This is a genomic window from Azotobacter armeniacus, from assembly GCF_054779355.1.
Window position 1 is genome coordinate 112,456 of sequence record NZ_BAAGYK010000120.1, and the last position, 49,961, is coordinate 162,416.

General features: G+C 66.8%; 54 protein-coding genes and 5 pseudogenes (1 of these 59 running past the window's edge). 28 read left to right on the forward strand and 31 right to left on the reverse strand.

Annotated features, from left to right (window positions below; all coding sequences use genetic code 11):
* Positions 1-267, forward strand: partial view of a glycosyltransferase family 4 protein gene (locus tag ACYVD0_RS16715; protein ID WP_460427859.1) — the 3' end only. 936 nt of this gene lie to the left of the window's left edge; the window shows 267 of its 1,203 coding nt (coding positions 937-1,203); its start codon lies off the left edge, out of view; the stop codon is at positions 265-267.
* A 19-nt stretch (positions 268-286) separates the two neighbouring features.
* On the opposite strand, the gene mnmH is transcribed toward ACYVD0_RS16715, so the two are convergent.
* Positions 287-1,399 (reverse strand): tRNA 2-selenouridine(34) synthase MnmH, encoded by a 1,113-nt coding sequence (mnmH, locus tag ACYVD0_RS16720; RefSeq protein WP_460427860.1) that lies wholly within the window; start codon positions 1,397-1,399, stop codon positions 287-289.
* Complete coding sequence (gene selD / locus ACYVD0_RS16725; protein ID WP_460427861.1) at positions 1,399-2,436, reverse strand: selenide, water dikinase; 1,038 nt, start codon at positions 2,434-2,436, stop codon at positions 1,399-1,401. Before selD ends, mnmH begins: the two co-directional genes overlap by 1 nt.
* Before the next feature lie 111 nt (positions 2,437-2,547).
* On the opposite strand from selD, the gene ACYVD0_RS16730 reads away from it, so the two are divergent.
* Positions 2,548-3,540 (forward strand): patatin-like phospholipase family protein, encoded by a 993-nt coding sequence (locus ACYVD0_RS16730; RefSeq protein ID WP_460427862.1) that lies wholly within the window; start codon positions 2,548-2,550, stop codon positions 3,538-3,540.
* On the opposite strand, the gene ACYVD0_RS16735 is transcribed toward ACYVD0_RS16730, so the two are convergent.
* The 3 genes from ACYVD0_RS16735 to ACYVD0_RS16745 all read right to left on the reverse strand — a co-directional run bounded on the left by ACYVD0_RS16735 (position 3,537) and on the right by ACYVD0_RS16745 (position 6,551).
* Positions 3,537-4,649 carry an AI-2E family transporter gene (locus tag ACYVD0_RS16735; protein WP_460427863.1) on the reverse strand — a complete coding sequence of 371 codons (1,113 nt, stop codon included), beginning with the start codon at positions 4,647-4,649 and terminating at the stop codon, positions 3,537-3,539. The genes ACYVD0_RS16730 and ACYVD0_RS16735 overlap by 4 nt on opposite strands.
* A 114-nt stretch (positions 4,650-4,763) precedes the next feature.
* Entirely contained in the window at positions 4,764-5,567 is an 804-nt protein-coding gene (locus ACYVD0_RS16740; protein ID WP_460427864.1) for a DUF4892 domain-containing protein, read from the reverse strand.
* A 120-nt stretch (positions 5,568-5,687) separates the two neighbouring features.
* The gene (locus tag ACYVD0_RS16745) at positions 5,688-6,551 is read right to left on the reverse strand and encodes an alpha/beta hydrolase (protein WP_460427865.1); all 864 of its coding nucleotides are present in this window, start codon (positions 6,549-6,551) and stop codon (positions 5,688-5,690) included.
* 100 nt (positions 6,552-6,651) lie between these two features.
* Between ACYVD0_RS16745 and ACYVD0_RS16750 the strand changes: the two genes are divergently transcribed.
* Positions 6,652-7,422, forward strand: a complete 771-nt coding sequence (locus ACYVD0_RS16750) for a phytanoyl-CoA dioxygenase family protein (protein ID WP_460427866.1) — start codon at positions 6,652-6,654, stop codon at positions 7,420-7,422.
* 303 nt (positions 7,423-7,725) lie between these two features.
* On the opposite strand, the gene ACYVD0_RS16755 is transcribed toward ACYVD0_RS16750, so the two are convergent.
* From ACYVD0_RS16755 to ACYVD0_RS16765, 3 genes are all read right to left on the reverse strand, one after another.
* Positions 7,726-8,253: a cytochrome b/b6 domain-containing protein gene (locus ACYVD0_RS16755; protein WP_460427867.1), complete on the reverse strand. Its 528-nt coding sequence runs from the start codon at positions 8,251-8,253 to the stop codon at positions 7,726-7,728.
* A gap of 3 nt (positions 8,254-8,256) precedes the next feature.
* Positions 8,257-8,523 (reverse strand): PepSY domain-containing protein, encoded by a 267-nt coding sequence (locus tag ACYVD0_RS16760; RefSeq protein ID WP_460427868.1) that lies wholly within the window; start codon positions 8,521-8,523, stop codon positions 8,257-8,259.
* 145 nt (positions 8,524-8,668) lie between these two features.
* A complete protein-coding gene (locus ACYVD0_RS16765) occupies positions 8,669-9,847 on the reverse strand; it encodes a multidrug effflux MFS transporter (RefSeq protein ID WP_460427869.1) in 1,179 nt (392 codons plus the stop codon).
* Positions 9,848-10,123: 276 nt separating this feature from the next.
* Here ACYVD0_RS16765 and ACYVD0_RS16770 point away from each other — a divergent pair, with 276 nt between their 5' ends.
* Complete coding sequence (locus ACYVD0_RS16770; protein ID WP_460427870.1) at positions 10,124-10,762, forward strand: TetR family transcriptional regulator; 639 nt, start codon at positions 10,124-10,126, stop codon at positions 10,760-10,762.
* A 47-nt stretch (positions 10,763-10,809) separates the two neighbouring features.
* Here ACYVD0_RS16770 and ACYVD0_RS16775 read toward each other — a convergent pair whose 3' ends face one another.
* A complete protein-coding gene (locus ACYVD0_RS16775) occupies positions 10,810-11,007 on the reverse strand; it encodes a heavy-metal-associated domain-containing protein (RefSeq protein ID WP_460427871.1) in 198 nt (65 codons plus the stop codon).
* Between the two features lie 119 nt (positions 11,008-11,126).
* On the opposite strand from ACYVD0_RS16775, the gene cueR reads away from it, so the two are divergent.
* On the forward strand, positions 11,127-11,561 hold the full coding sequence (gene cueR, locus ACYVD0_RS16780; RefSeq protein ID WP_460427872.1) for a Cu(I)-responsive transcriptional regulator: 435 nt from the start codon (positions 11,127-11,129) through the stop codon (positions 11,559-11,561).
* Here the strand turns inward: cueR and bfr are convergent.
* Complete coding sequence (gene bfr, locus ACYVD0_RS16785) at positions 11,550-12,014, reverse strand: bacterioferritin (protein ID WP_460427873.1); 465 nt, start codon at positions 12,012-12,014, stop codon at positions 11,550-11,552. The two genes, cueR and bfr, sit on opposite strands and share 12 nt — an antisense overlap.
* Positions 12,015-12,453: 439 nt before the next feature.
* Here bfr and ACYVD0_RS16790 point away from each other — a divergent pair, with 439 nt between their 5' ends.
* Together ACYVD0_RS16790 and ACYVD0_RS16795 are read left to right on the forward strand one after the other, a co-directional pair.
* Positions 12,454-13,374, forward strand: coding sequence for a histone deacetylase family protein (locus ACYVD0_RS16790; RefSeq protein WP_460427874.1), 921 nt, complete (start codon positions 12,454-12,456; stop codon positions 13,372-13,374).
* Positions 13,375-13,437: 63 nt separating this feature from the next.
* Positions 13,438-14,670, forward strand: a complete 1,233-nt coding sequence (locus tag ACYVD0_RS16795; RefSeq protein ID WP_460427875.1) for a Rossmann-fold NAD(P)-binding domain-containing protein — start codon at positions 13,438-13,440, stop codon at positions 14,668-14,670.
* Positions 14,671-14,688: 18 nt separating this feature from the next.
* On the opposite strand, the gene ACYVD0_RS16800 is transcribed toward ACYVD0_RS16795, so the two are convergent.
* The 3 genes from ACYVD0_RS16800 to hrpB all read right to left on the reverse strand — a co-directional run bounded on the left by ACYVD0_RS16800 (position 14,689) and on the right by hrpB (position 19,800).
* The gene (locus ACYVD0_RS16800) at positions 14,689-16,017 is read right to left on the reverse strand and encodes a DEAD/DEAH box helicase (protein WP_460427876.1); all 1,329 of its coding nucleotides are present in this window, start codon (positions 16,015-16,017) and stop codon (positions 14,689-14,691) included.
* Between the two features lie 441 nt (positions 16,018-16,458).
* Positions 16,459-17,217, reverse strand: coding sequence for an SDR family oxidoreductase (locus tag ACYVD0_RS16805; protein ID WP_460427877.1), 759 nt, complete (start codon positions 17,215-17,217; stop codon positions 16,459-16,461).
* 66 nt (positions 17,218-17,283) lie between these two features.
* Positions 17,284-19,800 carry an ATP-dependent RNA helicase gene (gene hrpB / locus ACYVD0_RS16810; RefSeq protein ID WP_460427878.1) on the reverse strand — a complete coding sequence of 839 codons (2,517 nt, stop codon included), beginning with the start codon at positions 19,798-19,800 and terminating at the stop codon, positions 17,284-17,286.
* A 107-nt stretch (positions 19,801-19,907) separates the two neighbouring features.
* Between hrpB and ACYVD0_RS16815 the strand changes: the two genes are divergently transcribed.
* The 5 genes from ACYVD0_RS16815 (at position 19,908) to ACYVD0_RS16835 (ending at position 21,735) form a co-directional block, all read left to right on the forward strand.
* Positions 19,908-20,327 (forward strand): polyribonucleotide nucleotidyltransferase, encoded by a 420-nt coding sequence (locus ACYVD0_RS16815; protein WP_460427879.1) that lies wholly within the window; start codon positions 19,908-19,910, stop codon positions 20,325-20,327.
* Positions 20,328-20,407: 80 nt separating this feature from the next.
* Positions 20,408-20,665, forward strand: coding sequence for a hypothetical protein (locus ACYVD0_RS16820; protein WP_460427880.1), 258 nt, complete (start codon positions 20,408-20,410; stop codon positions 20,663-20,665).
* A gap of 139 nt (positions 20,666-20,804) precedes the next feature.
* On the forward strand, positions 20,805-21,008 hold the full coding sequence (locus ACYVD0_RS16825) for a hypothetical protein (RefSeq protein WP_460427881.1): 204 nt from the start codon (positions 20,805-20,807) through the stop codon (positions 21,006-21,008).
* 302 nt (positions 21,009-21,310) lie between these two features.
* Entirely contained in the window at positions 21,311-21,505 is a 195-nt protein-coding gene (locus ACYVD0_RS16830; RefSeq protein WP_460427882.1) for a hypothetical protein, read from the forward strand.
* An 11-nt stretch (positions 21,506-21,516) separates the two neighbouring features.
* Complete coding sequence (locus tag ACYVD0_RS16835; protein WP_460427883.1) at positions 21,517-21,735, forward strand: hypothetical protein; 219 nt, start codon at positions 21,517-21,519, stop codon at positions 21,733-21,735.
* Between the two features lie 463 nt (positions 21,736-22,198).
* Here the strand turns inward: ACYVD0_RS16835 and ACYVD0_RS16840 are convergent, their stop codons facing one another.
* Positions 22,199-22,426 carry a hypothetical protein gene (locus tag ACYVD0_RS16840; protein ID WP_460427884.1) on the reverse strand — a complete coding sequence of 76 codons (228 nt, stop codon included), beginning with the start codon at positions 22,424-22,426 and terminating at the stop codon, positions 22,199-22,201.
* Positions 22,427-22,661: 235 nt separating this feature from the next.
* On the opposite strand from ACYVD0_RS16840, the gene ACYVD0_RS16845 reads away from it, so the two are divergent.
* From ACYVD0_RS16845 to ACYVD0_RS16860, 4 genes are all read left to right on the forward strand, one after another.
* Entirely contained in the window at positions 22,662-23,084 is a 423-nt protein-coding gene (locus ACYVD0_RS16845) for a polyribonucleotide nucleotidyltransferase (RefSeq protein WP_460427885.1), read from the forward strand.
* A gap of 67 nt (positions 23,085-23,151) precedes the next feature.
* The gene (locus ACYVD0_RS16850; protein ID WP_460427886.1) at positions 23,152-24,042 is read left to right on the forward strand and encodes a cation diffusion facilitator family transporter; all 891 of its coding nucleotides are present in this window, start codon (positions 23,152-23,154) and stop codon (positions 24,040-24,042) included.
* 331 nt (positions 24,043-24,373) lie between these two features.
* Positions 24,374-24,853 (forward strand): Lrp/AsnC family transcriptional regulator, encoded by a 480-nt coding sequence (locus tag ACYVD0_RS16855; protein ID WP_460427887.1) that lies wholly within the window; start codon positions 24,374-24,376, stop codon positions 24,851-24,853.
* Between the two features lie 59 nt (positions 24,854-24,912).
* A complete protein-coding gene (locus ACYVD0_RS16860; protein ID WP_460427888.1) occupies positions 24,913-25,116 on the forward strand; it encodes a DUF2788 domain-containing protein in 204 nt (67 codons plus the stop codon).
* A 46-nt stretch (positions 25,117-25,162) separates the two neighbouring features.
* Here ACYVD0_RS16860 and ACYVD0_RS16865 read toward each other — a convergent pair whose 3' ends face one another.
* The 4 genes and pseudogenes from ACYVD0_RS16865 to eat form a co-directional block, all read right to left on the reverse strand.
* A complete protein-coding gene (locus ACYVD0_RS16865) occupies positions 25,163-25,795 on the reverse strand; it encodes a pseudouridine synthase family protein (protein WP_460427889.1) in 633 nt (210 codons plus the stop codon).
* Positions 25,796-25,862: 67 nt separating this feature from the next.
* Entirely contained in the window at positions 25,863-26,678 is an 816-nt protein-coding gene (eutC, locus tag ACYVD0_RS16870; protein WP_460427890.1) for an ethanolamine ammonia-lyase subunit EutC, read from the reverse strand.
* A 151-nt stretch (positions 26,679-26,829) separates the two neighbouring features.
* Positions 26,830-28,224, reverse strand: coding sequence for an ethanolamine ammonia-lyase subunit EutB (locus ACYVD0_RS16875; protein WP_460427891.1), 1,395 nt, complete (start codon positions 28,222-28,224; stop codon positions 26,830-26,832).
* A gap of 48 nt (positions 28,225-28,272) precedes the next feature.
* A pseudogene (gene eat, locus ACYVD0_RS16880) lies at positions 28,273-29,638 on the reverse strand (ethanolamine permease).
* A 158-nt stretch (positions 29,639-29,796) separates the two neighbouring features.
* Between eat and ACYVD0_RS16885 the strand changes: the two are divergent.
* The 5 genes from ACYVD0_RS16885 to ACYVD0_RS16905 all read left to right on the forward strand — a co-directional run bounded on the left by ACYVD0_RS16885 (position 29,797) and on the right by ACYVD0_RS16905 (position 33,625).
* A complete protein-coding gene (locus ACYVD0_RS16885) occupies positions 29,797-30,636 on the forward strand; it encodes an urease accessory protein UreD (protein ID WP_460427892.1) in 840 nt (279 codons plus the stop codon).
* Between the two features lies 1 nt (position 30,637).
* Positions 30,638-30,940 (forward strand): urease subunit gamma, encoded by a 303-nt coding sequence (ureA, locus tag ACYVD0_RS16890; RefSeq protein ID WP_460427893.1) that lies wholly within the window; start codon positions 30,638-30,640, stop codon positions 30,938-30,940.
* A 10-nt stretch (positions 30,941-30,950) separates the two neighbouring features.
* Positions 30,951-31,256: an urease subunit beta gene (locus ACYVD0_RS16895; RefSeq protein WP_460427894.1), complete on the forward strand. Its 306-nt coding sequence runs from the start codon at positions 30,951-30,953 to the stop codon at positions 31,254-31,256.
* A 101-nt stretch (positions 31,257-31,357) separates the two neighbouring features.
* Positions 31,358-33,058, forward strand: coding sequence for an urease subunit alpha (ureC, locus tag ACYVD0_RS16900; RefSeq protein WP_460427895.1), 1,701 nt, complete (start codon positions 31,358-31,360; stop codon positions 33,056-33,058).
* 117 nt (positions 33,059-33,175) lie between these two features.
* Positions 33,176-33,625 carry a tellurite resistance TerB family protein gene (locus ACYVD0_RS16905; protein WP_460427896.1) on the forward strand — a complete coding sequence of 150 codons (450 nt, stop codon included), beginning with the start codon at positions 33,176-33,178 and terminating at the stop codon, positions 33,623-33,625.
* Positions 33,626-33,658: 33 nt separating this feature from the next.
* On the opposite strand, the gene ACYVD0_RS16910 is transcribed toward ACYVD0_RS16905, so the two are convergent.
* Positions 33,659-34,522 carry a DMT family transporter gene (locus tag ACYVD0_RS16910; protein WP_460427897.1) on the reverse strand — a complete coding sequence of 288 codons (864 nt, stop codon included), beginning with the start codon at positions 34,520-34,522 and terminating at the stop codon, positions 33,659-33,661.
* A gap of 232 nt (positions 34,523-34,754) precedes the next feature.
* On the opposite strand from ACYVD0_RS16910, the gene ACYVD0_RS16915 reads away from it, so the two are divergent.
* The 4 genes from ACYVD0_RS16915 (at position 34,755) to ureG (ending at position 37,375) form a co-directional block, all read left to right on the forward strand.
* Positions 34,755-35,477 carry a TorF family putative porin gene (locus ACYVD0_RS16915; protein WP_460427898.1) on the forward strand — a complete coding sequence of 241 codons (723 nt, stop codon included), beginning with the start codon at positions 34,755-34,757 and terminating at the stop codon, positions 35,475-35,477.
* 97 nt (positions 35,478-35,574) lie between these two features.
* Positions 35,575-36,075, forward strand: a complete 501-nt coding sequence (gene ureE / locus ACYVD0_RS16920) for an urease accessory protein UreE (protein WP_460427899.1) — start codon at positions 35,575-35,577, stop codon at positions 36,073-36,075.
* Entirely contained in the window at positions 36,072-36,746 is a 675-nt protein-coding gene (locus ACYVD0_RS16925; protein WP_460427900.1) for an urease accessory protein UreF, read from the forward strand. Before ureE ends, ACYVD0_RS16925 begins: the two co-directional genes overlap by 4 nt.
* Before the next feature lie 14 nt (positions 36,747-36,760).
* The gene (ureG, locus tag ACYVD0_RS16930) at positions 36,761-37,375 is read left to right on the forward strand and encodes an urease accessory protein UreG (protein WP_460427901.1); all 615 of its coding nucleotides are present in this window, start codon (positions 36,761-36,763) and stop codon (positions 37,373-37,375) included.
* A 139-nt stretch (positions 37,376-37,514) separates the two neighbouring features.
* Here ureG and ACYVD0_RS16935 read toward each other — a convergent pair whose 3' ends face one another.
* The 5 genes and pseudogenes from ACYVD0_RS16935 to ACYVD0_RS16955 all read right to left on the reverse strand — a co-directional run bounded on the left by ACYVD0_RS16935 (position 37,515) and on the right by ACYVD0_RS16955 (position 39,865).
* Positions 37,515-37,892, reverse strand: a complete 378-nt coding sequence (locus ACYVD0_RS16935; RefSeq protein ID WP_460427902.1) for an FAD-dependent oxidoreductase — start codon at positions 37,890-37,892, stop codon at positions 37,515-37,517.
* Positions 37,893-37,959: 67 nt separating this feature from the next.
* Positions 37,960-38,583 (reverse strand): molybdopterin cofactor-binding domain-containing protein, encoded by a 624-nt coding sequence (locus ACYVD0_RS16940; protein ID WP_460427913.1) that lies wholly within the window; start codon positions 38,581-38,583, stop codon positions 37,960-37,962.
* Positions 38,529-39,137, reverse strand: coding sequence for a hypothetical protein (locus tag ACYVD0_RS16945; RefSeq protein WP_460427903.1), 609 nt, complete (start codon positions 39,135-39,137; stop codon positions 38,529-38,531). Before ACYVD0_RS16945 ends, ACYVD0_RS16940 begins: the two co-directional genes overlap by 55 nt.
* The gene (locus ACYVD0_RS16950) at positions 39,124-39,402 is read right to left on the reverse strand and encodes a molybdopterin cofactor-binding domain-containing protein (RefSeq protein WP_460427904.1); all 279 of its coding nucleotides are present in this window, start codon (positions 39,400-39,402) and stop codon (positions 39,124-39,126) included. The genes ACYVD0_RS16945 and ACYVD0_RS16950 overlap by 14 nt, the downstream gene beginning before the upstream one ends.
* Positions 39,403-39,865, reverse strand: a pseudogene (locus ACYVD0_RS16955) ((2Fe-2S)-binding protein).
* Positions 39,866-40,278: 413 nt separating this feature from the next.
* On the opposite strand from ACYVD0_RS16955, the gene ACYVD0_RS16960 reads away from it, so the two are divergent.
* Together ACYVD0_RS16960 and ACYVD0_RS16965 are read left to right on the forward strand one after the other, a co-directional pair.
* Complete coding sequence (locus ACYVD0_RS16960; protein ID WP_460427905.1) at positions 40,279-40,983, forward strand: response regulator transcription factor family protein; 705 nt, start codon at positions 40,279-40,281, stop codon at positions 40,981-40,983.
* Between the two features lie 11 nt (positions 40,984-40,994).
* Entirely contained in the window at positions 40,995-42,428 is a 1,434-nt protein-coding gene (locus ACYVD0_RS16965; protein ID WP_460427906.1) for a two-component system sensor histidine kinase family protein, read from the forward strand.
* Between the two features lie 55 nt (positions 42,429-42,483).
* On the opposite strand, the gene amn is transcribed toward ACYVD0_RS16965, so the two are convergent.
* Entirely contained in the window at positions 42,484-43,956 is a 1,473-nt protein-coding gene (gene amn, locus ACYVD0_RS16970) for an AMP nucleosidase (RefSeq protein WP_460427907.1), read from the reverse strand.
* 354 nt (positions 43,957-44,310) lie between these two features.
* Entirely contained in the window at positions 44,311-44,625 is a 315-nt protein-coding gene (locus tag ACYVD0_RS16975) for a transposase family protein (RefSeq protein WP_460427908.1), read from the reverse strand.
* Between the two features lie 489 nt (positions 44,626-45,114).
* On the opposite strand from ACYVD0_RS16975, the pseudogene ACYVD0_RS16980 reads away from it, so the two are divergent.
* Positions 45,115-45,260, forward strand: a pseudogene (locus tag ACYVD0_RS16980) (integrase core domain-containing protein); the annotation flags it as partial.
* Positions 45,261-45,975: 715 nt separating this feature from the next.
* Here the strand turns inward: ACYVD0_RS16980 and ACYVD0_RS16985 are convergent.
* The 5 genes and pseudogenes from ACYVD0_RS16985 to ACYVD0_RS17005 all read right to left on the reverse strand — a co-directional run.
* Positions 45,976-47,994: a glycoside hydrolase family 15 protein gene (locus ACYVD0_RS16985; RefSeq protein ID WP_460427909.1), complete on the reverse strand. Its 2,019-nt coding sequence runs from the start codon at positions 47,992-47,994 to the stop codon at positions 45,976-45,978.
* A 13-nt stretch (positions 47,995-48,007) separates the two neighbouring features.
* Positions 48,008-48,139: an SDR family oxidoreductase gene (locus tag ACYVD0_RS16990; protein WP_460427914.1), complete on the reverse strand. Its 132-nt coding sequence runs from the start codon at positions 48,137-48,139 to the stop codon at positions 48,008-48,010.
* A gap of 122 nt (positions 48,140-48,261) precedes the next feature.
* A pseudogene (locus tag ACYVD0_RS16995) lies at positions 48,262-49,234 on the reverse strand (IS256 family transposase).
* A gap of 129 nt (positions 49,235-49,363) precedes the next feature.
* Positions 49,364-49,612 (reverse strand): annotated as a pseudogene (locus ACYVD0_RS17000) (transposase domain-containing protein); the annotation flags it as partial.
* A 16-nt stretch (positions 49,613-49,628) separates the two neighbouring features.
* Positions 49,629-49,961, reverse strand: a 333-nt coding sequence (locus tag ACYVD0_RS17005; protein ID WP_460427910.1) for a transposase, incomplete at its 5' end; no start/stop codon positions are given.

Here is a 49,961-nt window from a genome sequence, read left to right on the forward strand (position 1 = left end):
GTCGCCTACGACCAGGCGGCGGCCGCCCAGCACATCCGCCACGGACACAACGGCGCGTTGGCCGAGCCAAACGACGAGCGCGGCTTCGCCGAGGCGGCGAGCTGGCTGCTGGAGGATGAGGAGAACCTGCGCCGGGTGCGCCTGAACGCCCGCCAGCACGCCAGCCACCAGGGCTGGGAAGCCATCGTAGAGCAGTTCGAGGGCTACCTGCACGGTGCCCTGCAGGCACGCCCGGAGGTGGCTGCCGGCCGCCCCAGCATCGGCTGAGAGCCTGCGGCGACAGGGATCAACCGCCGTCGGCCCCGGCCGCGCGTTCGCGCAGATAGGCCAGCACCGCCGCTTGGTCGCCGGAGAAGACGATGCGCCCGGCCTTGCTCTCACGCTGGTAGGCGTACATCGGATCGTAGTATTCGCGCAGCAGGCCGACGATCCAGCCGCGGTGCAGCTCGACGCCGCGACCGGCGCCCTGCTCGGCGAGCGCCGCATCCATGATCGCGGACAGCCGCTGGTAGCGTTCGCCGCCGAGGCGCTTGACGATGTTCGCCAGGCTCTGCGTGAGGCGCGCGGCGAAGGCGGCGAAGCCGGCCTCCGGCCCCTCGACGGCAACGAACTCGGCGCACAGGTCGATCACGTAATCACGCAGGATGCGCTCGACGCGCCCCTCGAAGCTGTCCTCCAGCCAGGCCAGCGGGTAGCCCTGCATGCCCTGGTGGAGTTCCAGCGGCAGCGAGCAGCTGCCGACCAGACGACTCTCGTCCTCCAGCACGAACTGGCTGATGCCGGCCGCGCGCTTCTTCAGGATGTCGATGGCCAGGCGGTTCTCGAAATCGATCTGCGCCGGCTGCGATGTGGCACGCTTGCCGAAGCTGGAGCCACGATGATTGGCGTGGCCCTCCAGGTCCAGGCTGTTGCCGAGCGCAGCGATCACCTCGGTCTTGCCGGTGCCGGTGAGGCCGCCGACCAGGAGGAACTCACACTGCTCCGTGGCCTGGCGGGTGGTGTCGAGGAGGAAGCCGCGCATTGCCTTGTAGCCGCCGATCACCCGCGGGTAGTCGATGCCGGCCTCGTCCTTCAGCCATTGCTGGACGATCTGCGAGCGCAGGCCACCGCGGAAGCAGTACAGGTAGCCGTCGGGATGGGCGCGGGCGAAGTCCGCCCAGGCCTGGATGCGCAGTTCCTTGGTCCTGCCGGAAACCAGCCGGTGGCCGAGTTCGATGGCCGCCTGCTGGCCGTGCTGCTTGTAGCAGGTGCCGACCTTCTGCCGTTCACTGTCGGTCATCAGCGGCAGGTTGAGCACGCCGGGAAAGGCGCCACAGGCAAATTCCACCGGGGCGCGGGTGTCCATCATGGGTACGGTATCGAGGAAAAGCTGATGATAGTCGGCGGTATCGGAGCGCATCAAAAGAGCACCTCAACCGCCAGACTCTGTCGCTCGACCAGTTCGCCGATCGGCGCCAAGGCCAGGCCCAGCTCGGCGGCCGTGGCGAGGAACTCCGCCTCGCCCTCGGGGCTCACCGCGACCAGCAGGCCGCCACTGGTCTGCGGGTCGCAGAGGACTAGCTTGCACAGCTCCGGCAGCGGCGCGATGCGCTCGCCGAAGCTGTCGAAGTTGCGCAGGGTGCCGCCGGGCACGCAGCCCTGCTCCAGATAGTACTCCAGGTCGGCGAGGCGCGGCACCGCGGCGAAGTCGATGCGCGCCGACAGCCCGCTGCCGTCGGCCATCTCGACCAGGTGGCCGAGCAGGCCGAAGCCGGTGACGTCGGTCATCGCCTTGACCCCCGCCAGCTTGCCAAAGCGGCTGCCCGGCTTGTTCAGGACGCACATCCAGTCGCGCGCCAGGCTCGCGTCCTGGGCACGCAGCTTGGACTTTTTCTCCGCGGTGGTGAGGATACCGATGCCCAGCGGCTTGGTCAGATACAGGCGGCAGCCCAGGGTGGCGGTATCGTTGCGCTTGAGAAGTCGCTTTTCCACCATACCAGTCACCGCGAGGCCGAAGATCGGCTCCGGCGTGTCGATGGAGTGCCCGCCGGCCAGCGGGATGCCCGCAGCATCGCAGACCGCCCGACCACCGGCGATCACCTCGCGGGCCACCTCCGGCTTGAGTACGTTGATCGGCCAGCCGAGGATGGCGATGGCCAGCAGCGGGTCGCCGCCCATTGCATAGATGTCGCTGATGGCGTTAGTCGCGGCGATGCGGCCGAAATCGAAGGGATCGTCGACGATCGGCATGAAAAAATCGGTGGTGGAAACCAGCCCGCGCTCCTCGTCGATGGCATACACGGCGGCGTCGTCGCGCGAGGCGTTGCCGACCCAGAGCTTCGGGTCGAGGTTCTGTGCGCCGCTGCCGGCGAGGATCACTTCCAGCACCTTGGGGGCAATCTTGCAGCCACAGCCGGCGCCATGGCTGTACTGGGTCAGACGGATGGGCTCGCTCACGGGGCATCCTCGGAGGGGAACTGAACAGGCGGCGAATTGTAGCAAAAGCGCACCTTGGCGCCGCGCCATGCCCGGCGTATGGTTCGAAGGACAAGCGGCACGGGGGGTTCCATGGGCAAGCGGGTAGCATTGGTACTGGGTTCGGGCGGGGCGCGGGGCTATGCCCATATCGGGGTGATCGAGGAACTCGAGGCTCGTGGCTACGAGATCGGCTGCCTCGCCGGCTGCTCCATGGGCGCAGTGATCGGCGGCATCCATGCCGCCGGCAAGCTGGCCGAGTATCGACAGTGGATCGAGAGCCTGGACTACCTGGGCCTGCTGCGCCTGCTCGACGTCAGCTTCAGCCTGGGGGTGATCCGCGGCGACAAGATCTTCGCGCGCATCCGCGAGATCGTCGGCGAGGTGAACATCGAGAACCTACCGATCCCCTTCACCGCGGTGGCCACCGATCTCACCACCCATCAGGAGGTGTGGTTCCAGGAAGGCTGCCTGCACCAGGCGATGCGCGCCTCGGCAGCGATCCCCAGCCTGTTCACGCCGGTGACCAAGGGCCATCACATGCTGGTCGACGGTGGCCTGCTCAACCCGCTGCCGATCGTCCCTGTGGTTTCCAGCCACTGCGACCTGATCGTCGCGGTCAACCTCGGCGCGACCAACCACAAGCATTACCGGCTGCCGGTAAACGACCGCCAGACAGCACTCAAGGGACGAGTTGACGCCATGCTCGACTCGCTCGGCTCGCGCCTGCCGTTTCGCCGGCGCGAGGAAGAGAGCGCGCCGCTGCCGGTGCCCGACCTGCGCAGCGAACTGGACGAGCAGCCCGGCATGGAAATGGAAAGCTCGCCGAAATCGGCTAGCGGTGCCAGGGTGGTCGACTCCCTCGGTCCGGCGACGCTGCTCGATCTGGTCAACCAGAGCTTCGAGGTCATGCAGACCGCGCTGACCCAGTACAAGATCGCCGGTTACCCGCCGGACATACTGATCAACGTGCCCAAGCAGGTGTGCCGCTTCTTCGAGTTCCACAAGGCGCCGGAGCTGATTCAGCTCGGCCGGGAGATCGCCCGCGACAGCCTGGATGCCTTCGAGCGTGAGCAGCAGGTCTAGGAGATCCGCTCCTCCTCGATCTCCCCCTGCTTCACATGGCTGGCCCGCACATCGCCCGCCGCCCCCCGGCCCGCCGGCCCGGGTTCGATCACCCAGTCGCTGAGCAGGCTGTAGGCCACCGCCAGCAGTGTCGGGCCGAGGAACAGGCCCATGAAGCCGAAAGCATAGATCCCGCCGAATACGCCGAGCAGCACCAGCACCAGCGGCAGGTTGCCGCCGCGGCTGATCAGGTAGGGCTTGAGCACGTTGTCCACACCGCTGATCACGAACATGCCCCAGATGCCGAGGAAGATCGCGTAGCCGTAATCGCCCTGCCAGACCAGCCAGGCGGTGGCCGGCATCCAGACCAGCGGCGGTCCCATGGGAATCAGGCTGAGCGCGAAGGTGAGGATGCCGAGCAGCAACGCTCCGGGAACGCCGGCGATCCAGAAGCCGATCAGCGCCAGCAGCCCCTGGGCCGCAGCGGTGCCGATCACCCCGTTGACCACCCGCTGCACGGTGGCGGCAACCAGCTCCAGGTAATGCTCGGCGCGCTCGCCGATCAGCCGCTCCAGCAGGCTCTGCACGAAGCGCTCCAGGCGCGGCCCGTCGCGGTAGAAGAAAAACACCAGCACCAGACTCAGCACTAGCTCCAGCATGCCGCCGGCGATCCTCGCGCTGCGTGCCAGCAGCCAGTTGCCGACCTGGCCGAGGTAGGGCTTGAGGGTCGCGAAGAAAGCCGTCCCCTGCTGGTCGAGGGCACGCCACATATCGGCCAGCTCGTCTCCGACCAGCGGCAGCCCGACCAGCCACTCCGGTGGCGGCGGCAAGCCTTCGAGGCGCAACGTGTTGATCAGTACGGTAAGTTCGCGGATGTAGTCGGCCAGGTTGAAGCCGAGCAGCAGCAGCGGCACCGCCACCAGGATCATCCAGCCGGCGGTCAGCAGGCCGGCTGCCACCGACGCCCGTCCGTTCAGCCGGGCGGTCAGCAGGCGCATCAGCGGCCAGCTGGCAAAGGCCAGCACCGCAGCCCAGAACAGCGCCGAGGCGAACGGCAGCAGCACCCACAGGCAGGCGCCGAGCAGCGACAGCAGCAGCAGCAGCACCAGCAGACGATCATTACTGGACATTCGGATTCGCAACTCCATCGGAAAGGCAGCCAAGGGCTCGACAGTATGGGCATTTTGCAGAAGACGGATTGCAGAAAAAGTGCCGGACAACAGCCGGACGCGTGCTGCCCCGGCTCACTGCAGGCGACTCAGGCGTAGCCCGGCAACGGACGCCTCGTCCAGCTCCAGACGCGCGGCCCGCACGCCCCGCTCGACCAATGCGGCGCGCCAGGCAGGCGCCTGCGCTCCGGCCAGGGCGACTCGCAGGGTGCTGTCGAGCATCAAGCTGCGGGCCAGCAGTTCGATCCAGGCTGCGCCGGGTTCGCCGGTCAGCTCAGGCAGCAGCAGCTGGCCATCGGTGCGCAGCTGACGCAACAGGGTAGCCGGGGTCGGCAGCAGCTCGCCGAGGGCGCCAGCGGCGTCGAGCTGCTCGGCATGCAGGTAGTCCCGCCGGTTGCCCCGGGTGATGGCATACAATGCCAGCAGGCTGTCCCGGCGCGGCGCAGCCAGGCGCAGCAGCGCGTAGGCCTGGCGCTCGTCCGGACCGTACAGGCGAGCGTTGCCGAACACCGTATTCGCCCACAAGCTGCTGGAGCCGCACTCGCGCCCGTCGCACCAATAGAGCAGTTCCGCGCCCTGCCCGAGCAGCACCTCGCGGGCCCGGGTGAAGGCCTCCGCGGCGGCATGCCCGACGGGCAGCCGGTAGGTCGCCGCGGTCAGCGCGCCTTCAACCAACACTTCGCGCTCATAGCGCAGGCGACCGCTGATCCGCCGGATGCCGCCCAGGGGATAGCTGCGCTCCGCGTCGCCCTGGCGAAACGCGACGATCTCGGCATTGGGGTAACGCGGCAGCACTTCAAGGTCGTGACTGTCCGGCAGGTCGGCGGCCGGCAGGAGGCTGCTGGCCAGAGCCAGGCAGCAGAAAATGGTCAGGCGCATCCGGCTCCTCGAAGGCTCGGCTCGAACGGGATGGCGGGAGTTTGGCTGGAATGGCCGCACACTGCCCCGTCATGGGGTCTTCCCAGGTTGCCGCCACTTTCCCGAGCCGCCCCCGGCAAGTCAAGTCACATGGAAGAAAGCTTTGAAACAGTCTGCTACAGCTTGGGCACCGGCTTCGTCGTCCAGATGCAGATGATGCCCGCCGGGCAGCTCGTGCACCTCAAAGGATAGTTCCTTCAGCAGCGCCGCCACTGGCGGCCGACCGGCCAGCAGTCCCTTGCGGGCCAGCACCAGATTGACCGGGCAGCGCACTGCGCGGACGAAGGCCTCGGCCTGAGCCGGATCCAGGCGCAGCGGATAGGGCAGCCGCAGGCGGCTGTCGGCCCGCCAGGTATAGCCACCGGGCACCGGCATCAGGCCGCGCTCGGCGAGCCGTTCGGCGGCCTCGCGGCTCAGCGCGGCAACCCCGTGCATGCGTGCCTGCACGGCCCGCTCGATGGTCTCGTAGACCGGCTTGCGCTTGCCGGCCAGCGCCAGGTGCCCGCGCAGGGCATCGCCGAGCTGGAGCGGGGCCTCTACGGCCGCGCGGGTGATCGGCATGCCGCCGTCGATCAGTGCCAGCCGCTCGATCCGCTCCGGCAGCGCGCCGGCCAGCAGTACGGCGACGATGGCGCCCATGGAGTGCCCGAGCAGGGAGAAACGCTGCCAGCCGAACTGCTCGGCAACCTGCAGCACGTCGTAGGCATGCTCCCAATGGCTGTAGCCCAGGCCGGCCGGACGATGGGCGGAATGACCGTGGCCGGGGAAGTCCAGGGCGACGATGCGCAGCCCTGTGAGGCGCGGTGCCAGGCGGGAGAAGCTCATGGCATTGTCCAACCAGCCATGCAGGGCCAGCACCGGCAGGCCGTCCTCCGGTCCGTAGAGGTGGGCGGCCAGTTCGATATGGGGCAGATTGAGGCGAACCTCTTCGCAGTGCAGGGTCATGGAAGGTCCCGGGCGGCAGGGGGCGAGAACCGCAGCATAACGGATGCAGGCCCCGCGTCGGCGACTCTAGACTGGAGCAAAAAGCGGAAAGGAAGATGCCATGTCACACGACGCCATCTCCCCGGAGCTGACCATCCGGCGCCTGCAGGCCCTGCACGAGAAGGGTTTCGTGCTGCTGCCCGGCGTGCTGGATGTCGGGCAAATCGCCACGCTGCGCAGCGCCATCGACCGCCTCGAACCCGAACACTGGGACTACACCGGCCTGGTCGATCACTATAAATGTGTATTCAACCGCTCGCCTCTGTGGCTGCCCTACCTCGACCTGCCGGGGATAATCGAATTGGCCGAGGCAGCCCTCGGCGCCGACTGCCACGTGATCGGCCAGACCGCCTGGCGCTGCCATCCCGGCTTCATCGGCGCCGACCTGCACCTGGACTACCTGGTCATGGAGCTGCCGCCGGCACTGCTCGCCGACCCGGCCTTCCGCCTGCCCATGCAGATCTGCACGGCGCATCTCTATCTCGACGAGATCGACGAGGCGCTCTGTCCGACCCTGGTCATCCCCGGCAGCCACCGCGCCGGCCGCCCGCCCCGCCCGGGCGAGAGCCGCTGGCAGAGCCGCGCGCTCGAGCCGGTGCTGTGCCGGGCCGGCGACGTGCTGCTCTTTCGCAGCGAACTCTGGCACGCCGGCAGCCGCAACCGCACGGCCGACCGGACACGCTATCTACTGCAGGTGCACTACGGCCGGCGGATGGTGGCGCAGAAGTTCTCGCCCTATCTGCATTGGCGCTTCGACCCGGCGGTGCTGGCCGCCTGCACGGCGCGCCAGCGGCGTCTGCTCGGTGACCACGAGCCGGCGGAATATGACTGAGCACGCGGCATCGGCCAGCAGTTACCCCCAAAAGCTGTGGACTCGACTGTGGATAACCTCCAGATATCTGGTTGTTGCCCCGAGCAGCTGCGGCCCACCGAGACGCGCGCACTTTTTGCCCGGCACGCCCGTACCACGGCTTATACCCTGGAGCAGGATTGTCGCCAAGAGAGTCCAGCTTCTCAACAGTCAGCGGGGAAAATCCTGTGGATAAACTTGGGATGAACGGACCAGATGCCGAGCCCATGCGGGCTGCAGCGTTCTGCGCAAAAAATCGCCAGTCCGGCCTGTTGGATCACTTCGCTACAGCTTGCGCCGCCTGCCGGTAATCATCGACAGCGGCAGGTTCTCACGCAGGCGGACGCTCTCCAGCAAAGCCGCCGCCACATGCAGGCAAACCAGCAGGAGCAGGCCATTGGCGAGCAGCTCGTGTACCTTCTCGACGCCCTCCGAGCCCCAGAAGTAGTCGACCTCCTGCATCAGGAAACCGCTCAGGCCGAGACCGAACATGCAGGCCATCATCAGAATCATCACCAGAGCACCCAGCGGCGAATGACCGAGCCGGTGGTACGGGCGCCCGGTCCTCAGCGCCTGCAGGTGCTCGGCCAGGCTCGCCCGGGTCGGCCAGAAGTCCGCCCAGCGCGCCGCCGGCGAACCGACGAAACCCCACAACACACGTACGGGCAGCCAGGCCACCGCGTAATAACCCAGCCAGACGTGCCAGAACTCGCCCTCTTCGGTGAAGAAGTAGTTGGCGACGAACACGCCGGCCAGCGACCAGTGGAACAGGCGCACCAGCGGATCCCAGAGGCGCAGGGTTTCGGCGCTCACGGTTCAGTCCTCGATCTCTTCCTTGACCGGCCGCCCGCTTACCGGATCGAAATAGATCTCGACCTTGCGCTTGTCCTTGTCGAAACCGTAGATCTCGTAGCAATTGCCATCGGTAACCTTGAACCTCTTGATCTCGTAGCCCTGGGCCTTGAGATGCGCCTGGAACTTGGTCTGGTCCTGCCACTGAGTCTTGTCGATTTCGGTGCACTGAGGACCGGCGAAAACCAGCGGCGAGGTCAGGACGAGGCCCAGCAGTATCATCTTGCGCATTGTCCATCCCTCGTATCGGGTAGGGGTAAGGTCGAAGCGACTTTGCCCTTGAAAGCTTAAAACCGCCTTAAATACTTGCAGCGTAAATCCGACAGCCTGCCCCAAGGCCCGGAACAGGCGAAAAAAGGCCTGGCTGCCGCGCGCCTTAGCGAACCTGCGTATCCAGCTGACCGCTGTACCAGGCGAGCCCTGCCGCGGCCAGCGCACAGAGGCCGATCACCTGGGCCATGGGCAGTGCGCTGCCGTCGTGCAGCGCACCGACCAGGGCCGAGGCCAGCGCAGCCACAAAGAATTGCAGACTGCCCATCAGTGCCGAGGCACTGCCGGCCTGGCTGCCCTGTGCTGCCAGGGCACAGGCCACGGCGTTGGGCATGATCGCCCCGAGACTGGCAATGCAGACGAACAGCGGCGGCAGCAGCGGCCACAGCGCCGCCGGCCGTGCCAGCGCCACCAGCAGCAGGACCAGTGCGCTCAAGGCATACAACCAGACTACCCGCCGCAGCCAGAACCCAGGGCCGCGCCAGCGCAGCACGCGGGCGTTGAGCTGGGAAACTAGAATAAAGCCCGCCGCATTGCTGCCGAACAGCCAGCCGTAGTGCTCCGCTGGCACTCCGTAGAGTTCGATGAAGAGGAACGGCGAGCCGGTGATGTAGGCGAACATCCCGGCCATGGCCACCCCGCCGACCAGGCTGAAGGTCAGAAATTCCCGGTCGCGCAGCAGCCTGGCGTAGTGCCGGAAGCCGTCGCCGATGGACGGCCGCGGCGCGTCGGCGGCCAGGGTTTCCGGCAGCCGCAGGGCCACCGCCAGGCCGGTCAGCACGCCGAACAGGCCCAGGCTGATGAAAATCGACTGCCAGCCGTACGCCAAGAGCAGCAGCCCGCCGGCCAGGGGCGCGAGGATCGGCGCCAGGCCCATCACCAACATCAGTTGGGAAAAGACCCGCGCCGTGCTCAGCGGATCGCACAGATCGCGCACCACGGTGCGCGCCACCACCATTCCGGCACAACCGCCGAGAGCCTGGGCAAAGCGTGCCACGATCAGCTGCTCGAGGCTACTGGCCAGGGCGCAGGCCAGCGACGCCAGGCTGAACAGCCCGACGCCGAAGAGCAGCGGCAAACGCCGGCCGAAACGGTCGGCCAGCGGCCCGTAGGCCAGTTGGCCAATGGGCATGCCAATGAAATAAGCCGCCAAGGACAGCTGGATCCGCTCCACATCAGTGCCGAAGGCCGCGGCCAGGGCCGGAAAGCTGGGCAGATAGAAATCCATGGCCAACGGCCCGAAAGCCGTGAGAGCGCCGAGAATCAGCAGCAGAGGTAGAGTCACGTTGGCACGCTCCCTCCGCAGCAAGGAGCACGGCGGAATGTCTTGAAGAACAGGGAAAGGACGGACAACGCATCGGTATCCGTCAGGGACGACGGCGATGATGTTACATACGCATATGTTTGTAAACAGAGCTCTCCCCATAAAAAAGCGAGTAAACTCTGTGACTTCACAGAGCGCGGGCGGCAGCTCTTGGATGAGTTGCCTCGACCATGCGCAGAACCGATGGCCAGACCAATCAATAACTAGACCTTATCACCGCCAATCATTCAGAACACTATGCGCCGAACCAAAGCTGATGCCGAAAAGACCCGTGAAACCATCCTGGCCACCGCCGAGCTGCTGTTCCTGCAAAACGGCGTGGCCCATACCAGTCTGGAGCAGATCGCCCGTGCCAGCGGCGTGACCCGTGGCGCGGTCTACTGGCACTTCCAGAACAAGAGCCATCTGCTCAACGAAATGCTCAACCAGGTCCGCCCGCGACCGGAACAGATAGCCGAGCGGCTGAATGCCCCCACAACGGCGCATCCTCTGCAGAACCTGCGCGATTTCTTCGTGGAGCTCATGGCCGGCCTGGCCGGCAACGAGCAGAAACGCAACCTCTTTACCATCCTGCTGCTGCGCTGCGAATTCACCCACGAATTGAACGATGCGCAGGAGCGCCACACCGACTTCATCAACCAGTTCATCGCCCTGAGCGAGGAGCAGTTCGAGCACGAGCGGGAGCACCTGCGCCCCGGCATCAGCCCGCGCCTGGCGGCGCGCCTGCTGCACGCCACCCTGGTCGGCATGCTCAGCGACCGGTTGCGCGATCCCAGCCTGTTCGACACCTACGCCGAGGCGCCGGCGATGATCGACGCCCTGTTCAGCGGCCTGCTCAGCGACTGGCAGATCGCCGAGAGCTACGCGTCCGCCTGATGCCACGCCGTCCGGCCGGGCGCGGACGGGCAGCGGCGAACGCTCGTTCAGACCGAAGCCACCTCGTAGCCTTCCTCGCGAATCGCTTCCATCAGCCGCTCGGCTGGCAGCTCGCTGGCCACCTGTACCTCGCCCCTGGGCAGATCCACCTGCACCTCGGCCGCAGCATCCAGCGCCTGCACGGCCTGGGTGACGGCGCGCACGCAATGGCCGCAGCTCATGCCCTTCACTTGAAACTTCTGCATCGTGACGCTCCTCTGGAGTATGGGTGCCTACAGTGTCAAGCTTGCCACCCTGGCAAGGTCAAGCCTCCGGGACGAGCCGGCGTGGCGGCCGGATCGGCAGCAAGCAGGGGAAAGCAGTGATGAATATCGGCCAAGCAGCGAAACGTAGCGGCCTGTCCGCCAAGATGATCCGCCATTACGAGGCCATCGGCCTGATCGCCCCGGCCGGACGCGGCGACAATGGCTATCGCCGCTACGCCGAGACCGATCTGCAGCGTCTCGCCTTCATCAAGCGCTCGCGGGATCTCGGCTTCTCCCTGGAGGAGGTCGGCAGGCTGCTCAGCCTCTGGCAGAACCAGCAGCGTACCAGCGCCGAGGTAAAGGCCCTGGCCAGCGCGCATATCGAAACGCTGGAGCGCCGGATCGACAAACTCGCCAGCCTGCGCGACACCCTTCGGGAACTGGTGGATCACTGTCGAGGGGACGAACGTCCGGACTGCCCGATTCTCAAGGAGTTGGAGTCAGGCGGCTGTTGCGAGCGCCAGTCGCCGCCCCAGGGGAGTTCACATCTGTGATTGCAGATAGTTCTGCAGACCGATGCGGTCGATCAGGCCGAGCTGCTGCTCCAGCCAGTAGGCATGGTCTTCCTCGGTATCGTCGAGCTGCGCCTGAAGGATGTTGCGGCTGACGTAGTCACCGTGCTGCTCGCAGAGCTCGATGCCCTTGGCCAGCGCATCGCGCACCCGGTACTCCAGGGTCAAGTCGTTGCGCAGCATTTCCGGCACGGTCTGCCCCGGATGGATCGGCTCGGGACTCATGTCCGGCGTGCCCTGCAGGAACAGGATACGCTCCAGCAGTGCGTTGGCATGCTGGGTCTCCTCCTGCATCTCATGGTTCATCCGCTCATAGAGCTTGTGCAAGCCCCAGTCGGCGTACATCCGCGAGTGCAGGAAATACTGGTCGCGCGCAGCCAGCTCGCCACGCAGCAGTTCCTTGAAATAGTCGACGACTTGCGCCTGCCCCTGCATCTAAACCCCCGGTTCACTTAAGTAAAGCGCGCAAGCATCGGCGTTGAGCGCTTCATGGTCAAGACTGGCCACCTACCGATCTGTATCAGGAAGCATAGACCGGCCAAGCCTGAGAAACTGCATGATTGTGCAGGCCGAAAGATTCAGCGACAAACCGGGAGATCGCCATGACCAGACTCGAGCATTACACCGTCCAGTACCGCATCAACGGCAAGGCCGACTCGCTGACCGGGGGGCTACAGCGAGCCGCGCCTGCAGATTCTGCTGAGGCACATTCCGGAGCTGCAGATCGCCGAGGATGCCTCCTGGGAGCAGCCAACCCAGCCCAGCATGGAAAGCCGCACCGAGGAACTCGGTATCAGCGACATCCAGATCCGGCATACTTGAGCCCCGCCGTGACCGCCCGCCATACTCCGGCCCCCTCCTGCGGAGCCCCGCCATGCCACTGCCGCTGGTCTACCACGACGACTACAGCCCACCATTCCCGGACGGCCACCGCTTTCCCATGGAGAAGTTCCGCCTGCTGCGCGACCACCTGGTCGCCAGCGGCCTGATCTCCGACGGTGAGCTGCGCCGCCCCGAACCCTGCCCGGCGGACATCCTCACCCTGGCCCACGACCCGGCCTACATCGAGCGCTACTGCAGCGGCGAACTGAGCCACGAGGAACTGCGCCGCCTGGGCCTGCCGTGGACCCCGGCGCTGGCACGACGCACCCTGCTGGCGGTGGGCGGCTCGCTGCTGGCCGCCGAACTGGCCCTCGAACACGGTCTGGCCTGCCATCTTGCCGGCGGCACCCACCACGCCCACTACGACCATCCGTCAGGCTTCTGCATCTTCAACGACCTGGCGGTGATTGCCGGCTACCTGCTGGCGAGCGGCCGGGTCGGCCGCGTGTTGATCTTCGACTGCGACGTGCACCAGGGCGATGGCACCGCACGCATCCTCGAAGGCACCGCGGACGCAGTCACGGTGTCGCTGCACTGCGAGCAGAACTTCCCGGCACGCAAGGCCCGTAGCGACTGGGACATCGGCCTGCCGCGCGGCATGGGCGACGCCGACTACCTGCGGGTGGTCGATGATACGCTGAACTACCTGCTGCCGCTGTACCAGCCGGATATCGTGCTCTACGACGCTGGCGTCGATGTACACCGGGACGATGTCCTCGGCTATCTGGCGCTCACCGACGCTGGCCTCGCCGCCCGCGATGACGCCGTGCTGCGTCACTGCCTCGAGCGCGAGATTCCGGTGGCCGGCCTGATCGGCGGCGGCTACGATCAGGACCGCGCGGCCCTGGCGCGGCGCCACGGCATCCTCCACCACAGTGCGGCACGCCTCTGGCAGGAACTGGGCCTCGGCTGAAGCCTCTGCGCGAGGCCGCCAGCGGAGTAGAATGCGCGCCCCCTCCCCTGCCCCGGAGCCAGCATGCCCGACGTCACTCCCATTCCCTCGGTAGCCATCGTCGGCGGTGGACCCGCCGGCCTGATGGCCGCCGAGGTGCTGAGCCAGACAGGCCTCGCTGTCGAGTTGTACGAGCGCATGCCCTCGGTCGGGCGCAAGTTCCTGCTCGCCGGGGTCGGCGGAATGAACATCACCCACTCGGAGGCGCGCGAGTCCTTCCTGTCCCGTTATGGGGCACGGTGCGGCGAAATCGGGCGGATACTGGAAGGCTTCGACGCCGCCGCACTGCGCCAATGGGTGCACGGCCTGGGCATCGACACCTTCGTCGGCAGCTCCGGGCGGGTGTTCCCTGCCGACATGAAAGCCGCACCGCTGCTGCGCGCCTGGCTGCGCCGTCTGCGCGAGGCCGGAGTACTCATCCATACCCGCCACCAGTGGCTGGGCTGGGACGCCGACGGCGCCCTGCGCCTGGCCACTGCGGAGGGCAAGCGCTGCCTCAGGCCCGCCGCCACCCTGCTCGCCCTGGGTGGCGGCAGCTGGGCACGGCTCGGTTCGGACGGCGCCTGGGTGTCGTTGCTGGAAGCGCGCGGAGTGAAGGTCGCGCCCCTGCGCCCGGCCAATTGCGGCTTCGACGTGGCCGGCTGGAGCGCGCACCTGCGCGAGCGCTTCGCCGGCGCCCCGCTGAAGAACGTCGGCCTGCTCCTGGACGGACAGCCGGCGCGTCACGGCGAGTTCGTGCTGACCGCCGGAGGCGTCGAGGGCAGTCTGGTCTACGCGCTGTCCGCGACGATTCGCCAAAGAATTGAGGCCGAGGGCGGCGCCACCGTCTTCATCGATCTGCTGCCGCAGCAGCCTCCGGCCAAGGTGCTCGCCGCCCTGGCCCGGCCGCGCGGCTCGCGCTCCATGGCCAGACACCTGCACGGCCAGCTGGGCCTCGACGGGGTCAAGGCCGCCCTGCTTCGCGAACTGGCGCCGGCCGAGGCCTTCGCCGAACCAGCACGGCTGGCGGGGCTGATCAAGGCGCTGCCGCTGCCCCTGGTGCGCTCACGGCCACTGGACGAGGCGATCAGCAGTGCCGGCGGGGTGCCCTTCGAAGCGCTGGACGACAATCTGATGCTGCGCGACATGCCGGGGACGTTCTGCGCCGGTGAGATGCTCGACTGGGAGGCGCCCACCGGCGGCTATCTGCTCACAGCCTGCTTCGCCAGCGGCCACGCCGCCGCCCACGGCATACTGCACTGGCTGGGCTATCGCTAGGCGCCCGCTCGGCCCGGCCTACTTCTTCTTGCCCGGCGGAGCACTCAAGTTGGGCATCTGGCGCACCGCCTCCACCGGCGGCCGAGCCCTGTCGTCGAGCAGATTGCCGAGGTGGATCCGGCTCTTGGCGTCGGTGCCGGGAATCAGCTTCTGCTTGGGCTTTTTCGGCTTCTTCAGGATCGCGCCGCCCAGGGCGGTTTCCGGCACCCGGTGCTCGGGGCTGAACTCGGGCTCCTCGCGGCGCGGCAGCAGCTGGCGGATCAGCAGCTCGATCGCGGCCAGCTGTTCGACCTCGTCGGCACACACCAGCGAGATCGCCTCGCCGCTGGCGCCGGCACGGCCGGTGCGGCCGATGCGGTGCACGTAGTACTCGGGGGCGACCGGCAGATCGAGGTTGACCACCAGCGGCAGGCCCTGGATGTCCAGCCCGCGGGAAGCCACGTCGGTGGCTACCAGCACCTGCAGTTCGCCGGCCTTGAACTGCTCCAGGGCGCGCAGGCGGGCCGGCTGTGGCAGGTCGCCGTGGATCGCGCCGGCCCGGTAGCCGTGCTGCTGCAGCTCCTCGGCCAGCCGCTCGACGCCCTTGCGGGTCCGTGAGAATACCAGGACCTGCCCCCAGCGCTCGCGCTCCAGCAAGTGCAGGAACAGCTCGACCTTGCGCTTCTTGTCCACCGGGATCAGCCACTGCTCGACGCTCGGCGCTGTCGAGTTGCTAGGGTTGATCTCGATCGACAGCGGATCGCGCAGCAGGCCGGCGGCAATCTGGCGGATCGAGTCTGAGAAGGTGGCCGAGCACAGCAGGGTCTGGCGCTGCTTCGGCAACAGGGCGAAGAGTTCGTCCAGCTCACGGGCGAAGCCCAGGTCGAGCATGCGGTCGGCCTCGTCGAGCACGAGGATCTGCAACTGATCGAAGCGCACAGCGTTCTGCCGGTGCAGGTCGAGCAGCCGGCCGGGCGTGGCCACCAGCACGTCGAGGCCCGGACGCAGCAGCATCATCTGCGGATTGATGCTCACCCCGCCGTAGGCCACCGCGGTACGCAGCGGCAGCTCCATGCCGCAGGCGCGGATGGTCCCGTGGACCTGCTCGGCCAACTCGCGGGTCGGCACCAGCACCAGCGCGCGCACAGAGTTGGCGGCGACCGGCGGGCCCTCCAGGGTCAGTCGCTGCAGCACCGGCAGAGCGAAACCGGCGGTCTTGCCGCTGCCGGTCTGCGCCGCCACCAGCAGGTCGCGACCGGCAAGCAGCGCGGGAATCGCTTGGCGCTGCACCGGCGTGGGCAGGATGTAACCGAGTATGGGCAGAGTCTGCAGAAGAGGCTCGATCAGGCCGAGAGAGGCAAAGGTCATGACAGGCCACCAGAATGTAAAGGCGCCATTTTACCTGCAAAATCCGCATGATTGCTGGAAAAGCGGGCAACGGGAGCGGCGCCGGACGAAAAGGACAAATGACAACGAAATGAAGCGGTTATCCCACGACCTACTAGAGTTCGAAGACCGATATCGAGCCCGGGGTCGTACCGAGCGCGCATGTTCATATCCTTTCCCGTCGCTGCAGACAAGCCTCTCCCCTCATCTCCCCCCATCCACCCGCCTCTGGCGAGGAGCGCCTGCCAGGGCAGCAACGACGAGCCCTGCAGCACCGACTTGACCCGCGCCAGGGCCGGACGGCAGCGCATGCAGAAGAGCGACCGACGGCAGCAGATCGAGAGGCAGAGGCTTGGCGAGGCCGAACTGGAGGATCTGCCCCCTCCGCGGCAGGAAGCGGCGCGCCAACAGGTACAGGAACGGCTACGGAACGAGCCGCGCCAGCAGCCGGGAGCGCCAGTCGCAGCTGGACAGCACCAGCAGATGGCGGCGCCGCAGCGCGCCCTGGAAGATCGCCTCGGCGATGTCCTGCGCCGAGGGCCGCCGGCCCGCCGTACCGTCGTCGGGCGAGGCGTCGCTGTCCGGGACGACGGCGCGGGAGCCGGGGCAGAGCAGCATCACGTTGACCCCGTCCGGCGCGACCTCCAGACGCAGCGCCTCGAACAGCCCGAGCAGGGCCTGCCGGCTGGCGGCCTCGGCGCCGTGGCCGAGCCGCAGTGGGGTAAAAGCGGACAGGGCGCCGGCCACGACGATCTGCCCACGCCGCGCGAGCAGGCTGGGCAGCGCCGCCCGGGCGCAGTGCAGGGCGCCGAAGAAATTGACCGCCATGACCTGCCGGAACACCGCCGGCTCGGTATCGAGGACGGTACCGCGCTGACCGACGGCGGCACAGCAGGCCAGCAAGTCGATGCCGCCGAAGCGCTCGCCGACCAGCGCCACGGCGCGCTCCACCGCTTGCACATCGGTCACGTCACAAAGCAGTCCGAGGGCCTCGGCGTTGTGGTGGTCGGCCAGATGCTCGATCAGGCTGTCCAGCGCCAGCGGGTCGAGGTCGAGGATTGCCAGATGCGCACCGGCCTGTGCCAGGCGCGTCGCCAGCGCCCGGCCGACGCTGGAACAGCCGCCGCTGATCAGCGCTACCTGGCGCTCGAACACCCTGCTGGCAAAGATCTTGCGATGCATGCCGCCTCCCCTGAGCGGTGCGGGCAATCCCGCCTCGCCCTTCCAGCATAGTCCGGCAGGCCGCTGCTACTGCCTCGGCTTGGCCCGGGCAGTGGGCTCGGCGATCAGCGGATCGTCCGGCCAGTAGTGCTTGGGATAGCGCCCCTTGAGGTCCTTCTTCACCTCGGCATAGGTGTTGGCCCAGAAGCTGGCCAGATCCTGGGTGACCTGCACCGGCCGGCGCGCCGGCGACAGCAGGTGCAGCTTGACGGCCAGCCGACCGTCGGCGATGCGCGGCGTCGCGGCCAGACCGAACAGCTCCTGCAGGCGCACGGCGAGCACCGGCGGCTCCTCGGCGTAGTCGAGGCGGATACGCGAGCCGGACGGCACAGCGATGGCGGTCGGCGCCAGCTCGTCGAGGCGCTGCGGCAGTGGCCAGGGCAGCTGGGCGGCGAGAATGCCGGGCAGATCCAGGGCGGCGAAGTGACTGAGCCGCGAGACTCGCCCGAGGTACGGCTGCAGCCAGTCCTCCAGGCTCGCCAGCAGGGCCGTATCGGACAGGTCTGGCCAGTCGCTCTCGCCCTTCTCCGTCAGCTCCAGCCGGCGCAGCAGCGCTACCCGCGCCTGCCTCTGGCGCAGCTCCGGGGTCCAGGGCAGCAGCTCCAGGCCCTTGCGCCGCACCAGGCCGACCAGTGCCCGGCCACGGGCCGCCTCGTCAAGGCCCGGCAGCGCCTGGCGCTCCAGCACCAGCTCGCCGACCCGCCGCTGGCGCTCGGCGCGCAGCACACCCTCGCGCTCGTCCCAGTCCAGTTCGTCGCGCACCATCAGCTGCTCGGCGAGCACGGTGTCGAACAGAGCCGGCTCCAGCTCGGCGGCCAGGTAGATGCGCTCCTCGCGCTGGCCCTGGCGGCTGCCCAGATCGGCGACCACCAGCCACGCGTGCTTCATCAGTGCATCCGGCTCGGCGAACAGCGCGGCGCGGCCGTTGGCCAGACGGTATTCGCCGCCGCCGGGACGACGCTGGCAGGCGATGCGGTCCGGGTAGGCGAAGGCCAGCAACGCACCGAGCCAGCGCGGATGCTCGGGATCGGCGACCGGCTCGGCCGGTGTGCCGCGCAGCAGACCGCGGTACTGGCGGGACAGCTGGCGGGCGCGCTGCACGCCGCCCTGGGCGCCGCGCCCAGCCTTCTCCGCACCACCGAGCAGGGCCAGCCGGCTGTGCAGGTCGGCGCCAACGCCGCGCAGGATGCCGCGCTCGGCAAGCAGCGCAGCGAGGTCGCAGGCCAGCGCACCGAGGCTCAGCGCCTGACCACGCAGCAGCAGGTGGGCGATGCGCGGGTGCGCCGGCAACATGGCCATGGCCTGGCCGTGGGCACTCAGACCGCCGTTGGCCTTCAGCGCGCCGAGCCGCGCCAGCAGCTCGCGGGCCTGGGCGAAGGCGGCCGCCGGCGGCGCGTCGAGCCAGGCCAGCTCGGCCGGTGTGACGCCCCAGCGGGCCAGCTGCAGGGCCAGCCCGGCGAGATCCGCCTGGAGGATTTCCGCGCCGTCGTGGGCGGCCAGCTGCTCGTGCTGCGCCTGCGACCACAGCCGGTAGCACACCCCCGGCTCCAGGCGCCCGGCACGCCCGGCGCGCTGGGTCGCCGAGGCCCGGGAGATGCGCTGGGTGTTCAGACGGGTCATGCCGCTGTCCGGGTCGAAACGCGGCACCCGCGCCAGGCCCGCATCGACCACCACGCGCACGCCGTCGATGGTCAGACTGGTCTCGGCGATGTTGGTGGCCAGCACGATCTTGCGCTGGCCGACCGGCGCCGGCTCGATGGCGGCGCGCTGGGCGGCCAGCTCCAGCTCGCCGTGCAGCGGGCAGAGGAAGATGTCGGTGCGCCCTGCCAGGGCCTCGCCGAGCTGCTCGTGGAGGCGGCGAATCTCCGCCTGGCCGGGAAGGAACACCAGCAGGCTGCCACCCTCCTCTTCGAGCGCCTGCAGTACCGTCTGCAGAACCCTTGGCTCAAGCCGCTCGCCGGGCGCCGTGGGCCGTCCCCAGCGGATCTCCACCGAGAACATGCGCCCCTCGCTGCACACCACCGGCGCATCGTCCAACAGCGTGGCAAGCCGCTCGCCCTCCAGGGTGGCGGACATCGGCAACACCTTGAGCGGCGTGTCGCGCAGCAGGGCGCGCCCGTTGAGGGTCAGCGCCAGAGCCAGGTCGGCGTCCAGGCTGCGCTCGTGGAACTCGTCGAAGATCACCAGACCAACACCCTCCAGCGCCGGATCGTCCTGCAGGCGGCGGGTGAGGATGCCCTCGGTGACCACCTCGATGCGCGTGCGCGGACCGACCCGGCTGTCCAGGCGGATGCGGTAGCCGACCGTCTCGCCGACCTTCTCCCCCAGCTCGGCGGCCAGCCGCTCGGCCGCCGCCCGCGCGGCCAACCGGCGCGGTTCTAGCATCAGGATGCTTTGCCCGGCGAGCCAGGGCTCGTCGAGCAAGGCGAGCGGAACGCGGGTGGTCTTGCCGGCGCCGGGCGGGGCCTCCAGCACGGCTTCGTGGCGCAGGGACAAGGCTTCGCGCAGGGCAGGCAGAACGGCGTCTATGGGTAGCGGATTCATCGGGCACTCCAGGCAGGCTGCCGATTATAGAGCTCGCTGCCGCCAGTGGACGCCTGTCACGGAGGCCTTGGTATAGTTCTGCCCCGGACAACCTTCAGGACAGTTTCATGCACACCCGAACCCGCATTCTGAGCGGCCTGCTGGCCGTCGCCCTGACTACCCAGCTGAGCGCCTGCGGCAGCATCTTCTTCCCCGACCGGCGCGGCCAGCTCGAGGGCCAGGTCGACTTCCTGGTCGTCGGCCTGGACGCCATCGGCCTGCTCTTCTACGTGATTCCCGGGGTAATCGCCTACGCCATCGACTTCACCACCGGCGCCATCTACCTGCCACCGGGCGAGAGCTACTCGATTGCGCCGGAAACCCTGCGCCAGGCCGTGGGTGCCGACGGGCGCATCGACCCGGCGCGCCTCAGGACGCTGATCGAACAGGAAACCGGCCGCTGCCTGCCGGCGGGCGAGTTGCGCCCGATCCTGCGCGAAGCCAGCTCCGAACGCCTGGCCGCCGCCGGCCTGCAGCCAGCCGCCTGAATCCGCCACCGGCCCTGGCGCGACAGGGCCCTGCTATCCATGCCGCTCCGCCTTCCATTCCCAGCGAAGATCCGCAGTCGATGAGCACTCTGCAGGAACATGCCCGCCTGATGCATTTGGCCAGCGTCGCCGCCCTGGCGGTCGCCGTCCGCCTGTCGCTGGCCAAGGCGATCGCCTGGTGGCTGAGCGGCGGTGTACTGCCTCAAAGGTCGCCAACACATCTTGCGCGACCGCAGTTCTACAAGAACAAGCTGGAAAACTTCGCCAAGGTGAAGCTCAAGGCGTGGCGTTACCTTCTGTACGACCGCGCCAGCGCAGGCCTGGGCCGAGGCCTATAACGCCAACCTGATCCCCGGCCAGGACATGCGCCTGCGCTGCCCCGGGATGGCCGAGCCGGTAGCGCGCCATGACCTGTGGCAGCTGATCCGCGCCGAGTAGCTGCGCCTGCTGCCGGAGATGGCGGTATGCCGGGCGCCGATGACCAGCCGCGAGGTGGAGCGCACGGTGAGGGCGGACTTGATCGTCAGCTTCAGGCATCAGAACGCCTGGCTGCGCGCCAAGTACCAGGACGGCGTGCCCGAGGATCAGCTGCAGTCTCTGATCGGCAATTCGAGCGGCCGGCCATTGTCAGCCCCGGCCTGCGAGCCGTTTAACGCAAGGAATCTGTCATGCAAGCGATGAAGCTCAAGCGCGTCATGGCCGAGCTGGGGTGACCCAGCGGCAGATGGCGAAGGCCATCCAGAGAACCGACGGGAATCCCATCGGCATCCCGACCCTGGCGCAGCTCGTGAACCACGAGCTGTGGCCCAAGACCATCGAGCGGCCCCTGATCGAGTCCCAGGCGAAAGCGCTGCTCTGCGAGCGCGGTGCCAACGCCGATCACATCAGGAGCTTGTCGAGATGGAAGAAACCGATGCGATGGCAGTCTTGGCGAATCGCGCCGCAGTACCTGGCAATCAGTCTGGACATCGCGAGGGTGTGGCATGGGACTGCTGACCAAAATGACATGGCCGAAGACCACCTTGCTGGATCTGCTGAACGATGCGGAGAGTCGCGAGGGCGAAACTTTCAATCTTGCCCAGCTTGAGTTGCGCGCCGGCCGCGACTATATGGTGGCCGTAATCTCCGGCGAGAAAGCCGGCGAGGCCTACAGCCACCTGGCAGAACTCAAACAATGAGGAGGTCTGACATGGAACGCTATCACTCGATAGCCGACGATCCGCCGAGCCGGGATATGACGCGGCACCAACTTGACGCCCTGGAGCTGGAGCGGCAGGTGGCCGAGTTCCTGGCCCGTGGTGGGAAGATCCGGCAGATCGGCGCGCAGACACGCAACACGCCGGAGCCCTTCGTGATCAATCCGCGCACGACGCCGGTCTATAACGATCCGCTCGATTGGAAGGCCTGAGCGTATGCGCATCCAGTGCCCTTGCTGCGGAGAGCAATATTCCGTGGAGACCGGGTTCGCGGATTACGAAGGCAAGCGCCTGGCCGCCCAGTTCGTGGAGATGGAGCCACGGCTGGCAGCGTCACCCGCGATGCTCGCATCATCTGCAAGCCGGCCAGCCCGGCGATGTGGGCGGCCGGCAGCGACAGCTGCTGACCCAGCGCGAGCGTGCTGGCGCTGCCGCTCGACAATCATCACTACCTGCGAGCTGTGGTGCTCGGTATTGCCAGCGATCCGCAACAGGCCCAGCCAGTTGCTTCGGTACGAGGGCCTCTACTGCGTTGTAGAGGCGCTGCAGTGGCTGAACGCCGATCAGGCCAGACGGGTCATCGAGTCTCTCAAGCAGTGGGCCGGAAGGGTTCAGCAATGAGCACGATGCGCGGCAGTGACCTGCTCACTGAGGCGGTCGAGCCCGTTGCGAAAGTTATAGGACGTTGCGATCAGCAGGATTCTCATTGCCTGTTTCCTGAATTGACAACAGAGGATTCAACACGGTCGCGCGGTCGGCGTTCAGCAGCATTGCGAACATGATCGCTGCATACCCGCCCATGCCATTGCCGAGACAAATCACGCGCTCCGGCCGCATTTTCGCAACGATCTGCTTCAGCCATTTTACGATGGCATGGCAGTCGCCCCTTCCGACCCTGCTCACCACGCAGCCACCATTGCCGCTGAGGGTCGCGTAGCAGGATGCGATTAAGCGGGCTGCCGTACATGGACTTCAATGTTTCCGTGGCGCCGAAGAAGTCGAAGACCGGGCAGCGGGTAACAGGCAGCTCATACTATTCATACGCCTGAGTTATCCCGGAGGTTCTTGAGAACCGGTGTTGAACGCATCAAGGAAAACCGACATATAGTTGCCCCCGGACAACCTTCAGGACAGTTTCATGCACACCCGAACCCGCATTCTGGGCGGCCTGCTGGCCGTCGCCCTGACGACCCAACTGAGCGCCTGCGGCAGCATCTTCTTCCCCGACCGACGCGGCCAGATCGAGGGCAAGGTCGACTTCCTGGTCGTCGGACTGGACACCATCGGCCTGCTCTTCTACATGATTCCCGGGGTAATCGCCTTCGCCATCGACTTCACCACCGGCGCCATCTACCTGCCACCGGGCGATAGCTACTCGGTGGCGCCGGAAACCCTGCGCCAGGCCGTGGGTGCCGACGGGCGCATCGACCCGGCGCGCCTCAGGGCACTGATCGAACAGAAAACCGGCCGTTGCCTGCCGGCGGGCGAGTTGCGCCCGATCCCGCGCGAAGCCAGCCCCGAACAGCTCGCCGCCCTCGGCCTGCTGCGACCAGCCGCCTGATCCCGCAGCGGTTGCACCTTGTTATCATGCCGCCCCGTTTTCCATCGCCCTCGCAGAGTCGCAGCCAATGAGCACCCCGCAGGAACATGCCCGCCTGATGCGCCGGGCCAGCAGCGCCGCCCTGGCGGTCGCCATCGGCCTGGCGCTGGCCAAGGCGATCGCCTGGTGGCTGAGCGGCTCGGTCAGCCTGCTCGCCGGCCTGACCGACTCGCTGCTGGATGGCGCCGCCTCGCTGATCAACCTGCTGGCGGTGCACTACTCCCTGCGCCCGGCGGACGACGACCATCGCTACGGCCACGGCAAGGCCGAGGCACTGGCCGGCCTCGGCCAGTCGGTGTTCATCGGCGTCAGCGCCATCCTGGTCGGCGTGCAGGGCGTCGACCGCCTGCTGCATCCGCAGCCGCTCCACGCGCAGACCCTGGGCATCGCCGTGATCCTGCTGTCGCTGCTGGCCACCGCCGCCCTGCTGCTGTTTCAGCGCCATGTGGTGCGGGTGACCGGCTCCACGGCGATCCGCGCCGATTCGCTGCACTACCGCTCCGACCTGCTGCTCAATGCCAGCATCCTGCTCGCCCTGCTGCTGGTCAATTTCGGCTTCGGCGAACTGGACGCACTATTCGGTCTCGGCATCGCCGGCTATATCCTGTGGAGTGCCATACAGATCGGCCGCGAAGCGGTGACCGTGCTGATGGACACCGAACTGTCTCCGGAGCTGCGCGAGCGGATCGTCGAACTGGCCGGTGCGGTGCCGGAGGTCATCGACGTGCACGACCTGCGCACCCGCGTCTCGGGCACCCGCTGGTTCATCCAGCTGCACGTGCGGCTGCCGGGCGAGATGTCGTTGATCGAGGCCCACCGGCGCTCCGAGGCGGTGGAACAAGCGATCCATACGGAATTTCCCCGCGCCGAGGTACTGGTGCATACCGATCCGTCGCAGGGTACGGGCGAATCCTGCTGAAACGGCGCGCAAGCGAAAAAAGGGCGGGAAGGCCCATGGCCTTCCCGCCCGTTCTGTTTCGTCCGTTACCGGCGAGGCTGTCGCCGTCTTCCCGCTCGCCTGGTTGGGCGCTGCGAGCCCGGGTGCCGCGCGATCCGGTGGGATCGCGCGGCGCCGGAGTGCCTGGTTGGGCGCTCCGGGTGGACCAGTTGTCCGGGCCTTGAAGTTGGGAAAAGAATAAACCTCCGAACTCGGCAGAGGATTGCGAACATTGCCCAGCAAAGCATGAGTTGCGCAATCATTCGTCATAAAAGCAAGATAGCTGGCAATCTTTCCGCAAGAGCCATTCGACATGGGCAAACTCGACCGCTACGACCTGCGTATCCTCGCCGAACTGCAGCACGACGCACGCCTGTCCAACCAGGAGCTGGCCGAACGCATCGGTCTGTCGCCCTCGCCCTGTTCGCGGCGGGTCAAGCAGCTCGAGGACGACGGCTACATCCTCCGTCAAGTGGCCCTGCTCGACCGCAAGCGGCTCGGCCTGACCCTCACCGCCTACGTGCTGATCGGCATGGACCGGCACACCCCGGAGCGCTTCGAGCATTTCGAGGCGGTCATCGGCAAATGCCCGGAGGTGCTGGAGTGCAGCCTGGTCACCGGAGTGGACGCGGACTATCAACTGAAGGTGGTGGTGCCGGACATGGACAGCTACCAGCAGTTCCTGCTCGGCACCCTGACCCGCATCGACGGAGTCTCCAGCGTGCGCTCCAGCTTCGTCCTGCGCCAGGTGCAGTCGAGCACCGAACTGCCGCTGGAACACCTGCGCACCTGAGACGCAGCCGACTCCGCTATACTCGCCGGCCTTTCCCACGAACCCGCCCGGAGGTCGCAATGGAGCCCGAGGTGTTTGAAGAGTGGATGCTGATCGGCCTGGTCACCGCCCTCATCCTGTACATGGCATTCATCGTCTGGGATCTGGCGCGCAAGTCCAATGCCGGCCGCTTCGGCACCATGATCCTCTTCCTCGCCCTCGGCCTCGGCGTGCTCGGCTTCGTCATCAAGACCCTGGTGATCGGCAGCCTGGAAGGGTTCTGAGGGGTCTCGCTGCCGCATGCTCAGCGGCTGAGAGTGTCCCCTCCCCTCACAACCGCGCCGGCACTTCCCGCCACTCCCCCGGCGCCAGGCCATCCAGGCCCCAGGGGCCGATGCGCACCCGCACCAGGCGCAGGGTCGGCAAGCCGACCGCGGCGGTCATGCGCCGCACCTGGCGGTTGCGCCCCTCGCGGATGGTCAGCTCCAGCCAGGCGGTCGGCACGCTCTTGCGAAAGCGCACCGGCGGAACGCGCGGCCAGAGCTCGGGCTCCTCGAGCCGGCGCACCTCGGCCGGCCGGGTCGGGCCGTCGTTGAGCGTCACCCCCTCACGCAGGCGCTGCAGCTGTTCCTCGTCCGGCTCGCCTTCCACCTGCACCCAGTAGGTCTTGGCCAGCTTGTGCTGCGGATCGGCGATGCGCGCCTGCAGGCGGCCGTCGCTGGTCAGCAGCAAGAGGCCCTCGCTGTCGCGGTCCAGGCGTCCGGCCGGATAGACGCCGGGAATCGGGATGAAGTCCTTGAGGGTCACCCGCCCGTCGCCGCCACGGAACTGGGTGAGCACGTCGAACGGCTTGTTGAACAGGATCAGCCGCGGCGCGGTCGGGGGCGCCTTGGGCGGACCCGGACCACGGGCAGGCGCCTTGCCGGCGGGACGGCGGGGAGCGGGACGGGCTGGGCTGGCCATGGGCAGCAATTCACCGGATGGGAAGGGGCGCCCATGCTAGGGGCGCCCTCACCCCACGGCAAGCCAGTCAGCCCTCGCCGAGCAGGAAGTTGCCGGCCCCCGGCGCGGCGCTGCCATCCAGCCGCGGCACCTGCGCCTCGTCCTTCAGCTCCACCCCGGACAGCCGGCGGCGCCAGGCCTCGCGCATCAGGTAGAGCAGCTTGTGGGCGGCCATGGCGTAGCTCAGGCCCTCCGGGCGCACGTTGGAGATGCAGTTGCGCGCGGCGTCGGTGAGGCCGATGCGCGGCGCCCAGGTGAAGTACAGGCCCAGGCTGTCCGGCGAGCTGAGGCCGGGGCGCTCGCCGATAAGGATGACCGTCATCTGCGCGCCGAGCAGCTCGCCGATCTCGTCAGACACCGCCACCCGGCCCTGTTCGATCAGGGTGACCGGCGCCAGCGACCAGCCCTCGGCCGGCAACTGCTCCAGCAGGCGGTCGAGCAGCGGCAGAGCGTGGCGGTGCACGGCCAGCGCCGACAAGCCGTCGGCGATAACAATGGCCAGGTCCTGGCCACCGCCGTGACGGGCTGCATGCTCGCGCAGCAGTTCGGCGGAGTCCGGGTGCAGGCGGCGGCCCAGGTCGGGGCGCTGCAGGTAGGTATCGCGATCCCTGGCGGCGCTGTGCAGCAGCAGGCTGTCGAGACTGCGCTCACGCAGCCCGTCGCAGAGGCCGGCAGGCTCGAACGGCAGATGCACGGCGTCGCGCGCCTGGGCGTGGGCGAACTGGAAGTCCAGGTGCGCCGTGGTCGGCAGGCTGGTGCCGGCACGGCCGAGGGCGATGCGCGCCGGGGTGAGGGTGCGCAGCTGCTGCCAGGGGTTTTCGAGGGCGGGGGATTTATCAGGCATGTTGACCTCGGAACAGGCTGGTTCTCTTCTCGGCGCGAGACTCGCGTAGGGTGGAAAACCGCTCAGCGTTTTCCACCACAAGTCCCCTCCATGGTCGGCTGGTGGAAAAGACCTGCGGTCGTTTTCCCCCTACGCATGTACGCGCTACGGCTCAGGACAGGCGCGCCAGCGCCGGGCGGAAGGCCGCCGGCAACTCGTCGCCCAAGGTCAGCCGGCCGCCGTCCTGACGCAGAATACCCATCCGCTCCAGCCAGGCCTCGAACTCCGGCGCGGCGCGCAGGCCGAGGCTCTGCCGGGCGTAGAGAGCGTCATGGAAGGAGGTGCTCTGGTAGTTGAGCATCACGTCGTCGGAGCCGGGTACGCCCATGATGAAGTTGACCCCGGCCACGCCAAGCAGGGTCAACAGCATGTCCATGTCATCCTGGTCGGCCTCGGCATGGTTGGTGTAGCAGATGTCGCAACCCATCGGCACGCCGAGCAGCTTGCCGCAGAAGTGGTCCTCCAGGCCGGCGCGGATGATCTGCTTGCCGTTGTAGAGGTATTCCGGGCCGATGAAGCCGACCACGGTATTCACCAGCAGCGGCTGGAAATGCCGCGCCACGGCGTAGGCGCGCGCCTCGCAGGTCTGCTGGTCGACGCCGTGGTGGGCGTTGGCCGACAGCGCGCTGCCCTGGCCGGTCTCGAAGTACATGAGGTTGTCGCCGAGGCTGCCGCGATTCTGGCTCAGCCCGGCCTCGCGGCCCTCGCGCAGCAGTTCCAGGCTGACGCCGAAGCTGGCGTTGGCCGCCTCGGTGCCGGCAATGGACTGGAACACCAGGTCCAGCGGCAGGCCGCGCTCGATGGCGGCGATCGACGAGGTGACGTGGGTGAGCACGCAGGCCTGGGTGGGGATCTGGTAGCGCTGGATCACCGCATCGAGCATCTTCAGCAGCTCGCCGATCGCATCCAGGCTGTCGCTGGCCGGGTTGACGCCGATCACCGCATCGCCATTGCCGTAGAGCAGGCCGTCCAGCACGCTGGCGGCGATCCCCGCCGAATCGTCGGTGGGATGATTGGGCTGCAGGCGGGTGGAGAGCCGCCCGCGCAGTCCGAGGCTGTTGCGAAAGCGCGTCTCCACGCGGATTTTCTGCGCCACCAGCACCAGATCCTGGACACGCATCAGCTTGGATACCGCGGCGGCCATCTCCGGGGTCAGCCCCGGCGCCAGGGCCCGCAGGGCGGCCTCGTCGGCCGCGGGGCCGAGCAACCAGTCGCGCAGCCCGCCGACGGTAAGGTGGCCAACCGGGGCGAAGGCGCCGGCATCGTGGGTGTCGAGGATCAGCCGGGTGACCTCATCCGCCTCGTAGGGAATCACCGCCTCGTTCAGAAAGTGCCTGAGCGGCACCTCGGCCAGGGCCATCTGCGCCGCCACCCGCTCAGCGTCGCTGTCCGCCGCCACTCCGGCCAGATAGTCGCCGGAGCGTGCCGGACTGGCCTTGGCCAGCAGTTCGCGAAGACTGGCGAAGCGCCAGGTCTGGCCGCCGACGACATGGGCAAAACCGCTCATGGGAATTCCCTCCCGAAAAAGGTCGTGCGCGCAAAGCTGCGCGGGTGCTCAGGGCTCGCCCGCCACGGGCGCCGCAGCGCGTGCGCCCTGGCGCAGCGTGAGGCTGCAGAACAAACAGCCGAGCAGCATCAGGCCCAGGAAGACCAGCCCGATAAGAGTATTGAACCAGACCATCGCCAGCAGGCATACCAGCGCCAGCCCCAGCGCAATGCCCGGCACCAGTGGATAGCCCGGGGCACGGAAGCTCCGCTCCAGCCCCGGCTCGCGGTGGCGCAGCCTGAACAGGCTGAGCATTGCTCATGATGTACATCAGAATGGCACCGAATACCGACATCATGATCATCGCTGCGGTGAGGCTCATGCCCTGCAAGCTCACCAGACCGTCGCTGAAGATGGCAGCGATGCCCAGCGCGCCGCCGGCGAGGATTGCCCGGTGCGGAGTGCGGAAACGCGACAGGCGGACCAGTCCCGCCGACAGGAAGCCCGCCCGCGCCAAGGCGAAGAACTGCCGCGAATAGCCGAGGATGATCCCGTGGAAGCTCGCCACCAGGCCGAACAGGCCGATCCACACCAGCATGTGCAGCCAGCCGGAATCGGCGCCGACCACCGCGCGCATGGCCTGCGGCAGCGGATCATTGATGTTCGCCAGTTGCCGCCAGTCGCCCACACCGCCGGCAAGGATCATCACGCCGAAGGCCAGGCCCACCAAGGTCAGGATGCCGGCGATGTACGCGCGGGGAATGGCGCGCCTCGGGTCCCGTGCCTCCTCGGCAGCCATCGCGGCGCCCTCGATGGCGAGGAAGAACCAGATGGCGAAGGGAATCGCCGCGAAGATCCCGGCAATAGCCGGCATGCCCAAGCTATCGGCACCGGCCCAGCCGCCCAGAACGAAATGGGCGAAGCTGAAACCGGGTGCGACCACGCCCATGAACACCAGCAACTCGGCCACCGCCAGCAGCGTCACCGCCAGCTCGAAGGTCGCCGCGATGCCCACGCCGAGGATGTTCAGCGTCATGAACAGCAAGTAGGCACCAACCGCCACCCATTTCGGCTCCAGCGCCGGGTACTGCACGTTCAGATAGGCGCCGATGGCCATGGCGATGGCCGGCGGCGCGAAGACGAACTCGATCAATGTGGCCATCCCGGCGATCATTCCGCCAGCCGTGCCGAAAGCCCGCAGGCTGTAGACGAAGGGGCCGCCGGCATGGGGGATCGCACAGGTCAGCTCGGTGAAACTGAAAATGAAGCAGGTGTACATGGTCGCCACCAGCAGAGTGGTGACCAGAAACCCCAAGGTCCCGGCGGCCCCCCAGCCGTAGCTCCAGCCAAAGTAATCCCCGGAAATCACCAGCCCCACGGCGATCCCCCACAAGTGCAGGGTGCCCAGTGTCGGTTTGAGTTGCATCGCGGTCATGGCACGTCCCTCTGCTGAACGATCCTCGGGCACCATCGCGCGAACTAGGCGCCCGCACCGAGCATACCCCGCCCAGGCGGTATCCGGGATGCTGGCGGGCCTGCCCCTCCCGGGCGACGTCGCGCTACACTGGCTCTTTCGAGCCACGACAGAAGTAGATGAACGCGCCCACGGCCCCCGCCCTGTTCAGCCCCGCCTGGCACGCCGAGCTGGATCTCGCCTATGCCCGCGCTGGCGCCGCCACACGCCCGGTTCGGCGCCGCCACAACGGTCCGCTGCGAGTGCAGAAGCATCTCTACCCGGAAGGACCCGAGGTCTGCCAGCACATTCTCGTGCATCCGCCGGGCGGCATCGCTGGCGGTGATCGTCTGGACATCGCCGCCGAGGTCGGCGAAGGCGCCTGGGCGCAGCTGACCGGCCCCGGCGCGGCCAAGTGGTATCGCGCCGCCGCCCCGGCCATGCAGCACCTGCGGCTGCGCGTGGACGCTGGCGCCACCCTGGAATGGCTGCCCCCGGAGACCATCATCTATTCCGCCGCCCAGGCCGAACTGGCCACCTGCATCGAGCTGCAAGGCGACGCCCGGCTGTGCTACTGGGACATCGTCGCCCTCGGCCGCCCGGCCAGCGGCGAGCGCTTCGCCGCCGGCCACTACCGCGCCGCCCTGGACATTCATCGCGACGGCCGCCTGCTCTGGCACGAGCGCCAGCGCCTGGAGGGCGGCGACGGCCTGCTCGACTCGCCCATCGGCCTGGGCGGCTCGCCGGTGTTCGCCACCCTGCTGGTCACCGGCGAGATCGACACCGCACTGCTGGCGCGCTGCCGCGAAATTCCCGCCCGGGTGCGCGGCGACCTCACCCAACTGCCGGGCCTGCTGGTCGGCCGCTGCCTGGCCGAGCAGGCTTTGCACGCCCGCGCCTGGTTGATCGACCTCTGGCGCCTGCTGCGCCCCGCTCTGCTCGGCCGCGACGCCCTTCCTCCCCGAATCTGGAGCACTTGAAATGGATTTGACCCCCCGCGAGAAAGACAAGCTGCTGATCTTCACCGCCGGCCTGCTGGCCGAGCGGCGCCTGGCCCGAGGCCTCAGGCTCAACTACCCGGAAGCCGTGGCCTATATCTCCGCCGCCCTGCTGGAAGGCGCCCGCGACGGCCACACGGTGGCCGAGCTGATGCACGTCGGCACCACCCTGCTGAGCCGCGAGCAGGTGATGGAAGGCGTGCCGGAGATGATCCCGGAGATCCAGATCGAAGCTACCTTCCCCGACGGCACCAAGCTGGTGACCGTGCACCAACCGATCGCATGAGGAGGCCGCGATGATCCCCGGCGAATACCAGATCCAGGACGGCGAAATCGAACTCAACGCCGGCCGCCGCACCCTCACCCTGTCGGTGGCCAACAGCGGCGACCGGCCGATCCAGGTCGGCTCGCACTACCACTTCTTCGAGACCAACGACGCGCTACTCTTCGACCGCGCCGCCGCCCGCGGCATGCGCCTGAACATCCCGGCCGGCACCGCGGTGCGCTTCGAGCCAGGGCAGAGCCGCGAGGTCGAACTGGTCGAACTGGCCGGCCTGCGCCGCGTCTACGGCTTCGCCGGACGGGTGATGGGCGAACTCTGAGGCATGCGTAGGGTGGAAAACGCCGCAGGCTTTTCCACCGCTCACGGAAAACGCGGTGGACAAGCAAAGCGTTGTCCACCCTACAGACAGGAATGAACGCCATGAAAATCAGCAGACAAGCCTACGCTGACATGTTCGGCCCCACGGTCGGCGACCGGGTGCGCCTGGCCGACACCGACCTGTGGATCGAGGTGGAAATGGACTTCACCGTCTACGGCGAGGAAGTGAAGTTCGGCGGCGGCAAGGTGATCCGCGACGGCATGGGCCAAGGCCAGCTCAACAGCGCCGAGGTGGTCGACACCCTGATCACCAACGCGCTGATCCTCGACCACTGGGGCATCGTCAAGGCCGACGTCGGCCTCAAGGACGGGCGAATCGCGGCCATCGGCAAGGCCGGCAACCCGGACATCCAGCCGGGGGTGACCATCGCCGTTGGCGCCGCCACCGAGGTTATCGCCGGCGAGGGCCTGATCCTCACCGCCGGCGGCATCGACAGCCATATCCACTTCATCTGCCCGCAGCAGATCGAAGAGGCACTGATGAGCGGCATCACCACCATGATCGGCGGCGGCACCGGGCCAGCCACCGGCACCAATGCCACCACCGTCACCCCCGGTCCCTGGCACATCGCGCGCATGCTGCAGGCCGCCGACGCCTTCCCGATGAACCTCGGCTTCACCGGCAAGGGCAACGCCAGCCTGCCGCAGCCGCTGGCCGAGCAGATCGAGGCCGGCGCCATCGGCCTCAAGCTCCACGAGGACTGGGGCACCACCCCAGCGGCCATCGACAACTGCCTGTCAGTGGCGGACCAGTACGACGTGCAGGTGGCCATCCACACCGACACCCTCAACGAATCCGGCTTCGTCGAAACGACGCTGGCTGCCTTCAAGGGCCGCACCATCCACACCTACCACACCGAGGGCGCCGGCGGCGGCCATGCGCCCGACATCATCAAAGCCTGCGCCCTCTCCAACGTATTGCCCAGCTCGACCAACCCGACCCGGCCGTTCACCCGCAACACCATCGACGAGCACTTGGACATGCTGATGGTCTGCCATCATCTCGACCCGAGCATCGCCGAGGACGTTGCGTTTGCCGAAAGCCGCATTCGCCGCGAAACCATTGCCGCCGAGGACATCCTCCACGACCTCGGCGCCTTCAGCATGATCAGTTCCGATAGCCAGGCCATGGGCCGGGTCGGCGAGGTGATCGTCCGCACTTGGCAGACCGCCGACAAGATGAAGAAGCAGCGCGGCCCACTCCCCGAGGACGCCGCCGGCAACGACAACTTCCGGGTCAAGCGCTACGTCGCCAAGTACAGCATCAACCCGGCGATCACCCACGGCATCAGCCACGAAGTGGGCTCGGTGGAGGTGGGCAAGTGGGCCGACCTGGTGCTCTGGCGCCCGGCCTTCTTCGGCGTCAAGCCGTCATTGATCTTAAAGGGCGGCGCCATCGCCGCGAGCCTGATGGGCGATGCCAACGCCTCCATCCCCACCCCGCAGCCGGTGCACTACCGGCCGATGTTCGCCAGCTTCGCCGGCGCCCTGCACGCCACCAGCCTGACCTTCGTCAGCCAGGCGGCCTTCGCTGCCGGGGTACCGGAACAGCTCGGGCTGAAAAAGCGGATCGGCGTGGTCAAGGGCTGCCGCAACCTGCAGAAGAAGGACCTGATCCACAACGGCGCCACCCCACAGATCGAGGTCGATCCGCAGAACTATCAGGTCAGGGCCGACGGCCAGTTGCTCTGGTGCGAACCAGCCGAGGTGCTGCCGCTGGCGCAGCGCTATTTTCTCTTCTGAAGAAAGGCCTCGCCCGTCACCGGACGGGGGCAGCGGCCTTGAAGAAATGAAATCCGCCTCCATATTCATCCATACCCAGGTGGCACATTCTGGGAACCTTTGATCAGGAGTAATCCAATGCTCGATTGGCTGAAAAACAACACGGCTGCGGCACGCGAAAAGCTTTCCACCGAGATGGCCAAGTTCCGCAACCGCGAGTTCATGGAAGCGGTGGTCGGCGGCTGCGCCCTGGTGGCAGCCGCCGACGGAAACATCAGCAGCAGCGAAAAGCAGAAGATGATCGGCTTCATCCAGAACTCGAACGAACTCAAGGTGTTCGACCTCAGCGAGGTCATAAAGGCCTTCACCGAGATCTGCACCAAGTTCGAGTTCGATGCCGAGATCGGCCGCGCCGAGGCGCTGCGCACAGTCTGCAAGCTACGCGGCAAGGAAGACGCCGCCCGTCTGCTGGTGCGCGTCTGCTGCGCGATCGGTAACTCCGATGGCAACTTCGACGAAGGCGAGCGTGCCGTCTGCCGCAGCATCTGCGCCGAACTGGGCCTGAACCCGGGCGACTTCGGGCTCTGATCCGCTCTTCGGAAGGACAAAGGCGGCGAACGGTCAGACCGTCCGCCGCTGCACCCAGACCGACAGCACTCCGCTGGCGATGACGATGGCGATGCCCAACAGGGCACCACTGTCCGGGACATGGCCGAAGGCGACGAAGCCGACCAGCACGGCGAAGACGAGCTGCGAATAGGTGAAGGGCGCCAGGGTCGCGGCACTGGCGTAACGGTACGCATGGCTCAGCAGCAAGTGCCCGGACATGGCTACGCCACCTACCACGGAGAGCAGCAGGCCGTCGTGCAGGTCGGGCGTCTCCCAGTAGAAAGGCACCAGCAGGCTCATCGGCAGGCTGCCCACCAGGCTGGAGAGGAAGTTGCAGGTAACTGGGCCATCGCTCTCGCTGAGACGCCGGCTGAGCAGCATAAAGACCGCCAGGCAGAGGGCCGCGCCCAGTGGCAGCAGCACCGCTGGGGTGAACAGCGCGCCGCCCGGCCGCACGATGACCAGCACGCCCAGCATGCCGAGGATCACTGCTCCCCACTGCCCGGCGCTGACCCGCTCGCACAGCAGCGTCGCCGACAGTCCGGTGACGAACAGCGGCGCCAGGAACAGCACGGAAGTCGCTTCGCCTAGGGGAATATGGCGCAGCGAGGAGACGAACAGCAGGCTGACCGCGACCAGGCACAGCCCCCGGATCAGTTGCAGCACGGGATGCCGGGTGCGGACGATGGCCAGTCCCTGGCGCGGCCCGAACAGCAGCAGCATCACGACGCTCTGCGACAGATAGCGCGCCCAGATCACCAAAATCAGTGGATGGCTCAGAGCCAGATACTTGGCGATGCCATCATGACTGGCCAGTACCAGCCCGGCGGCGAGAATCAGCAGTATCCCGTGGAACGGATGGGAAGCGGTGTTCAAGAATGGGCTCTCAGCGGAAAAGGGGGCGGAAGGAAATGAAAGCAGCCTAAGCGTTAGGCTCGATAAGCATCAAGCGCAAAAATATCGGGATACACTGCAGCATGCCCCAGAGCTCTGGCCCTTTGACACGACTGGGCCTGACTGCCTGCCCCGGGCTATCCTATAATTTTGCCTAGAGCATCAGCTCGACACGGGAGCAGCCGGCTGTCCGACCAGCAAAAGGGAGAAAGTGATGATCGGCAGGAGCAAACCGGTTCTGGCACTGCTCGCCGGAGCGGCCGTGACGGCACACGCCCAGACGCTCGAGCGCGAACTGGGCGACTTCGAACTGAAACTGAGCACGACACCGAGCCGCAGCATGGCCCAGGGGCTGGTGCAGCCGGCGCGGGTCGGCGCCTTCCATGGCGGGCTGGACCTGACCCACACCGACGGCTGGTACCTGGGCAACTGGTCACCCAGCACGGGCCTGCTCGAGGACTCCCGGCTGGAGCTGGACTCCTACCTGGGCTACAAGCGCGCCTCCGGCGGAACCCTGGGCTACGAGTTCGGCCTGATCCGCTACAGCTTCCCGCGTCTGGAAGGCCTCGACCGGCATGAGCTGTATGCCGGCATCAGCCTCGAGGACAGCCGCCTGGGCGCCGCCTGGAGCCGGGCCGCCGAGCGCACCGACAGCACCCTGCTGCTCGACCTGGACCTGCTGCACCCGCTGAACCTGGACCTGACCCTGAAATACGCCAACCACAGCCTGGACCGCCCGGTATACCTGTCCGATGGCGGCAGCGTGCAAAGCTTCAACGACTGGTCACTGAACCTGTCGCGCCCATGGCTCGGCCTGCGGGTCGGCGTCACCTACAGCGGCTCGGACCTGCGCGGAACGGGCTGCAGCGCCTATTCGGGGCAGAACTCCCATTGCGACGACTTCCTGATGTTCCGGCTGGAGCATCCGCTGTTCTAGGCTGGCAAAGCGCCCCGCTTGGCCCTACAGTCGACCGCCTGCCGCCCGCGCCGCCGGAATGGCGCCAGACTCCAACCCCCTTCGACGGAATCCGCCCATGCTGATGATTCGCCAGCGCACCGCACCGCGCCCCGAGTGGGACGCCGAACTGGAATTGATCTACGAAGCGCGCAGCAAGAGCCGCCTGCGCTGCTTCACCACTGCTGGCGAGGATGTCGGCCTGTTCCTCGAGCGCGGCCAGCCGCCGCTGGTCGACGGCGACTTCCTGCAGGCCGAAGACGGCCGTCTGGTGCGCGTGCGCGCCCGCCCCGAGCGGCTGCTGCACATCACCTGCGCCAGCGCCTTCGAGCTGACCCGCGCCGCCTACCACCTGGGCAACCGCCACGTTGCCCTGCAGATCGGCGATGGCTGGCTGCGCCTGCTCGACGACTATGTGCTGAAAGACATGCTGCTGCAGCTCGGCGCCGGCGTCGAAGCCATCGAGGCGCCCTTCCAGCCCGAGCACGGCGCCTACGGCGGCGGCCATCACCACTCCCATGCCGGCGAGGCCGAATTCAGCTACGCGCCGAAGCTGCACCAGTTCGGCGTACGCAAATGAACGCAACCTGGGCATTGCTGAGACTCGCCAGCCCGCAGCTGCCGATCGGCGGCTACAGCTATTCTCAGGGCCTGGAACTGGCCGTCGAGCGAGGCTTGGTGCACGACCCGCAGAGCGCCCAGCGCTGGCTGGAAGACCAGCTACTGCTCAACCTCGCCCGCTTCGAGGCGCCGCTCCTGCTGGCCCACTGCACGGCCGCCGCGGGCAGCGACTGGGAGACACTGGAAGGACTTGCCGAACGCCATCGCGCCAGCCGCGAAACCCGCGAGCTGCGCCTGGAGAGCCGGCAGATGGGCTACTCCCTGCGCCAGTTGCTGGAGGACCTGCCGGAGCTGGACGAACCCTCCCGCGCCATCCTTGCGCGAGTCGTCGAGCCAGGCCTCGCACTGTCCTGGGCGCTGGCCGCGCGCGCCTGGCGGATCGAGCCGCCGGATGCCCTGGCCGCCTGGCTGTGGAGCTGGCTGGAGAATCAGCTGGCGGTGCTGATGAAGTCCCTGCCGCTCGGCCAGCAGGCCGCCCAGCGCCTGACCTCGGCGCTGCTGCCGGCGCTCTCCGAAGCGCAGCGCACCGCTAACGCGCGCGAACCCGCCGACTGGGGCAGCGCCGCCTTCGGCCTGGCTCTGGCGAGCATGGCTCACGAGCGCCAATACAGCCGTCTTTTCCGTTCCTGACAGGAGAAACCACAATGAACAGCCAACCCCTGCGCGTCGGCATCGGCGGCCCGGTCGGTTCCGGCAAGACCGCCCTGACCCTGGCGCTGTGCCGAGCCCTGCGCGAACGCTACAACCTCGCCGTAGTGACCAACGACATCTACACCCAGGAGGACGCCGAGTTCCTGGTGAGCAACGAGGCCCTGGCGCCGGAGCGAATTATCGGCGTGGAAACCGGCGGCTGCCCGCACACGGCGATCCGCGAGGACGCCTCGATCAACCTGGAGGCAGTCGACCAGCTCAACCGCCGCCTCCCCGGCCTCGAACTGATCCTCGTGGAGTCCGGCGGCGACAACCTCTCCGCCACCTTCAGCCCGGAACTCTCCGACCTGACGATCTACGTGATCGACGTCTCCGCTGGCGACAAGCTGCCGCGCAAGGGCGGCCCCGGCATCTGCAAGTCGGACCTGCTGGTGATCAACAAGATCGATCTGGCGCCCATGGTCGGCGCCTCGCTGGAGGTGATGGAACGCGACGCCCGCAAGATGCGTGGCGAGCGGCCGTTCGTCTTCAGCAATCAGAAGATCGGTCAGGGCCTGGAAACGATCATCGCCTTCATCGAGCAGCAGGGGATGCTGGGCACGGCCTGAACCAGACCGCTACCATGGGGGCTGCAACCAGGCCAATACCAGGCTGACTCCGCAGGTCGTCGGAAGCGGCCTCGGCGGCTCCCTCATGCGGCTGTCATGGCCTCACGCCAGGCGTTTCGAGCGGAAGGCCTGCAGCGCGCTACATCAGATAGAGCTCGAGATCGACCAGCTCCGGCGCACCAAAATCGAATGGCTCAGCCCGCACGCCGATCATGCAGTTGCGCATGCGCCGCTGCAGCGAGCCGAGCGACTGCCACTCCAGCCGATAGAGCGGATAGGCGGTCGGATGCGCCTGCGGGATGAGGCTGCCACCGAGCCGCTTTCCCCAGTTGTCGTCGTGACAGGCGGCGCAGGAGAGGTCGAGCTGCCCGGCAACCATCGCATTACTGAGGGGACAGGCGGTGTAGCGCGGACTGGGTTCGATCAGCGTGACAGCCAGTGCACGATCCAGCCGCTTCAGCGCGCGGGCACAACTGGCGCCGGCGAACCCGCCCCCCACCACGACGATGCGCGGCATCGACTGGGCGCGAAGGCCCGGCGCCGCCCCCAAGACCGCCGCGGCGACTGTGCCTCGCAGGACGCGCCTACGGGTCGGCATGATTCGCTCCATCTTCGCCGCCCCGGCTGGCAGCAAGCCAATCCGCGATGGCACGGGTTTCCTCCTCGGTGAACCCCTTGGCGATGCCGTCCATCACCGTTGCCTGGCGGGCCCCCGTCCGGAACGCCTGCATGTCCGCAGCGATATCCGCAGCCGAGCGGCCAACCAAGCCTGGGATGGCGCTGCCGGAGCCAGCGGGCGCATGGCAGCCCGAGATACGCATGTGGAGCGCGGCGAGATTGCCTGAGTCATCGAGTGCACCGGTCAGCCTGCACTGCGTCGTTGGATGGTACGCGCCATGGAGCATGTCTTCCTCGCGCCACCAGAGGAGTTTGACCGGCGTGCCGGGGAGCTGCTTGGCAATGTTCACCGCCTGGCGCACATAGTCCTGGAAATTGCCGCGCCGGCCGAAGCCACCGCCCAGGTGCAGCTTGTACACCTCGCAACGCTCCACCGGCAGCCCCGCAGCTTCGGCTGCCGCCGCAAGGCTCGCCTCGCCGTTCTGGGTCGGCCCCCAGACCTCGCGCTTCTCCGAGGTATAGAGGGCCGCCGCGCTCATCGGCTCCATGGTGGCGTGGTTCTGGTAGGGAGCGGCGTAGACGGCGCTGATCGTCCTGCCCGCGCCCGCAAGCGCGGTTCGAACGTCTCCCTTCGCGGTACCGACGAAGGCCTCGTGGTATCGAGGCCCGCCGCCAGCATCTCGGCGATCGACGCGCTGGTGAGCGCCCGGTGGGGCCCCTCGTCCCAGACGATCGGCAAAGCGTCGAGCGCCGTCTTGGCCTGCCACCAGGTATCGGCCACCACGGCCACGGCAGTCTCGTCTACCCGCACCACCTTGCGCACGCCCGGCATGCCCGCAATCGCCGCGGCGTCGAAGCTGGTGAGCTTGCCGTCGAAGTACGGGCAGGCGCGGATGGCCGCGTTCAGCATGCCCGGCAGCCTGAGGTCGGCGCCGTAGACCTGTTTGCCGTTGAGCTTGTCGACAGTGTCGAGCCGCGGCAGTGGCTGGCCGATGACACTCCAGTTCTGCGGATCCTTGAGCGTGATCTCGCTCGGCGGCGTTATGCGGGCCGCAGCAGTCGCTACCTTGCCGAAGGTCAGGGTGCGTCCGCTGGGACGGTGGGTGATGACGCCCTTGGATGCCGCGCATTCAGTAGCCGGCACGCTCCATTCGGCAGCCGCCGCGGCGGACATATTCTTGGGACTCGCGGATGCCTCGGCTGCCGCCGGTCGAAAAATTCCCCCACACACGATCGCGCGCGAGGTTCTGGCCAGGCGTGGGATATTCGATCGTAACCTTCGACCAGTCGCATTCGAGCTCCTCGGCCACGAGTTGGGCGAGGCCAGTGAGCGTTCCCTGCCCCATCTCGGAACGGGCGATGCGGATCACCACCGTTTCGTCGGGCCTGATCGTCACCCAGGCATTCACCTAGGGCACCACAGCGCCACCGGCGGCGAGTTTGATCGCGGCGCGCACCCGATTGTAGGTGCCGCAGCGGCAGATGTTGGTGATCCCGGCGTCGATATCGGCGTCGCTCGGATGCGGATTCTGGCGAAGCAATCCGGCCGCGGCCATAATCATCCCCGTCTGGCAGTAGCCGCATTGCGGAACGTCGAGCGCCAGCCAGGCCCTCTGCACCGGGTGCGAGTCGTCGGGCAAGAGGCCTTCGATGGTGACGATGCGCTGCTCCTGCCTGATCGCCTCCACCGGCAGCATGCACGAACGCACGGCGACGCCGTCGATGTGCACGGTGCAGGCCCCGCATTGCGCGATGCCGCACCCGAACTTCGTGCCGGTCAGTTTGAGCTGTTCACGGAGCACCCAGAGCAGTGGTGTTCCAGGATCCGCGTCCGACCTCCCGGGTCATGCCGTTGACGGTCAGTCGAGCCATGCTGAACTCCTTGGTGAAATTGGAAGACACCGCTCCTGCGGCCCCTCGAATCGCGCGTCCTTACCCTGCATCCACGGCGGACCGCTTCTGAGGATAGGCGATGACGGCGCGTCTTTGCGCAGCGTCGGCCCGTTCATATCCTGCGCAGTCATAGAGCCTTGGCGTTTTCATAGCTTGATCGTCGCATTTGACAAAACTGTGCCAAGGGCGCGCTCAATCATCACAAGATGTCGCACTGCTGCCAGATGACACACTTTGATGCAGATGAAGCCTGGATTGCCGGAACCGGGCTTCCAGCTCCTGGTAAATGCCCCTACATTCCAACATCGCCCGGCAGAGCTTCCGATAGCCCGCGCAAGGTAGTGGCGGCCATCAGCCGCCACAGCACGTTCACTGGCGTGATGGAGCACTCCATGGAACCGATACCCCACATCATCGTCATCGACGACCACCGTGATATCCGCAACCTGGTCGGGCAATATCTCGGCCAGCACGGCTACCGCATCAGCGTCGCGGAAAACGCCCCGGCCCTGCGCCGGCTTCGCGAGCGCAGCGCTCCCGACTTGATCATCCTCGACGTGATGATGCCCGGCGAGGACGGGCTCAGCGTATGCCGCCAGCTGCGCGGCACAACCGATGTGCCGATCATCTTTCTCACTGCCATGACGGAAGAGTTCGACCGTATCATCGGCCTGGAACTAGGGGCGGACGACTATCTGACCAAGCCGTTCAACCCCAGGGAGCTTCTGGCCCGCATCAAGGCGGTGCTGCGGCGCGTCAACAGTCTGCCGCCGCAGCGGGGCATGCCGAAGACGCAGACATTCCGCTTCGATCGCTGGATACTCAACGTCGGCCGGCGCGAACTGCTCGGCCCCGATGGGGTCGCTATCCCGCTGAGCACAGCGGAGTTCCGCCTGCTCAGCGCCTTCCTCGATCATGCGGGACTGGTTCTCAGCCGCGACCAGTTGCTCGATCTCACTGTCGGCCGTAGCGCCGACTGCTTCGACCGCAGCATCGACAACCAAGTCAGCAGGCTGCGCAAGAAGATCGAGGCCGATCCGCGCAATCCCGTGCTGGTCAAGACCCACTGGGGCGGCGGCTACAGCTTCACCGCCTAGGTCTAACGGGCATGATGCGCATCTGGCGAGGCAGTCTGGCGGCCCGCTTCATATCGCTGCTGCTGCTCGCACTCGCGCTGTCGCAGGGAACCGGCCTGCTGATCTCCTGGGACGAGCGCGGCCAGGCGCTACGCGTCGCCGCCAGGAGCGAGTTCTTCAGCCGAACGGCCTCGCTCGCCCTACTGCTGGAAACGACGCCGCTAGCCCTGCAGAACGAGATCATTCGAGTGAGCGGCACCACCTATACCCGGTTCTGGACCTCCGCCGGGGAGCCGGACGACGCCGTAGCCTGGGAGAGCGAGGCCTGGATGCAGCTCGCCAGGCCTCTCCCGAGCCGGACCTCCCCGGATCACCAGCTCGCGGACTCCGGCCGCCCACGAATGACGGCCATGGCGCCAGTAGGCTTCGGCTTCGGCTTCGACGCCGCCACCGATACGCCGCAGTGGGCGGACCTGCCGTCCCGCGCCTGGCCGCTGTCGCGGCACGCCAGGTTCCTCCACCTCGGCGCATCGAACGGCATGGGGCTTGCCGTGCGCCTCGACAACGGCACCTGGCTCAGTGCGGCCTACGCGAAGCCCATCCATAACACTCCATGGACAGCGCAATCGATTCTGTCGTTGGCGATTACCGCGATCGCGCTTTCGGCCATTGCGGTTCTGGTCTCCCGGGGTATCGCCAGGCCGATGCGGCGCCTGGCTGCCGCGACGGAACTGCTGGGCCGTGGCGAATCGGTTCCGCCGCTGCCGGAGTCGGGTCCCGATCACATCCGCCAGACCGCCGAGGCCTTCAACCGCATGCAGGCGCGCCTGCAACGCTTCGCCGAGGATCGCACTCGCATGCTCGCGGCGATCGGCCATGACCTGCGCACGCCGCTGACCTCGCTGCGCCTGCGGGCCGAGTTCGTGGCCGATCCTGACCTTCAGGAAAAGATGCTGACCACCATCGAGGAAATCCAGACCATGACCGAAGCGGCGATCGCCTTCGCGCGTGAAGAGGCCACCATCGAGAGCACCAGGGCGGTGGCCCTCTCCGCTCTGGTCGAAGGCCTCTGCGACGATCTCGCCGAGCTGGGCCAACAGGTGGCCTTCCTCGGCGGACCGAAGATCAACTATCGGTGTCGGCCGGACGCCTTGCGGCGCGCGGTCCGCAACCTCGTCGAAAATGCCGTGCGCTACGGCGAGCGGGCCCGCGTCAGCCTCGCAGGAACCACGGAAAGCATCGACATTACGGTCGAAGACGACGGGCCCGGCATTCCCGACGAGGCGCTGGAACAGGTGTTCGCCTCCTTCTTCCGTCTCGAACACTCACGCAACCGCGAAACGGGCGGCGTCGGCCTCGGCCTGTCGATCGCCCGCACCATCGCCCGCCACCATGGCGGCGACATCATGCTGAGCAATCGAAACAGCGGCATGCGGGCACTCATCAGCCTACCGCTGCCCGGCTAGTCGCGGTCGAGGCCGACCGTAATCCCCCGCGCGATCACCCAGCAAGCCGCGCCGCTCAACGGAACGGTGGTTCGTCGAAGCTGCGCAGCTTGCGCGAGTGCAGGGTGTCGAGCTGGCTGCGCAACAGGTCGAGGGCGGCGATGCCGATGCGCAGGTGCTGGCTCACCGCCCGCTCGTAGAAGACATTCGCCGCGCCGGGCAGCTTGATCTCGCTGTGCAGCGGCTTGTCCGAGACGCACAGCAGGGTGCCGTAGGGCACCCGCAGGCGATAGCCCTGGGCAGCGATGGTGCCGCTCTCCATGTCCACCGCCACCGCCCGCGAGAGGTTGATCAGGGGCCGCTCCTGGGCCCAGCGCAGCTCCCAGTTGCGGTCGTCGTAGGTCAGCACTGTGCCGGTGCGCAGGCGACGCTTGAGCGCCTCGCCCTGCTCGCCGGTGACCTGCGCGGCGGCCTCCTGCAGCGCCTGCTGCACCTCGGCCAGGGCCGGCAGCGGAATGTGTGGCGGCAGCACCCGGTCGAGGATACCGTCGCGGCGCATGTAGGCGTGCGCCAGCACGTAGTCACCGATGGTCTGCGACTGCCGCAGGCCGCCGCAGTGGCCGATCATCAGCCAGCAGTGCGGGCGCAGCACCGCCAGGTGATCGGTGATGTTCTTCGCGTTGGACGGGCCGACGCCGATATTCACCAGGGTGATGCCGTGGCCGTCTTCGGCGACCAGGTGGTAGGCCGGCATCTGGTAGCGGTGCCAGACCATCCCCTCGACCAGCGCCTGGGCCTCGCTCTCGGCCATACCTCGATCGATCACCACGTTGCCGGGCAGCACCAGGCGCACGAAGCGGCCGTCCTTGCGCAGGCACTCGAGCCCGTGGCGGACGAACTGGTCGACGTAGCGGTGGTAGTTGGTCAGCAGGATCCACGGCTGCATGTGGCGCCAGTCGCTGCCGGTGTAGTGCACCAGGCGGCGCAGGGAGAAGTCCACCCGTGCCGCGTCGAACAGCGCCAGCGGGAAGGACACGGCGCCGGCCCAGGCGTGCAGCCCGTCGGCGACATCGTCGGAAGCCGCGGCCAGGTCGGTGCTGGGGAAGACCCGCGCCAGCTCGGCGGCGGTGACGCCCGAGCCGGCCAGCTCATCACCCTGCTCCACCACATAGGGATAGGGAATGTCCTGCACGCCCACGCCAACCTCGACCTGCACGTTGAAGTCGTTCATCAGCGGCCGCAGCTGATCGAGCAGGTAGCGGCGGAAGGCCTGCGGCTGGGTCACGGTGACACTGTAGACACCCGGCGCCTGGACTTTGGCGTAGGCACGGACGGTGAAGGGCACCTGGCCCTGTGGCTGGTGGGTCAGGCGCAGCTCGGGATAGCGGAACAGGCTGCGCTGCGCGGCATCCGGCTCGACCCGCTCGGTCAGATAGCGCTTGAGCGCCTGGCGCAGGGCAGAGGTGGCACGCTGGTGCAGGGCGGCGAGACGGTCCACCGCCTCCTCGGCGGTAGCCGCGACGATGAAGGCTTCAGTGTCAGTATTCACGATTGGACTCTCTGTCTTTTTTGTCACGGTCTATGTTGCCCGGATTTGCACGTGGACGTTAGCGGGGCGCTCCAGTGGTCGATTTGCGATCCCATCCGACAAATACAAAACGGAACGCTTGACGCACATCACTCAAAAAATAACAATTATCATTAACTAAAAACTGTATACATAACCAATCAATCACCCATAGAAGTCATAACTATCAATGAAGACCATCACTCGCCAGTTCAGCTAGCCTTTCAGCCTGCTGGCTGTGGCCCAACCCGCGCTCGCCGAGGAGCGCAAGGAAAACGAGACCTCCATGGAGGAGAAGGTCTCGCTCGCCCCCACGGTGATCCAGGCTCTGACGTATCAGCGCAACCACAGCAGAACAGCAGCGAAGGCCAGCATTGCCTTGAAATGACTGGCTTTCTTCTCAGCGCGTGTAGCGATCCGACGATAGTGCTTCAGCTTGCTGAGCAGGCACGCCACAACATGACGCTCCTTGTACAGGTGCCGATCGCAGGAGCGTTGCTCGACGCAGTGGCACCTGGGAGGAGTCACCGCTTGAATCTTGCACGCCGCTAACCAAGCCAGGAGCCGATTGGCGTCATGGCCTTTGCCTGCCAGTAGCGCCGACGTACTGATCCCCTCCATGAGCGGGATCGCCTGGGTAATCTCTGCCACCTGGCTTCCCGTCAAAATGAAACGAATCGGTAGCCCAGCGCATCGGTCAGCGCATTGGGCTTGCTGCCAAAGCCACCCTGCGAGCGCCCCAGTGCTTCAGCTGATGCCGTGCTGTTGGCCGCTCCTGCCGCGCAGGCCTTGGCACGGATAATCGAGCTATCGATGCAGACATGCTGAAGATCGGCAGCACAACTGAGTGCCGATTGAAGCTTGTCGCAAATGCCGAACCTGCACCAGCGGGCAAAATGCTTGAAGACACTGTTTCATGAGCCGAGGCAGCGAGGAAGCATCCGCCATTGAGCGCCGCTGCGAAGTATCCAGAGCACCGCTTCGACGAACCGGCGGCAGCTGGTCGAACAGATCGATTTCAACCTGCTTTCGCTGGTTTGTCGATGGACCAGGAGGAAAAACTGGCCATGGTGCGCGAGAGCCAGGAACCGGGACAGAGTATCTCGGTGGTGGCCCGGCGTAACGAGATCAACCCCAACCAGCTGTTTCACTGCGGAGAGCTTCGTGAAAACGATGAAGCACGACTACATCGCCCACATGCCCATGATCGAGCGACGGCGCTGCGCAACCTGACTATTGCCTTCGAGCATTGCAACGAACAGCATCCGCATAGTGCCCTGAAATAACGCTCGCCACGGGAGTTCAGGCGCCTGGCAGATGCATCAACTTAACGGGATGCGGTGTCCGGCTTTATAGGGGAAACCCATAGCAACCGGCCCCGCCCTGCGTACACAGTCGGGGCCGATGGCTACAACGGTGGTTGCGGGGGCACGCAACCACCGGAACCTACTGGTCGGGATTCTCGCTTTGTTTTCCGAAAATACCGTTCAGCCGTTCAACATGGCTGCATGAGCTATCAAATCACGGGCTCGCGCCGTGATTAACGGTCTGGGCGTCTCCCGATGAATCGTGGTCCAGAGACATGTCCGTGCTCGTTGCACCAGCATGGCTGTCCGTTGCTCAGCTCCTGCCGCGCATGTGGTCTCGAAGTGCGGTTTTGCTCCGACATCGCCGCAGGCTCCAATGTGCGACCACTGCCGAACGAGCTCGCAGCACCGTGTCCACGATCCTGCCGGCCGGAACGTAAAGGAACGCAATGCGGGGCGGCACCAGCTCGCGCGCGACCTCGGCAATCGAATGCGCCCGCTTGAGGCCCGCTCAGATGAGCTCGTCCGGAATGTCTCGCGTCCCCACATGCACGACCCCGAAACCTTTCTCCAGCGCCTAGGGGCAAGGTTGCCGCCTATATGGCCGAGACCAATGACGGCGAAAGCGCGATTTCCGGAATCCGGCATCATCCGGGCTCCTCTGATCCCTGCTTCGGCCATTCGCTCCGAGCAGCTACTCGAATGCGGTCTCCGCGAGTGTCGACCGCCTTGACGGAAAGATCCGCCCCACTCGCCGGGTCGCCTTGAACGCGCTCCAAATGGCGCGCCATCCAAGCGTCGCGCCGACGCCGAAGCGGGCGCGGTCCGCATGGCCTCCCAGGAGAGCCGAGGGTCCGCGTCGCTCATAAAGATCGAGGTGGGCGGCGGTGCCGATGAGCGCAAGATGGGTGAAGGCCTGTGGGAAATTGCCGAGAAACGCACCCGTCTCCGGATCGATCTCCTCGGCATAGAGGCCCACGTCGTTGGCGCACTCGAGGAGGCGCTCGAAGAGGGCCTTCGCCTCGGCATGGCGCCCGAGGTGCAGGAACGCGTCGGCCAGCCAGAAGCTGCAAATCAGGAAGGCCCCTTCGCCGCCCTGGAGCCCGTCCTTGCACTTGTAGCGGTACACGAAGTCGCCGTGACGCAGATCTCGCTCGACCGCGGCGACGGTCGCTTCCAAATTCTTGCGATCGATGGGGAAGGCGACGGCCGGCGCGAGGAGCAGGGCCGCATCCGTTCCCGGATGATCGTAGGCTTGGAGCAGATGGCCGCCCGAAGCGGACACGCCGCGTGTTCGGATGTCCTCCAGGATGCGCCGCCGCTGCTCCTCCCAGTGCGGTCGCGCTCCCAACAGCCGGATCGCGCGGTCGAGCGCCACCCAGCTCATCATCTTGCCATGGACGTGATGACGCGGAGGCCCGCGCACCTCCCAAAGTCCCTGATCGGCGTCCTGCCAGTGCTCGGCCACATAGTCCGCCAGAGCTGCCAGCAGCTTCTGGGCGTCCCGGTCGAATCGGCCACCTAACGTGTGGAAGAGGTGCGCCCAGTCCAGAACTTCCCCGTATACGTCGATCTGGCGCTGTTTGTAGGCTCCGTTGCCCTTTCGCACAGGATCGCTGCCCCTGTAGCCCTCTAGATGGTCGAGCGTCCGTTCCACAAGCTCGGTCTCGACGCCGATGCCGATGCCGATGCCGATGCCGATGCCGATGCCGATGCCGATGCCGATGCCGATGCCGATGCCGTACATGATCTGAAGGTCCGGGTAGGTCTCCGCGCAAGCACGGCGAAGAAACTGGCTAAAGGAGCGCGCCTCGCCGCCATATCCGAGCGCTGCCAGGGCGTAAAGCGTGAAGGGCGCGTCGCGCAGCCAGCAATACCGGTAGTCCCAATTGCGGAGGCCGCCGATTTCCTCAGGAAGCGAGGTCGTCGGCGCGGCGACGATCGCGCCTGTCGGCGCATAGGTGAGGAGCTTGAGCGTCAGAGTACTCCGGTGGACGGCGTCCTTGTATGGTCCGTCGTATCGGCAGTAGCCGATCCATTCCCGCCAGAATGCCTGTGTTACGTCGAAGAGCCGCTCCACCCGGTCGATCGGATGCGATTTCGTTGGTGCGGGCGCGAGCACCAGCACATGGTGCTCCCCCGCCTTCATGTCAACAGTGGCACTTGCAACATCTTCATCGACATTGAACGGTAGGCCGTCGTGGTAGAGAGCGGGACCATCCTCGGTTGCCAGACGACCCGCCATGCTCTGAAGTTCGACCGGCCGGGCGGCGAACGCGATGGACGGTCGATAGCGGATATCCAGCGGAACGGTGCCTTGCACGCCCTCGATGATGCGTATGAGCCACCCGGGCGCGAGCAAACTGACGTAATCATGGGTCCCAGCCCAGGGCTGCCGGCCGACCGGCATGAAGTCCGTTACAGTGATAGCGCCTTCGCGGGTAGAGAAACGCGTCCGCAGGATGTTCGTCCCCTCGAGATAGGCTCGAGCCGCCGAGAATTGTTCGACCGGGCGGACGGAGAGGAAGCCGCCACGATCCGCGTCGAGGATTCGGCAGAACACCGGGTCGGCGTCGAGCCGGCGAAGACAACACCAGTCCACGTCGCCGGCCAGCGAAACGAGCGCCGCGCCGTGGCAATCCCCGATCGCGGCGTAATCGCGGATAGGGGTATAGCGGCCGTCACTCCGCTGTTCAGACTCGCTCGCGCCCATAGTTTTAGTTTCCTCATCCTTTCCCAGGGAACGCCGGATACAGCATCATGTCGCCGTCGACGTACAGTGTCGTGCCGGTGATGTAGTCTGCCTCGTCGTGGGCAAGCCACGCGGCGGCCCTGGTCACGTCGTCGACCGCGCCGATGCGACCATAATGGAAGAAGCTAGCTCGGCCTCAGCCTCCGGCGTCTGCCAGGCTTCGCGGTTAATCTCTGTCCTGATCGCTCCTGGAGCAACCGAGTTCACGGTAACGTCAATTGTTATGTGTCAGGGGAAAGGGGCAGAGATTCCCTGCATTTTGTTTTCGTAAGTGAAGACGGCAAAGAGGATGCGGTCCATTGAGGTGCGGTCCTGGAAGACACCCATGGGCCTGGTGCGGCGTCGCACCTCGCGAAAGCGGCGCTCGATGGCGTTGGTGGTTCGCACGGCCTTTCGCTCCTCAAGGGGCTTGTAGCGGAAGCAGGTGAGCAGCTCGTCAAGGTCATTGCGCAGGCAGGCGACCGCCTTGGGGTAGGCGCCCTGCCATCGATCGGCGAAGCGGCGGGCAACGGAGCGGGCCTGGGGCAGGGTCCTGGCATTCATGACGGCGTGGAGATCGGCCTTAGCCGCGGCCCGATCGGCTGCCCTGGCCTTATCGAGGACATTGCGGATCTTGTGCGCCCAGCAGCGCTGCACGGGGAGGCCGGGATAGACCACCGGCAGAGCGGCCAGCAGGCCGGCGCCGCCGTCGACGCAGATCATCTCGAGGCCCTCGCCGTAGAGCCCGCGGCGGAAGAGATCGGTGAGGAAGGTTTCCCACTCGGTAGTGGGTCTTGAGCGATCGGGCATGAAAGGCGGCGACGGCGCCGTCCAGGGTCTTGGCGACCGCGCTCAGCGTGCTGGCGCTGACCGGCCGGCCCAAGAGCACCAACAGAACCTCGCCGAGCTTGCGGGTCGAGAGCCCGAGCACGAAGCCGGCCAGGATGGCGCGGTCAATCTCGGCCGAGCGCCGGCCATAGGCGTGCAGCACCTCGCTCGGGCAGTAGCGCCGGGTGCGCGGCACGGCGAGCTCGATGGCGCCCAGCTCGGTCAAGAGATGCCGCCGGTAATGGCCGTTGCGCCGGTCCGGCTGCGTGTCAACGCCGAGGGCATCAAGCCAGCAATCCACCGCCTCCGCCAGGCGGCCTTCGATGATCGTGGCCAGCGCCTGGCGACCGAGCGGGCGGTAGCGGTAGCCCTCGCCCCACTCCAGGCCCTCCACCTGTATCCCCCCGGCAGAGCTGGGGGCTTTAGTCTGTTAAGAACTTATCCACAAATAGCGCTCATGATGGAGAATTCGGCGACTTCTTCATGTTCGAGACCTTGTCATCATGGGGTAAGCGCCCGGTGATCACGCCTTGCCGGACGGCTTCCAGTTGTGCGGCAGCAGCTCGCTGATCTCGCTGGCCTTTTGCGTCAGCAACCGCGTCAGCACATCTTTCAGATAGGCATAGGGGTCATGCCCGTTCAGGCGTGCCGACTGGATCAGTGTCATCAGGGCGGCTGCACGCTTGCCGCTGCGCAGTGAGCCGGCGAACAGCCAGTTCGAGCGGCCGAGGGCCCACGGGCGGATCTGGTTTTCGCACCAGTTGTTACTAATCTTTTAAAAAGTAATGTCATGCTGCTGTATATTGGCAGTCCGGGTGGCGGAAAAACGATTTCACCAACGCCGGCAACTTCTGGATTCTGCGCAGCGCGCCCAGGGCCAACCTCTTCATCTCCTCCCGGTTCTGCACAAGACGCCTGGACACACTGCGCTTGACGTGCCCCCAGACCTGCTCGTCCGGGTTCAGCTGTGGCGAGTACGGCGGCAGATAGAAGAGTTTCAGGCGCCCCGCTTGTTCCTCGACGAACGCCCTGACCAGCCGGGCCTTGTGCACCGGATGGCCATCGACGATCACGAAGACCGGCTGCTCGGCACCGATCAGCAGGCGCTTGAGAAACTCGCG

Excerpts from the sequence above, each read along its gene's own strand:
- mnmH (WP_460427860.1), bottom strand. The coding sequence starts at position 1,399 with ATGCGCTCCGATACCGCCGACTATCATCAGCTTTTCCTCGATACCGTA.
- ACYVD0_RS16730 (WP_460427862.1), top strand. The coding sequence starts at position 2,548 with ATGGGCAAGCGGGTAGCATTGGTACTGGGTTCGGGCGGGGCGCGGGGC.
- ACYVD0_RS16735 (WP_460427863.1), bottom strand. The coding sequence starts at position 4,649 with ATGTCCAGTAATGATCGTCTGCTGGTGCTGCTGCTGCTGCTGTCGCTG.
- ACYVD0_RS16740 (WP_460427864.1), bottom strand. The coding sequence starts at position 5,567 with ATGCGCCTGACCATTTTCTGCTGCCTGGCTCTGGCCAGCAGCCTCCTG.
- ACYVD0_RS16745 (WP_460427865.1), bottom strand. The coding sequence starts at position 6,551 with ATGACCCTGCACTGCGAAGAGGTTCGCCTCAATCTGCCCCATATCGAA.
- ACYVD0_RS16750 (WP_460427866.1), top strand. The coding sequence starts at position 6,652 with ATGTCACACGACGCCATCTCCCCGGAGCTGACCATCCGGCGCCTGCAG.
- ACYVD0_RS16760 (WP_460427868.1), bottom strand. The coding sequence starts at position 8,523 with ATGCGCAAGATGATACTGCTGGGCCTCGTCCTGACCTCGCCGCTGGTT.
- ACYVD0_RS16770 (WP_460427870.1), top strand. The coding sequence starts at position 10,124 with ATGCGCCGAACCAAAGCTGATGCCGAAAAGACCCGTGAAACCATCCTG.
- ACYVD0_RS16775 (WP_460427871.1), bottom strand. The coding sequence starts at position 11,007 with ATGCAGAAGTTTCAAGTGAAGGGCATGAGCTGCGGCCATTGCGTGCGC.
- cueR (WP_460427872.1), top strand. The coding sequence starts at position 11,127 with ATGAATATCGGCCAAGCAGCGAAACGTAGCGGCCTGTCCGCCAAGATG.
- bfr (WP_460427873.1), bottom strand. The coding sequence starts at position 12,014 with ATGCAGGGGCAGGCGCAAGTCGTCGACTATTTCAAGGAACTGCTGCGT.
- ACYVD0_RS16790 (WP_460427874.1), top strand. The coding sequence starts at position 12,454 with ATGCCACTGCCGCTGGTCTACCACGACGACTACAGCCCACCATTCCCG.
- ACYVD0_RS16795 (WP_460427875.1), top strand. The coding sequence starts at position 13,438 with ATGCCCGACGTCACTCCCATTCCCTCGGTAGCCATCGTCGGCGGTGGA.
- ACYVD0_RS16800 (WP_460427876.1), bottom strand. The coding sequence starts at position 16,017 with ATGACCTTTGCCTCTCTCGGCCTGATCGAGCCTCTTCTGCAGACTCTG.
- ACYVD0_RS16805 (WP_460427877.1), bottom strand. The coding sequence starts at position 17,217 with ATGCATCGCAAGATCTTTGCCAGCAGGGTGTTCGAGCGCCAGGTAGCG.
- hrpB (WP_460427878.1), bottom strand. The coding sequence starts at position 19,800 with ATGAATCCGCTACCCATAGACGCCGTTCTGCCTGCCCTGCGCGAAGCC.
- ACYVD0_RS16815 (WP_460427879.1), top strand. The coding sequence starts at position 19,908 with ATGCACACCCGAACCCGCATTCTGAGCGGCCTGCTGGCCGTCGCCCTG.
- ACYVD0_RS16820 (WP_460427880.1), top strand. The coding sequence starts at position 20,408 with ATGAGCACTCTGCAGGAACATGCCCGCCTGATGCATTTGGCCAGCGTC.
- ACYVD0_RS16825 (WP_460427881.1), top strand. The coding sequence starts at position 20,805 with ATGACCAGCCGCGAGGTGGAGCGCACGGTGAGGGCGGACTTGATCGTC.
- ACYVD0_RS16830 (WP_460427882.1), top strand. The coding sequence starts at position 21,311 with ATGGGACTGCTGACCAAAATGACATGGCCGAAGACCACCTTGCTGGAT.
- ACYVD0_RS16835 (WP_460427883.1), top strand. The coding sequence starts at position 21,517 with ATGGAACGCTATCACTCGATAGCCGACGATCCGCCGAGCCGGGATATG.
- ACYVD0_RS16845 (WP_460427885.1), top strand. The coding sequence starts at position 22,662 with ATGCACACCCGAACCCGCATTCTGGGCGGCCTGCTGGCCGTCGCCCTG.
- ACYVD0_RS16850 (WP_460427886.1), top strand. The coding sequence starts at position 23,152 with ATGAGCACCCCGCAGGAACATGCCCGCCTGATGCGCCGGGCCAGCAGC.
- ACYVD0_RS16855 (WP_460427887.1), top strand. The coding sequence starts at position 24,374 with ATGGGCAAACTCGACCGCTACGACCTGCGTATCCTCGCCGAACTGCAG.
- ACYVD0_RS16860 (WP_460427888.1), top strand. The coding sequence starts at position 24,913 with ATGGAGCCCGAGGTGTTTGAAGAGTGGATGCTGATCGGCCTGGTCACC.
- ACYVD0_RS16865 (WP_460427889.1), bottom strand. The coding sequence starts at position 25,795 with ATGGCCAGCCCAGCCCGTCCCGCTCCCCGCCGTCCCGCCGGCAAGGCG.
- eutC (WP_460427890.1), bottom strand. The coding sequence starts at position 26,678 with ATGCCTGATAAATCCCCCGCCCTCGAAAACCCCTGGCAGCAGCTGCGC.
- ACYVD0_RS16875 (WP_460427891.1), bottom strand. The coding sequence starts at position 28,224 with ATGAGCGGTTTTGCCCATGTCGTCGGCGGCCAGACCTGGCGCTTCGCC.
- ACYVD0_RS16885 (WP_460427892.1), top strand. The coding sequence starts at position 29,797 with ATGAACGCGCCCACGGCCCCCGCCCTGTTCAGCCCCGCCTGGCACGCC.
- ureA (WP_460427893.1), top strand. The coding sequence starts at position 30,638 with ATGGATTTGACCCCCCGCGAGAAAGACAAGCTGCTGATCTTCACCGCC.
- ACYVD0_RS16895 (WP_460427894.1), top strand. The coding sequence starts at position 30,951 with ATGATCCCCGGCGAATACCAGATCCAGGACGGCGAAATCGAACTCAAC.
- ureC (WP_460427895.1), top strand. The coding sequence starts at position 31,358 with ATGAAAATCAGCAGACAAGCCTACGCTGACATGTTCGGCCCCACGGTC.
- ACYVD0_RS16905 (WP_460427896.1), top strand. The coding sequence starts at position 33,176 with ATGCTCGATTGGCTGAAAAACAACACGGCTGCGGCACGCGAAAAGCTT.
- ACYVD0_RS16915 (WP_460427898.1), top strand. The coding sequence starts at position 34,755 with ATGATCGGCAGGAGCAAACCGGTTCTGGCACTGCTCGCCGGAGCGGCC.
- ureE (WP_460427899.1), top strand. The coding sequence starts at position 35,575 with ATGCTGATGATTCGCCAGCGCACCGCACCGCGCCCCGAGTGGGACGCC.
- ACYVD0_RS16925 (WP_460427900.1), top strand. The coding sequence starts at position 36,072 with ATGAACGCAACCTGGGCATTGCTGAGACTCGCCAGCCCGCAGCTGCCG.
- ureG (WP_460427901.1), top strand. The coding sequence starts at position 36,761 with ATGAACAGCCAACCCCTGCGCGTCGGCATCGGCGGCCCGGTCGGTTCC.
- ACYVD0_RS16935 (WP_460427902.1), bottom strand. The coding sequence starts at position 37,892 with ATGCCGCGCATCGTCGTGGTGGGGGGCGGGTTCGCCGGCGCCAGTTGT.
- ACYVD0_RS16960 (WP_460427905.1), top strand. The coding sequence starts at position 40,279 with ATGGAACCGATACCCCACATCATCGTCATCGACGACCACCGTGATATC.
- ACYVD0_RS16965 (WP_460427906.1), top strand. The coding sequence starts at position 40,995 with ATGATGCGCATCTGGCGAGGCAGTCTGGCGGCCCGCTTCATATCGCTG.
- ACYVD0_RS16985 (WP_460427909.1), bottom strand. The coding sequence starts at position 47,994 with ATGGGCGCGAGCGAGTCTGAACAGCGGAGTGACGGCCGCTATACCCCT.